The sequence below is a fragment of the Pseudoalteromonas sp. SR41-1 genome (assembly GCF_014164015.1).
Lineage (GTDB): Bacteria > Pseudomonadota > Gammaproteobacteria > Enterobacterales > Alteromonadaceae > Pseudoalteromonas > Pseudoalteromonas distincta.
The window spans coordinates 1-57,671 of record NZ_JACJEK010000014.1 but is presented as its reverse complement, the minus strand read 5'-3'; the positions used below and the strand labels follow the sequence as shown (position 1 = coordinate 57,671).

General features: G+C 39.6%; 43 protein-coding genes and 9 tRNA genes (1 of these 52 running past the window's edge). 22 read left to right on the top strand and 30 right to left on the bottom strand.

Annotated features, from left to right (window positions below):
* Together H5118_RS13335 and H5118_RS13330 are read right to left on the bottom strand one after the other, a co-directional pair.
* Window positions 1-981 carry the 5' portion of a FecR family protein gene (locus H5118_RS13335; RefSeq protein WP_024603563.1) on the bottom strand. Its footprint begins 99 nt before the window's first position, so only the first 981 of its 1,080 coding nucleotides appear in the window; it begins with the start codon at window positions 979-981; the stop codon falls past the left edge of the window.
* On the bottom strand, window positions 978-1,544 hold the full coding sequence (locus H5118_RS13330) for an RNA polymerase sigma factor (protein WP_002961494.1): 567 nt from the start codon (window positions 1,542-1,544) through the stop codon (window positions 978-980). The genes H5118_RS13335 and H5118_RS13330 overlap by 4 nt, the downstream gene beginning before the upstream one ends.
* Window positions 1,545-1,918: 374 nt before the next feature.
* On the opposite strand from H5118_RS13330, the gene H5118_RS13325 reads away from it, so the two are divergent.
* Window positions 1,919-2,434 (top strand): DUF2937 family protein, encoded by a 516-nt coding sequence (locus H5118_RS13325; RefSeq protein ID WP_182749091.1) that lies wholly within the window; start codon window positions 1,919-1,921, stop codon window positions 2,432-2,434.
* Here H5118_RS13325 and H5118_RS13320 read toward each other — a convergent pair.
* Window positions 2,414-3,301, bottom strand: coding sequence for a LysR family transcriptional regulator (locus tag H5118_RS13320; protein WP_002961497.1), 888 nt, complete (start codon window positions 3,299-3,301; stop codon window positions 2,414-2,416). The genes H5118_RS13325 and H5118_RS13320 overlap by 21 nt on opposite strands.
* Window positions 3,302-3,423: 122 nt before the next feature.
* Here H5118_RS13320 and H5118_RS13315 point away from each other — a divergent pair, with 122 nt between their 5' ends.
* The 8 genes from H5118_RS13315 to H5118_RS13280 all read left to right on the top strand — a co-directional run bounded on the left by H5118_RS13315 (window position 3,424) and on the right by H5118_RS13280 (window position 12,316).
* Window positions 3,424-4,074 carry a peroxiredoxin-like family protein gene (locus H5118_RS13315; protein ID WP_182749089.1) on the top strand — a complete coding sequence of 217 codons (651 nt, stop codon included), beginning with the start codon at window positions 3,424-3,426 and terminating at the stop codon, window positions 4,072-4,074.
* The gene (locus H5118_RS13310; protein WP_182725170.1) at window positions 4,074-4,841 is read left to right on the top strand and encodes a haloacid dehalogenase type II; all 768 of its coding nucleotides are present in this window, start codon (window positions 4,074-4,076) and stop codon (window positions 4,839-4,841) included. The genes H5118_RS13315 and H5118_RS13310 overlap by 1 nt, the downstream gene beginning before the upstream one ends.
* 220 nt (window positions 4,842-5,061) lie before the next feature.
* The gene (locus H5118_RS13305; protein ID WP_002961502.1) at window positions 5,062-5,670 is read left to right on the top strand and encodes a PilZ domain-containing protein; all 609 of its coding nucleotides are present in this window, start codon (window positions 5,062-5,064) and stop codon (window positions 5,668-5,670) included.
* A gap of 57 nt (window positions 5,671-5,727) precedes the next feature.
* Complete coding sequence (locus H5118_RS13300) at window positions 5,728-6,783, top strand: agmatine/peptidylarginine deiminase (RefSeq protein ID WP_182749087.1); 1,056 nt, start codon at window positions 5,728-5,730, stop codon at window positions 6,781-6,783.
* Complete coding sequence (locus H5118_RS13295) at window positions 6,780-7,673, top strand: carbon-nitrogen hydrolase (RefSeq protein ID WP_182749085.1); 894 nt, start codon at window positions 6,780-6,782, stop codon at window positions 7,671-7,673. Before H5118_RS13300 ends, H5118_RS13295 begins: the two co-directional genes overlap by 4 nt.
* Window positions 7,674-7,732: 59 nt before the next feature.
* Complete coding sequence (mfd, locus tag H5118_RS13290; RefSeq protein ID WP_182749084.1) at window positions 7,733-11,206, top strand: transcription-repair coupling factor; 3,474 nt, start codon at window positions 7,733-7,735, stop codon at window positions 11,204-11,206.
* Window positions 11,206-12,042, top strand: a complete 837-nt coding sequence (locus tag H5118_RS13285; protein ID WP_182749082.1) for a peptidoglycan binding protein CsiV — start codon at window positions 11,206-11,208, stop codon at window positions 12,040-12,042. The genes mfd and H5118_RS13285 overlap by 1 nt, the downstream gene beginning before the upstream one ends.
* 19 nt (window positions 12,043-12,061) lie before the next feature.
* Entirely contained in the window at window positions 12,062-12,316 is a 255-nt protein-coding gene (locus H5118_RS13280; RefSeq protein ID WP_024597375.1) for a lipoprotein, read from the top strand.
* A gap of 54 nt (window positions 12,317-12,370) precedes the next feature.
* Here H5118_RS13280 and H5118_RS13275 read toward each other — a convergent pair whose 3' ends face one another.
* From H5118_RS13275 to H5118_RS13265, 3 genes are all read right to left on the bottom strand, one after another.
* Complete coding sequence (locus H5118_RS13275; RefSeq protein ID WP_002961512.1) at window positions 12,371-13,723, bottom strand: hypothetical protein; 1,353 nt, start codon at window positions 13,721-13,723, stop codon at window positions 12,371-12,373.
* A gap of 104 nt (window positions 13,724-13,827) precedes the next feature.
* The gene (locus H5118_RS13270; RefSeq protein WP_182749080.1) at window positions 13,828-16,515 is read right to left on the bottom strand and encodes a TonB-dependent receptor; all 2,688 of its coding nucleotides are present in this window, start codon (window positions 16,513-16,515) and stop codon (window positions 13,828-13,830) included.
* 622 nt (window positions 16,516-17,137) lie between these two features.
* The gene (locus H5118_RS13265; protein ID WP_039490088.1) at window positions 17,138-17,563 is read right to left on the bottom strand and encodes a hypothetical protein; all 426 of its coding nucleotides are present in this window, start codon (window positions 17,561-17,563) and stop codon (window positions 17,138-17,140) included.
* 340 nt (window positions 17,564-17,903) lie between these two features.
* Here H5118_RS13265 and ccoN point away from each other — a divergent pair, with 340 nt between their 5' ends.
* From ccoN to ttcA, 11 genes are all read left to right on the top strand, one after another.
* Complete coding sequence (gene ccoN, locus H5118_RS13260; protein WP_002961515.1) at window positions 17,904-19,337, top strand: cytochrome-c oxidase, cbb3-type subunit I; 1,434 nt, start codon at window positions 17,904-17,906, stop codon at window positions 19,335-19,337.
* 12 nt (window positions 19,338-19,349) lie between these two features.
* Window positions 19,350-20,024, top strand: a complete 675-nt coding sequence (gene ccoO, locus H5118_RS13255) for a cytochrome-c oxidase, cbb3-type subunit II (protein ID WP_165723947.1) — start codon at window positions 19,350-19,352, stop codon at window positions 20,022-20,024.
* A 6-nt stretch (window positions 20,025-20,030) separates the two neighbouring features.
* Window positions 20,031-20,216 carry a CcoQ/FixQ family Cbb3-type cytochrome c oxidase assembly chaperone gene (locus tag H5118_RS13250; protein ID WP_024597380.1) on the top strand — a complete coding sequence of 62 codons (186 nt, stop codon included), beginning with the start codon at window positions 20,031-20,033 and terminating at the stop codon, window positions 20,214-20,216.
* Window positions 20,213-21,247: a cytochrome-c oxidase, cbb3-type subunit III gene (gene ccoP, locus H5118_RS13245; protein WP_039490091.1), complete on the top strand. Its 1,035-nt coding sequence runs from the start codon at window positions 20,213-20,215 to the stop codon at window positions 21,245-21,247. The genes H5118_RS13250 and ccoP overlap by 4 nt, the downstream gene beginning before the upstream one ends.
* Window positions 21,248-21,396: 149 nt before the next feature.
* Window positions 21,397-21,888, top strand: a complete 492-nt coding sequence (locus tag H5118_RS13240) for a FixH family protein (protein ID WP_002963075.1) — start codon at window positions 21,397-21,399, stop codon at window positions 21,886-21,888.
* A gap of 8 nt (window positions 21,889-21,896) precedes the next feature.
* On the top strand, window positions 21,897-24,272 hold the full coding sequence (locus tag H5118_RS13235; RefSeq protein WP_182749078.1) for a heavy metal translocating P-type ATPase: 2,376 nt from the start codon (window positions 21,897-21,899) through the stop codon (window positions 24,270-24,272).
* Complete coding sequence (gene ccoS / locus H5118_RS13230) at window positions 24,269-24,436, top strand: cbb3-type cytochrome oxidase assembly protein CcoS (protein ID WP_002963071.1); 168 nt, start codon at window positions 24,269-24,271, stop codon at window positions 24,434-24,436. The genes H5118_RS13235 and ccoS overlap by 4 nt, the downstream gene beginning before the upstream one ends.
* Window positions 24,429-25,100 (top strand): sulfite exporter TauE/SafE family protein, encoded by a 672-nt coding sequence (locus tag H5118_RS13225; protein ID WP_182671756.1) that lies wholly within the window; start codon window positions 24,429-24,431, stop codon window positions 25,098-25,100. The genes ccoS and H5118_RS13225 overlap by 8 nt, the downstream gene beginning before the upstream one ends.
* Window positions 25,101-25,170: 70 nt before the next feature.
* Window positions 25,171-25,908, top strand: a complete 738-nt coding sequence (locus tag H5118_RS13220; RefSeq protein WP_002963069.1) for an FNR family transcription factor — start codon at window positions 25,171-25,173, stop codon at window positions 25,906-25,908.
* 103 nt (window positions 25,909-26,011) lie between these two features.
* The gene (gene uspE / locus H5118_RS13215) at window positions 26,012-26,944 is read left to right on the top strand and encodes a universal stress protein UspE (protein WP_182695100.1); all 933 of its coding nucleotides are present in this window, start codon (window positions 26,012-26,014) and stop codon (window positions 26,942-26,944) included.
* A gap of 153 nt (window positions 26,945-27,097) precedes the next feature.
* Window positions 27,098-28,012: a tRNA 2-thiocytidine(32) synthetase TtcA gene (gene ttcA / locus H5118_RS13210; protein ID WP_002963067.1), complete on the top strand. Its 915-nt coding sequence runs from the start codon at window positions 27,098-27,100 to the stop codon at window positions 28,010-28,012.
* A gap of 82 nt (window positions 28,013-28,094) precedes the next feature.
* On the opposite strand, the gene H5118_RS13205 is transcribed toward ttcA, so the two are convergent.
* From H5118_RS13205 to H5118_RS13170, 8 genes are all read right to left on the bottom strand, one after another.
* Window positions 28,095-29,156: a hypothetical protein gene (locus tag H5118_RS13205; RefSeq protein ID WP_182749076.1), complete on the bottom strand. Its 1,062-nt coding sequence runs from the start codon at window positions 29,154-29,156 to the stop codon at window positions 28,095-28,097.
* A gap of 264 nt (window positions 29,157-29,420) precedes the next feature.
* Entirely contained in the window at window positions 29,421-30,491 is a 1,071-nt protein-coding gene (locus H5118_RS13200; RefSeq protein WP_182749074.1) for a hypothetical protein, read from the bottom strand.
* Between the two features lie 286 nt (window positions 30,492-30,777).
* Window positions 30,778-32,103, bottom strand: a complete 1,326-nt coding sequence (locus H5118_RS20850; RefSeq protein WP_149602861.1) for a PAS domain-containing methyl-accepting chemotaxis protein — start codon at window positions 32,101-32,103, stop codon at window positions 30,778-30,780.
* Between the two features lie 479 nt (window positions 32,104-32,582).
* Window positions 32,583-34,631 (bottom strand): exodeoxyribonuclease V subunit alpha, encoded by a 2,049-nt coding sequence (recD, locus tag H5118_RS13190; protein WP_182749072.1) that lies wholly within the window; start codon window positions 34,629-34,631, stop codon window positions 32,583-32,585.
* A complete protein-coding gene (gene recB / locus H5118_RS13185; protein ID WP_182749070.1) occupies window positions 34,628-38,191 on the bottom strand; it encodes an exodeoxyribonuclease V subunit beta in 3,564 nt (1,187 codons plus the stop codon). Before recB ends, recD begins: the two co-directional genes overlap by 4 nt.
* Window positions 38,178-41,477 (bottom strand): exodeoxyribonuclease V subunit gamma, encoded by a 3,300-nt coding sequence (gene recC, locus H5118_RS13180; RefSeq protein WP_182749068.1) that lies wholly within the window; start codon window positions 41,475-41,477, stop codon window positions 38,178-38,180. The genes recB and recC overlap by 14 nt, the downstream gene beginning before the upstream one ends.
* Before the next feature lie 162 nt (window positions 41,478-41,639).
* Window positions 41,640-44,009, bottom strand: a complete 2,370-nt coding sequence (locus H5118_RS13175) for a TonB-dependent receptor domain-containing protein (RefSeq protein ID WP_182749066.1) — start codon at window positions 44,007-44,009, stop codon at window positions 41,640-41,642.
* Between the two features lie 194 nt (window positions 44,010-44,203).
* Entirely contained in the window at window positions 44,204-45,247 is a 1,044-nt protein-coding gene (locus tag H5118_RS13170) for an alkene reductase (RefSeq protein ID WP_182749064.1), read from the bottom strand.
* A gap of 224 nt (window positions 45,248-45,471) precedes the next feature.
* Between H5118_RS13170 and H5118_RS13165 the strand changes: the two genes are divergently transcribed.
* Window positions 45,472-45,861, top strand: coding sequence for a DUF2750 domain-containing protein (locus H5118_RS13165; protein ID WP_002962412.1), 390 nt, complete (start codon window positions 45,472-45,474; stop codon window positions 45,859-45,861).
* Window positions 45,862-45,927: 66 nt separating this feature from the next.
* On the opposite strand, the gene H5118_RS13160 is transcribed toward H5118_RS13165, so the two are convergent.
* The gene (locus tag H5118_RS13160) at window positions 45,928-46,797 is read right to left on the bottom strand and encodes an alpha/beta fold hydrolase (protein WP_182694196.1); all 870 of its coding nucleotides are present in this window, start codon (window positions 46,795-46,797) and stop codon (window positions 45,928-45,930) included.
* Between the two features lie 106 nt (window positions 46,798-46,903).
* Window positions 46,904-48,229: an OprD family outer membrane porin gene (locus H5118_RS13155; RefSeq protein WP_182733259.1), complete on the bottom strand. Its 1,326-nt coding sequence runs from the start codon at window positions 48,227-48,229 to the stop codon at window positions 46,904-46,906.
* A 624-nt stretch (window positions 48,230-48,853) separates the two neighbouring features.
* Between H5118_RS13155 and H5118_RS13150 the strand changes: the two genes are divergently transcribed.
* Complete coding sequence (locus H5118_RS13150) at window positions 48,854-51,532, top strand: CHASE domain-containing protein (protein WP_182733260.1); 2,679 nt, start codon at window positions 48,854-48,856, stop codon at window positions 51,530-51,532.
* Window positions 51,533-51,602: 70 nt separating this feature from the next.
* Here the strand turns inward: H5118_RS13150 and H5118_RS13145 are convergent.
* The 14 genes from H5118_RS13145 to tolA form a co-directional block, all read right to left on the bottom strand.
* A tRNA-Ser gene (locus H5118_RS13145) sits at window positions 51,603-51,692 on the bottom strand.
* A gap of 262 nt (window positions 51,693-51,954) precedes the next feature.
* Window positions 51,955-52,995 (bottom strand): quinolinate synthase NadA, encoded by a 1,041-nt coding sequence (gene nadA / locus H5118_RS13140; protein WP_182693277.1) that lies wholly within the window; start codon window positions 52,993-52,995, stop codon window positions 51,955-51,957.
* A 141-nt stretch (window positions 52,996-53,136) separates the two neighbouring features.
* A tRNA-Lys gene (locus H5118_RS13135) sits at window positions 53,137-53,212 on the bottom strand.
* A 63-nt stretch (window positions 53,213-53,275) separates the two neighbouring features.
* Window positions 53,276-53,351, bottom strand: a tRNA-Lys gene (locus tag H5118_RS13130).
* Window positions 53,352-53,435: 84 nt separating this feature from the next.
* Window positions 53,436-53,511, bottom strand: a tRNA-Lys gene (locus tag H5118_RS13125).
* A 24-nt stretch (window positions 53,512-53,535) separates the two neighbouring features.
* Window positions 53,536-53,611: transfer RNA gene (locus tag H5118_RS13120), tRNA-Lys, on the bottom strand.
* An 83-nt stretch (window positions 53,612-53,694) separates the two neighbouring features.
* A tRNA-Lys gene (locus H5118_RS13115) sits at window positions 53,695-53,770 on the bottom strand.
* 85 nt (window positions 53,771-53,855) lie between these two features.
* Window positions 53,856-53,931: transfer RNA gene (locus tag H5118_RS13110), tRNA-Lys, on the bottom strand.
* An 84-nt stretch (window positions 53,932-54,015) separates the two neighbouring features.
* A tRNA-Lys gene (locus H5118_RS13105) sits at window positions 54,016-54,091 on the bottom strand.
* Between the two features lie 70 nt (window positions 54,092-54,161).
* Window positions 54,162-54,237: transfer RNA gene (locus H5118_RS13100), tRNA-Lys, on the bottom strand.
* 226 nt (window positions 54,238-54,463) lie between these two features.
* Window positions 54,464-55,213, bottom strand: coding sequence for a tol-pal system protein YbgF (gene ybgF / locus H5118_RS13095; RefSeq protein WP_033021320.1), 750 nt, complete (start codon window positions 55,211-55,213; stop codon window positions 54,464-54,466).
* Between the two features lie 13 nt (window positions 55,214-55,226).
* Window positions 55,227-55,769, bottom strand: coding sequence for a peptidoglycan-associated lipoprotein Pal (gene pal / locus H5118_RS13090; RefSeq protein ID WP_002960636.1), 543 nt, complete (start codon window positions 55,767-55,769; stop codon window positions 55,227-55,229).
* Window positions 55,770-55,803: 34 nt separating this feature from the next.
* Window positions 55,804-57,162: a Tol-Pal system beta propeller repeat protein TolB gene (tolB, locus tag H5118_RS13085; protein ID WP_138488837.1), complete on the bottom strand. Its 1,359-nt coding sequence runs from the start codon at window positions 57,160-57,162 to the stop codon at window positions 55,804-55,806.
* 9 nt (window positions 57,163-57,171) lie between these two features.
* A partial coding sequence (gene tolA / locus H5118_RS13080) for a cell envelope integrity protein TolA (protein ID WP_182712992.1) occupies window positions 57,172-57,671 on the bottom strand: 500 nt, incomplete at its 5' end.

Genomic DNA, 57,671 nt, shown 5'->3' with positions numbered 1-57,671 from the left:
GTCACCGGCTTTAAATACTCCAGCCACTTTAATACTGGCAAGCTCAGCTGATGAAAGCTCAAAACGTGTGGCTGTATAGCGGCTTACTTCATTTAAAGCATCGCTTAGCTCTTCTCCATTAAAAATAAGCATCCCGTTTTGCCATGCCAAATCGCGTTGTACGTCGTTCATTGAAAGCTGCGTAATTGGTTTTGTAACACTTTGCTCAATAACTGCTTTTTCGCCTGAGGTAACAATATTGGCATTAATTTGACGAATTTTTTTCGTGCTATTATCTGCAAGTTGATAATCTTTAAAGTCATTTGCATCAACCGCTACACTTGGATCGGTGATCATCACTTTGCCTTCAGTAACCACCAGCTCTAAATCTGATGATGTATTGCGTTGTACATTAAATACCGTGCCTAACGCGGTAAAACTTTTATCACCAGCCATAACACTAAACGGACGCGTGGCATCTTTTGCTACATTAAAGCGCCCTTCTCCACGACTAAGTAATAACTGCCTGCGGCCTTTACTATAAGCAACTTCTAGTAAGCTATTAGTATTAAGCTGCACTATGGTGCCGTCTGGCAATACATACGTTGCTTGCTCACCTACTTTTGTTTTGTAAATTTTAGTGTAATTAACTTTTGCAAGCTCTTGGTTGTAGCCATTTTCTAAGTTAATTAATAAGTAGCTGCATACCATTAACGCTGCAAACAAACTCGCTGCAATTGAATAAGAAAACATCCACTTGTTTTTTGATGTTTTAGTATTGTTGCGCTGAGGAAATAAATGACTTAATTCGTTTAATACTGAAAGCTCATCCCAAAGCTGAGCAAGCTCGTATATAGAGTCTTGATGTGCGGTGCTTTGCATCATCCATAATTTAAATTGCTCTTTTTCATCATCAGTTAAACCACGATCAATCGCGCTTATCCAATCACATGACTTTTCTAAGATTAAATCTTTTGAATTAAATTGATGAACATTACTCATTCTGCGACCCTCTTAACTGATATAGGATGTGCCTGAGCTTTAGGGTTCGTTTGAGGGCTTTGCTCATGTTCACGCATGTATAACATGGTTTGTAACAATCCTTTGGCAATGTGTTTTTCAACAGTGCTTTGGCTTAACTGCATTTGGTCTGCTATCTCTTTTTGGCTCATACCGTAAACTTTTTTTAATATAAAGCATTTACGAATCGATGAGCTTAGTTGCTCAGTAGCTCTACAAAAAAGTAAAAAACGCTCTTTAGATGTGTATTCGTCTTCGAGCTTCATTGATTTGAGTAATACGGGCAATTCGTTATCGTTTTCTAACGAATCATTAAATTTATTGTCCCACTTAGCTATATGGTTGAGTGCTAGATGTTTTGCTGTTTTTAGCATATAACTGCGGGTAAACTGGATGTCTTGTTTTAAATCAGCTTCATAGCTTTTTACAAAAGTTTCTTGCACAATATCTTCTACATCGTCGGGTTGAACAATGCGCGATACAAAACGTTTGAGCTGTTTAGAAATATCAACAAATGTTGACGTGAACTTTACTTTTTTCGTCATCCTTAACATCCACCTGTTGTTATTTTTATTATTAGGGCGTGTTGGCCTTTCGTGGTTGAATTTGCAGCAGTACGTTTGGTATTTAGGCAAGGTAGAGCCTATGTAGTGTGGTTATTCCCCATAAATAGGTGATAACGCAGCATAAATACCATACATGCGCTGCCCTTTGAGCTCGATCTAGGAACGATTAACTCTTTGTTGCTCGGTTTTGACTTAGCCCGCTAGGTTACAAACCTCGCGCCGCGATTAAATCGTACCTAGATTGAACAAATTTCAATCCACAAAGGTAAACACGCCCCAATAGATTACGAGTTTTTGACATAAAAACAAGCTCAAATGTTAATTCTGGGTTATTTAAATGCATAGGAAGATAAATGAGTAAACTTTTAGATTATATACGACTTAGTTTCTTTGCATTCGGTTTACTACTTGGAGTGCAAATTCCTGCATTTGTAAGTGACTTTGGCCAAGCATTAGCAGCCCAGTTAATTGAAGCTAATAATGCCGTTGCGCCTTTTAAAAACGATGCAGCTAAGTATTTCAATAATGATTTAAATAAGCTAATAAGACACTATCAAAATATTGATGATGAAATTGTGAACAAAGGGGCAAGTAATATCAGTACTCTTTACGAGCGACAGCAAGATTTACAGATAGCCGTAAATAGGTTTGAGAAATCTCCGTATATATTTACTATGATCAGTGGCATGAGCGATATAAAACAACAAGTATGGCAACGCTTTGAAGGTCAAATCATTTTGAAAAAAGACTCTATTATAGCCGCCATTGTTGCAGCCATAATTGTTGCCTTGCTTGCAGAGCTTACTGGTTATTTGTTTTTAACTGGAGTAAAACGCTCATTTAAACGCTTATTCGCAGCTCAAAAATAGTGATTTCATAAAATCATAAAATACATCGGTTTTGCGGGTTGTTAAACTATTTTGCGGACGTAAAAACCAAACCGGTGCATCATCTTGTGCCATTACCCCAGGCATAACTTCAACCAAAATACCGTTTTTAAGATCTTCATTAATCGCTATTTTTGATTTAATAGCAATACCATGACCTGCAATGGCAGCTTGTGTCATATTATCAGAGTTTGAAATAGTAAAACGAGTTTTAGCATTAAAGGTATGTATTTTTTTGTGTTCGTCAAAAAGCTTTAACTGGCGTTGCCACGGCAGGCAAACCCAATAATGCTCACTCAATTGCGTTAAATTTTCAGGCATGCCGTACTTTTCTATATAGCTAGGGGCTGCACACAGTATGCGACTATTGTTTACGATTTTACGAGAAAGTAATCCTGAGTCATTTAATTTTCCCACCCTAATTGCAACATCTTGCGCGTCATCAACTACATTTACAAAATGATCCGTTATTAAAAAATCAAGCTTTAGTTCAGGGTAAGCTTGCTCAAACTCATTGAGTTTAGGCATTACGTATTTTGAAAAAACCCAAGGCGGCATGGTCACGCGTAGTAAACCACTCACCGATGAGCTGCGCGCGCCAATACTATGTTCAGCATCGTGAAGGGCTTCTATTATAGCCCCCACACGCGTATAAAATATTTCACCTGCGGGAGATAACCGTACTCGCCTGCTATCTCTAAAAACAAGTACTGTAGCAAGCTCACGCTCTAGTTTACTTAAGCGATGGCTCACCGTTGCAGGCGATAAACGCTGCTCGCGGGCAGCAGCAAGTACGCCCTTGTTTTCAACTACAGCTATAAATGTTTCTAGGTCGCTTAAATTATACATAAAGATGCCATTGTGCACTTTTCAATGTTTAATATTTTCGAATGAAGCTTTCAGTATTGCAATGTTTATTTAAATATCTAAAACACTATAATTGCAAATAGTCTAATTATTGAGGTTCAATCATGAGTTTAAAAGCGCAAATAGATGCCTATAACGTACAAAAAGATGCCAAATTGCCAGCTGACGTTTTGGCACTAATGAACACTACAAACGAAGAGCTAATTGCACAGCATATAAAAGACAATGCATTGCAAATTGGTCAAAAAGTAGAAAACTTTAGCTTAGCCAACCATAACGGCGAAAACATTGAGCTTGCAGATTTACTAAAAAAAGGCCCGGTAGTTATTAGCTTTTATCGTGGTGGCTGGTGTCCATATTGTAATTTAGAACTAAAAGCACTTAACGACTACTTACCACAATTTAAAACTCAAAGTGCTCAGTTAATCGCAATATCACCACAACTACCTGATGAAACTCTCTCAACTGCACAAAAAAACGACCTTGAATTTGACGTGCTTTGCGATGTGAGCAATAAAGTAGCTGAGCAATTTGGTTTATTGTTTACACTTGATGAGCGTATTCAAGCGTTATATACACAATTTGGTATTGATTTTGAACACTACTACGGCGATAAAAGCTTTAAATTACCGCTACCGGCCACCTATGTGATAAACCAAAAAGGTGTTATTACATACGCATTTTTAAGCGAAGATTACACCCTACGCGCAGAACCTATTGATGTTATGACAGCACTTGAATCGGAGAATAATTAATGTCTATTTTAAAATCGTTAAAAACACTTACTCTTTCACTACTCGTGGGCACAAGCCTTGTATCTGGTTATGCAGTCGCTGATGAACCAAATGAACAAGCAAAACCTAAAGTGCTTATTTTTGATGTAAACGAAACCCTACTTGATTTAACGTCAATGCGTACCTCTATTGGTAAAGCGCTAGGCGGACGTGAAGATTTATTACCACTGTGGTTTTCAACCATGCTGCATCATTCATTAGTAGATACAGTAAGCGGTAGTTATCACGACTTTGGGCAAATCGGTGTGGCGTCACTTCTTATGGTTGCTCAAAACAACAACATTGATATTACAAGTGAACAAGCTAAAACAGCTATTGTTACGCCTCTTTTAACGCTTCCGCCACACAGCGATGTTAAAGAAGGACTGGCAAAACTCAAAGCACAGGGCTATAAGTTAGTAAGCCTTACAAACTCTTCAAACAAAGGTGTAAAGGCACAGTTTGAAAGCGCTGGTTTAATGTCTTACTTTGATGCGCGTTACAGCATTGAAGATATTAAAATTTACAAACCAGACTTACGTGCGTATGAGTGGGTACTTAAAAAGCTAAACGTAGCACCAAATGAAGCAATGATGGTTGCAGCCCATGGTTGGGATGTTGCTGGTGCAAAAGAAGCTGGCTTACAAACCACTTTTATAGCACGCCCAGGTAAAGCACTTTACCCATTAGCTAAAAAACCAGATCACGTTGTGAAAGATTTACATGAATTAGCCGCTCTACTTAAATAAGTACACGCTGATGAATCAATACCCAAGCGGCCAATGTTAGGATGACATTGGCCGCTTTTTTATAACTAACCCTAAATATGTCTTAGTGTATTTATTTTCATAATCAGTATGCTAAAAATCGAATTTAAACAAAGCATTTAGACCGCTATGCGTTATTTTATCTGCTAGCAATTTAGTACTCACAACGCTACTATTAAATAAATACGTGGTGGAGAACATAATGAATAGTGAAAGATTAGGTGAGTTTGAGCAGTACTTTCAAATTAATGAAAGTATAAGAGTAAATTTATTCCCCGTATCAAACGGACAAGTTCCTAAATCGCAGCTTGAGCTTGAAGACGACATTCCCCCACTATTTAGATTAGCAAATGAAGTAAGTGAGCTTGAACAAAGCTCGTTACGCCCACTGCGTAACTTAGGCGATATAGCACAAGAGCTAGCTACTTTTTTACAAGCGCAGTCACGTAAAATAGATTTAATAATGAGCCATATTTTGGCCTCAGAACAAGCCCAAGATAACGCAATACAATGTGATAGCTACGGCGGTGGCGGTATTCGTTTTACATCACCTGAAGTACACTCAATTGGCCAAGCATTTAGAACCAAACTGTTTTTGCACCACGAGGCCTCTGCGGTTTATTGTTACACCGAAGTTGTGGCAGTAGAAAAACAAGATAGCGAACACTACCAATACACTATGCTCTTTACCGCAATTAGAACCACTGACCAAGAACTTATTGTTAGAGCGAGTTTACATGCTCAAACCCGCCAACTTAAAAAACGTCAAGAACTTGATCAAAACCAAGGCGACCTAAACAGTGATAATTAGCTGACATCTTTATGTAAAATGCTAAACTAGCGCCATCTTAATTAGTATATAAAATTCATGAACTTTAGACTTTTACCAGAATGGGCCGAGCAAGACGCTGTTATGCTTACATGGCCTCACAAAGACACCGATTGGGCCGACAACTTAACGCGTGTAGAACCTGTATATATTGAACTTGCTAAACACATAACAACGCAGCAACAGCTTGTTATTGTGGCGCATAACAGTGCCTTAAAAGTGCATATTACAGCATTACTAAATAGTGCTAACGTCTCTCTTAATCGTGTTCATTTTGTAGTAACGCCTACTAACGATACCTGGGCGCGCGATCATGGTCCGCTTACTTGCGCCGCTATTGATTCAACAGAACAATTAAAAGTATATGATTTTACTTTTAATGGTTGGGGCAATAAGTTTGAAAGCACATTAGACAATCAAATTAATCGTACTTTGGTAAAAGAGCTAAGTAGCACAAACAACCAATATCAAGCGCTCGATATGGTACTTGAAGGTGGCGGTATTGAAATAAACGAGCACGGTGTGTTGCTAACAACCAGTGAGTGTTTGCTTAATAAAAACCGTAACCCTGATTTAAACCCAAATGATATTGAAGCACTTTTGAAAGAGCACTTAGGCGCGACGAGTTTTTTATGGGTTGAACATGGCTATTTAGCGGGCGATGACACCGACAGCCACATTGATACCTTAGTGCGTTTTGCACCAAATAATACCCTTGTATATGTGCAGTGTGACGATAAAACTGATGAGCACTTTAGCGCACTTGATGCGATGGAAAAACAACTAAAAACCTTTAAAACTGCCGATAACACCCTATATAACTTAATTGAGTTACCGTGGCCAAAAGCCGCTTATGACGATGAGCAAACACGCTTACCGGCTACCTACGCTAACTACTTAATTATTAATAATGCTGTGCTTGTGCCAACGTATAATGATGCCAATGATGAGCGTGCTCTTGCGCAAGTTCAAAAAGCATACCCACAACACACTATTATTGGCGTAAATTGCCAACCAATTATTGAACAATTTGGCAGCCTACACTGTATTACAATGCAATTACCTCGTGGATTTTTAGCTGGAGCAGCACAATGACAAGCCCTGCAAAATTAACCGTTGCGTTAGTGCAACAAAGCAATAGTGATAACGCTCAGGACAATATGGCAAAATCAATAAGTGCCATTCGTGAAGCCGCTCAAAAAGGTGCAAAACTGGTTGTACTCCAAGAGCTACACCGAAGCCTCTATTTTTGCCAAACCGAAAATGTTGACGTATTTGATTTAGCCGAAACCATTCCAGGCCCTAGCAGTAATGCCTTAGGTGAGCTTGCTAAAGAGCTAAGCATTGTTATTGTCGCGTCTTTATTTGAAAAGCGCGCTACGGGCCTTTATCACAATACTGCAGTTGTATTAGAGCAAGACGGCAGTATTGCAGGTAAATACCGCAAAATGCATATTCCTGATGATCCAGGTTTTTACGAAAAATTTTACTTTACCCCAGGTGATATCGGTTTTGAGCCTATTCAAACCTCGGTGGGTAAATTAGGCGTGCTAGTATGTTGGGATCAATGGTTTCCTGAAGCTGCACGTTTAATGGCAATGGCTGGCGCTGAGGTATTAATTTACCCAACCGCTATCGGTTGGGATCCTAACGACGACATTGCTGAGCAAACTCGTCAAAAAGATGCGTGGGTTATTAGCCAGCGTGCCCATGCTGTTGCCAATGGCGTGCCGGTAATTAGCTGTAACCGCGTTGGCCATGAAAGTGACCCTAGTGCGCAAAGCGATGGTATTTCGTTTTGGGGCAATTCGTTTATTGCAGGCCCACAAGGTGAACTATTAGCAGAGGCTAATAATACTGATGAGCAAATTTTAGTAGTAGAAATTGATCAAAAACGCTCAGAAAACGTAAGACGTATTTGGCCTTTCTTACGTGATAGACGAATTGATCACTATAAAGACCTAACAAAAATATACCGAGACTAAGTAACCTTAACTCAAGATGGCTCTTACTTGCTAAGAGCCAACTATAAATGGAGTAATAAATGGCGTTTGAGCAATGGGCAGCCTTGCCTTGGGTAAAATCTCATAAAGATAAAATTCAATGGGGCCAGCTAAGCGGAAGTGGTTTAAGTATTGCTATTGCTGAAGGCGTTAAACAACAAGATAACTTAGTCTTAATTGTTACGCCTGATACACCAAGTGCACTGCGCCTTGAAACAGAATTAGAATATTTATTACCCGATAACCCAGTCATGGTATTTCCTGATTGGGAAACTCTGCCATACGATCATTTTTCTCCCCATCAAGATATTATTTCAGCCCGTTTGGCCACTTTAAACACCTTAAAAAAAGAACAACAAAGTGTGTTAATTGTACCTGTATCTACCTTAATGTTGCGCACAGCCCCGGCCTCGTTTATTTACGGTTCGACAATAAACTTTAAAGTGGGCGACAAACTAGACACTCATAACTTTCGTGACAATTTAGAGCAAGCTGGTTATTTAAATGTTCAACAAGTAATGGAGCACGGCGAATACGCTATACGCGGCTCTATCGTTGACTTATACCCAATGGGTAGCCCGCATCCATTTAGACTCGACTTTTTTGATGACGAACTCGATACCATTCGCTTATTTGATGTAGAAACACAGCGCTCTGATGAAAAAGTAGATAAAATTGAGCTACTTCCAGCACATGAATTTCCTACTAACGACGCTGATATTGAACGTTTTAGAATAAGCTACCGTGAAAAATTTGGTGCAAGCTCGCAGCAAGACTCTGTATACATGCAAGTAAGCAAAGGTAACTGGCCTGCCGGTATTGAATACTACATGCCGTTGTTTTTTGAAAAGCTCGCGACTATTTTTGACTACCTGCCAGATACAACAACCGTTATGCAGCTGGGTGATTTAGAGCACGCGGCAGATAACTTTTGGCACGATGTAAATGTACGCTATGAAAACCGCAGAGTTGACCCACTTCGTCCATTACTAGAACCCAATGCGCTTTATCAGCCAATTGAAGAGCTGTTTTCTAATTTAGGCAATTTTGCACGTATTAGATTATCCCTTGCAAAGCTTGGTACTAAAGCAGGCAATAAAAACTTAAGCGTTAGCGAGCTGCCTGCCATTCGAATTGATCATAAACAGCATGAACCTTATGGCGCGTTTATAAATTATGTAGCAGAGCAAAAAAAGAAAAAAGGCCGCATATTACTCAGTGTTGAATCGGACGGTCGTCGCGAATCATTGCTGAGCATTTTAAAACCAAGCGGTTTAAAATTTAAAGAATTTGAAACACTCGAACAATTTATAAAAAGTGCAAGTGACGTAGGCTTAATAGTAAGTCCGCTCGAGCAAAGTGTAGTACTTGGCACTAAACCAAGCCTTTCTATTATTACCGAGCAAGAACTGCTTGGCATAAAAGTATCTCAGCGCAGACGCCGCAAGCACAAGTACGAAGCCAGCCAAGATGCGCTAATTCGTAATTTAGCCGAGCTTAAAGAAGGTCAACCTGTTGTGCATCTTGATCACGGTGTTGGCCGTTATCAGGGGTTGCAAACAATTGATGCTGCAGGTGTAGTTACTGAATTTGTAACAATTACTTACGCAAGTGAAGCTAAATTGTACGTGCCAGTATCTGCATTGCATATGCTTAGTCGTTACTCTGGCGGTGAAGAAGCCAGCGCCCCGCTGCATAAGCTTGGCTCAGATGCGTGGGAAAAAGCAAAAAAACGTGCGGCTGAAAAAGTTCGCGATGTCGCCGCAGAGTTACTCGACATTTATGCTCAGCGCCAAGCAAAACCTGGTAATAAATTTACCCTAGACGCCCCTGCATATCGCCAATTTAGCGATAGCTTTCCGTTTGAAGAAACTGACGATCAGCGCAACGCCATAGAAGCCGTATTAGGTGATATGCAATCAAAACAAGCGATGGATCGTTTAGTGTGTGGTGACGTAGGCTTTGGTAAAACAGAAGTGGCCATGCGCGCTGCTTTTGTAGCAGTTAACGATGATAAGCAGGTAGCTATTTTAGTGCCCACCACCTTGCTCGCTCAACAACACTATGAAAACTTTAAAGACCGTTTTGCTGATTTTCCTATTGAAGTAGGTGTGCTTTCGCGCTTTAACTCCACTAAAGAGCAAAAAGACACACTTGAAAAAATGGCCAATGGTAAGCTCGATATAGTTATTGGCACACATAAACTTATTCAACAAGACATTAAATTTAACGATTTAGGCTTGTTAATTGTTGATGAAGAGCATCGCTTTGGTGTTCGCCAAAAAGAGAAAATTAAAGCACTGCGCGCCGATGTAGACATACTCACACTGACTGCAACGCCAATACCTCGTACACTCAACATGGCCATGAGCGGCATGCGCGATTTATCGATAATCGCAACGCCACCGGCTAAACGTTTAGCGGTAAAAACCTTTGTACGCCAACGCGATGTAGAACTAATACGCGAAGCGGTACTGCGAGAAATTAAACGCGGTGGCCAAGTTTACTTTTTACATAACAACGTAGAAACTATCGAGCGTGTTGCACAAGAAATTAGTGAATGGGTACCTGAAGCCAGTGTGACAACAGCCCATGGCCAAATGCGCGAGCAAGAGCTTGAGCAGATAATGACTGACTTTTATCATCAAAAATACAACGTGCTGGTATGTACCACGATTATCGAAACCGGTATTGATGTGCCTACGGCTAATACCATAATTATGGACAGAGCAGATAAACTTGGCCTTGCCCAGTTACACCAATTACGTGGACGAGTTGGTCGAAGCCACCATCAAGCATATGCCTACTTACTAACAGGTGATCCTAAAGCGCTTTCTAAAGATGCGAGTAAACGCTTACAAGCAATTGAATCATTAGAGGACTTAGGTGCAGGTTTTGCCCTCGCTACACACGATTTAGAAATTCGTGGTGCGGGTGAGCTACTTGGCGATGATCAATCAGGCCAAATGCAAACCATCGGGTTTAGTTTGTATATGGAAATGCTCGAACAAGCCGTAAATGCGCTGCGCGAAGGTAAAGAGCCAACGCTTGAAAACCTACTTCAAAAACAAACCGAAGTAGATTTAAAGCTGGCTGCATTATTACCTGATGACTACATACACGATGTTAATGCACGCTTGGGTATGTATAAGCGCATTGCAAGTTGTGCTAACCTTGATGATATGGATGAACTACAGGTAGAACTAATAGACCGCTTTGGTTTATTACCTGATGCTGCTAAAAACCTATTTAGCCTACAATTATTAAAAATGAAGGCTAGTAATTTAGGTATAACTAAAATTGAGGCAAATCCAAAAGGTGGTTACTTTGAGTTTAGCCAAGATACCAAGGTTAACCCTAGCTTCATCATTGGCTTGATACAAAGTGCGCCTAAGGTGTACAAAATGGATGGCGCAAATAAACTGCGCTTTGCAATTAGTGAGGCAAATGCCCGCGAACGCTTAAAAATGGTCACTGCAATGATTGCAGATTTCGAAAAAAAGGTTAGCCATTAATGTTGCTAAAAAAATCGCTTATTGTTTTATGCTGCTTATTTAGCAGCACTGCATTTGCAGAACGCTGGTTTGAGGTTGAGGTGCTTGTATTTAAACAGCGCCCTGCACCGTATTTACAAGAAGACTTTAGCCTTAAGCACAAAGCTATTGAAGATAAAAATACGCTAGACTTACTGACCACTCTTTACACTGAACAAGCAATGCAGGCCTGCATAGATGGCGATGAGCGTTTTCAAAAACGCACTTTTACTGATTCATTAGTTAATTCAAACCCGCAATCGGGTGTATGTGACAACAGTATTGACTACCTACAAAGCTACGATGAGCTACCTGTAACGCCTTTAGCACCCGCTAAAGATGATATGCAGCAAACTTATTTATTAGCGCCGCAACAGCTGCAATTTAAAGCGCAATATAGGCAACTAGACCGCAAAGGCTTAACACCTATTCTACACACTGGCTGGCGCTTTGAAGGTGCAAGCAAGTCACGCGCCCCAAGCATGCATTTAATAGCGGGTGAGCATCTTAAAAATGAACCCAATGTAACACCTAGCTATTCAAACCCTGATTTTGTAAGTTTATTAAATTCACAACCGGCACTATTTAACGACCCAGATCAACCAAAAGCAGAGTGGGAACTAGACGGTTTATTTAAGATACATTTACGACATTATTTATACATTACAGCTAATTTTGATATTAGCCAAAAGCTAGAAAACGGCGATACAGAGTCAGCCCGTTTCTCTCAGTTTAGACGTGTAATTAGTGGTGAAGTACATTACTTTGACCATCCACGAATGGGCATGATTGTCCAGATCAGAAAATTCAAACATTAATATTAAGTAGGATATAACAATGAAAAAACTCCTTATCATCGCAGCTACATTAAGCCTTGCGGCTTGTTCTAAGGTAAGTCTTGAAAATTATGAAAAAATTAAAGTAGGCATGGATAAGACTGAAGTTGAAACTATTTTAGGCAGTGCTGATAACTGCGTTGAAAAAACACTACATACTAACTGTGTATGGGGCGATGAAGCAAAAAATATCGAGATCACGCTAGTATCAGACAAAGTAACTTTATATAGTAAACATGGCTTAGCTAATAAATAAAGTGACCAAATGTTAGGGGCTGATTGTATCAGCCCCTTTTAAAATTAATTAAACTCATTTTTTGGAGTAGATAAGCTCAATATTAACGATTTTACTGCGATTTAACGTTATTTTATAGCGTTGATAAAGTATTTTATCTTCCTCAGTTAGCACAAGTACCATGTTTAATTGATAACGCCTTTCTACAGCCTGCTTAGAAATTTTATTACTGTCTAAATGATATAGCTTCCCTTCACCACGTTTTAAATAACGTGCAAATGGTGCAAGATTAAATTGTAGCGTGTGCTGTAGTGTATCGTAGCCGGGCAAAAATTCTTTCGCACTAACACGTGTCTCACTTGCAAAGTGTAACCACTGCGCAGCTTGTTTATTTTGTTGACGACGTTTTGAAAAAATAGATTTCACTTCTTTAGGTATTTTCTTAAAGCGCATGTATTCAAGCCAAATTAGCTGGCTCGCTACTTTATCTTTGGTAATACTATTTTTAAAACTAAATCGCCACTTAGGTCGCCCTTGTACAATGGCTCGCCAAATCATACGTGTAATATCTTCTTTAAATATTTCACGCAGCCCGTAAATAACTCCTAAAATTAAAATAAGCGTTGCGGTTACTTCCGTAAACGTTGAGCGGGCATTAAGTATTACAACCATCACAAATGCCATGATAACAGCTGTTACAGTGCCTTTAACTAATCGCTTAAGGTAGCTGTTAAGAAACCGCGTTTGACGCTGTAATATTACGCCGTGCTCAATTAAGCGTTGTAACAAGCGCATTTTATTTGTTATTCGATTTGCGTCTTGCATGGTTGTTTCAGAGTTGTAGCTTTTCTCTGCTCGATACGTATTTTCGCTTTTACAAAACTGCAGTAAATCGTTACGCTCTTTTGCATAATCGCTACTACGTGGGCCTTCATCTAAAAGCTTTAAAAAAGATTGCTCAACATGCCAACTTAAATAGTTATCAGCATTGGTAAAAAATGGCAGTAGTTTTTCGTCATCTGGTGTGTAGCGACGCAGCTTTTTTAAAAGCCCTTCGCTTTGCTCATATACCTCGTTAGCACGTTTATAAAAATCTTCTGCCTCATCAATTTTTAACGCGTCTTTTATATCGGCATCAAGGGCTAAACGTACTTGATAACAAAATAAATTAAGATTTTGCCGGTAATCTTGTTGCTCACCTTTGTTTTTACTAACAAAACGGCTTCTCACTAAAGGCAAATGTATATTGTTAGCGTTATACGCTAGGTGTGATTTAAAGTGGTTATTAAAGTAAGATTCTTCGGTAAGTGTTTGCGGATTAATCCCCATTTCATTAGGGATAGAAAAATACAGATCTATGCGCTGTTCAGAACGAGGTGTTAGTTCTGGTTCAATGACAAAAGATAAGTTTTCATCTTGTTTTAACAATCAGTTCTCCTTCTAAAATATCGTTTTAGTGTACTTGTCTCCTTTATTTTGTTCAATAAAAAAGGCTCAGTAAATACTGAGCCTTAATAAGATTAATGTGCTAGTTAAAGTTTAATATTGATACCAGCAAATAAACGACGACCTAATGTGTCATAAGTGTACGGGTCAGTATTAGAATCGTTGTTACCTGAGTAGTATGGTGGCTCTTTATCAAACATGTTATTAACGCCTGCAGAAACAGTTAACACGTCATTGATCATGTAAGAAGCGCTAATATCGTGATATACAATAGACGGTGTAGTAGGAGCTAAACACGTATCATCGCCGATACATGCAAAGCTATCCATTCCAGCAATATAACGAGCTTCATATGTAGCATCCCAGTTGTCACCTTTAACATTTAAGTTAAAGTTCGATTTAATATCTGCATAACCGCCGGCACCACCAGTGATGAAGCCTGAGTAATCGACTATTGCACCGGTATCAACAACATACTCATCTAAATAAGTTGTATCTAAGCCTGTTTTCCAGCTTAAACCTAATGCTTCAAATGCATAAGTAAGGTTTAAATCGACACCTGATGTTTTCTCAGAACCAATGTTACGTAATTGGTTGTTGAAAACAATACGGCCATCAGCTTGGAATACTGCAGAAGTACTTGTACAAATTGCATTAGTGCTGCTATTTGCGTTACCAATACATTGATCTACTACATATTGATTGTTGTAAGTAGAAATTGCATTCTCAATTTCAATGTCGTAATAATCTAGCGTCATTGAGAAACCATCAAACCACTCTGGCTCGTAAACAACACCAACGGTAAGCGTATCTGCTTCTTCTGGAGTTAAGTTACTGTTACCACCAACGGTTACTTCAGCTTGGCTGTCTGCACCAGGGTAACTAACTTGCTCGTATGATGGCGCGTTACCAGAATAAAGCTCATCAACTGTTGGGGCACGGAATGCTGTAGAACGAACACCACGTAGCATTAATTCGTCATTTACGCGCCAAGTTAAACCTAGTTTCCACGTTTCGTCTGAACCGAACGTACTATAATCGAATGCACGAACAGCTGCACTTAACTCAACTGCATCAGCAAAAGGTGCATCAGCAAGTAATGGTATAGCAAATTCAACATAAGCTTCATTTACATCAAAACCACCACTAGTAGCATCAACGCGAGGATCGTTACCTAACCCCTGCGCTGCAATTGAATCTGGTGTGTACCATGCTTTTTCTTGACGGCGCTCAACACCTGCTGCAAACGCAGCGTAACCAGCTGGCATTTCAAACATTTCGCCTGAAAGTGATGCTGCTAAAATAAATAATTGACTACCACCTGAATTTTGCTCTGTGTAAATGTAGTCTTGTACATTAGATAACGCCCAATCAGCTTCATCTAATGGATTAAATGTTCCCGCCGCAATTGCTGTATTTATTGCAGAAACATTGTGGAGGTTACTTAGTTTATCTACTGAATCATTGCGACCAAAGTTCGCAGAAAAATCCCAAGAGTAATCACTTATGACACCTTCTGCACCAACAACAATACGGACCGTATCTACTGTTTGAGATAAACCACGTGCACCACTTTCTGTCATACGACGACGATAACTAATTTCATCGCCGTAAGCATAATTCGTTGGTGTTGTAACATAATTGCCATCAGCATCTTCTACAAACGCACCATCAGCAATCTGACGTTTATCATACGTTTCGCTTAATAGACTATTACCCATGCTTTCATTATAGTTAAAACCAAAGTTAATTGGTTGTGGAGCTAATTGCTGCTCTGACCAACGTTTAGTGTATGTAAACTCACTAAAAAGGCTCGTATCATCGCTTAACTCATAAGTCCCCATGCCAGTAAGATTCAAACGTTCCATTGGCGTATATAAGTAACTTTGTTCTGCATAATTGTAAGCATCAGCTTCATCAGTGAAGCGGTGTAAACTACCACCACGGTTACTTAAACCGCTGTCGTTTGCTACACCTTGTTGCTCAACTTCGCCATCGCTGTTAGTAATACCCGCAGTGTTTACGTTATAAATATGGCCGCCTTCGCTAAATGATGAACCACCACAGAAAAGGCCGTTTTCACCTTCAAATAAAGGACAATTTGAAAATCCACGATCACCTTGGCTAGCTTCGCCACGATTCGTATATTGAGCACCAAAGACAATATTACCTTTATCGAATGAAGTACCCACTGTAAAGTCGATAGAAGTTTCTGATGCATCATGCTTTGATGTCATTGCAGAATTAACGTTTAAATCTAAACCTTCAAAATCATTTTTTAAAATGATGTTCACAACACCAGCAACAGCGTCCGTACCATAAACAGCAGATGCGCCATCTTTAAGTACTTCTATCTGTTTAATCATAGATACCGGGATAGTGTTTAAATCAACCGTAGAAGCTGCGCCTGTACCTGAGTTGATCATACGGCGGCCGTTTACAAGCACTAATGTACGTTGCGAACCTAAACCACGTAAATCAATTGATGCATTACCGCCAGAGCCGTTATTTACGCCTGGATTAGTCATAGCACCGCCAGTAGCAGTCATTTGCTGAAGCACACTATCAACTGATGTAGCACCAGAAGCTCTGATTTCATCTGCACCAATAAGTGTAACTGGGCTAGCGGTTTCCATGTCAGAACGCTTAATGCGAGAACCCGTTACTTGAATTTTTTCGATTGCTTTTGCTGAGTCTTCAGCAGCAAGAACTTGCACACTTGAGAACATTGGAAATGCTGCGATTACAGCTAAACCAAGAGTTGATTTTTTCATGAAAGAACCCTACTTGTTGGAAATTTACCTTTATTGGTAATGCTCACTTTTTATTTAGAATAGTGAGTCAGGTGGGCAACTTAGGCGCCTTTAACTGAACGAAAACTTAATGGCAGCTCATTTTATATCAATAAGCAAAATGAAATAACCATAATAGGTACATAGGTTACATTATGTTTCAGTGTTAATTAATAAATACACTTTAAAAACAACTTCTTGAAAAAACAAAGAAACATTATAAACACACCTGAAACCAAAGTGATTCACTTTGTAATCAAATGTAATTAACTGAGCTACGTACCAAAAACAGACAAATTAACAACTTAATCACAGCACATTATTAAAACCGCAAAACTAAATGTTAATTAATAACCATATTTATGCATGCTTGGTGCTTAAATAGTCTTATTTAGCCTCTTTAGAAGGTTTTTTGATTAGATTTTTTATTCAGTCGTAATTAAAGTTGAACTTTTTGAGAGCACTTATTCACTATTGAAGTTTTGTCAGTATTAAAACCTAAAAAGGCAATTTTATTGATCTTGTCACTCAAATAATCGTATGTATAAGAAAACGAACTCACATCAAAAATGTAAGCTGTATACAAGAGTTTGTAGTCGCAACTTTAATACGTTACGTAAAAAGAGTAATTGAGTGTTTGTATTACAGAGGTGGCATTATCTTTAACGGTTAGTTCTAAATTCCAAAGCATATTTTGCTCTGAACAAATACCAACCATAGTATTACTTTGCCAAAGATCATTATGTTTTTTAAATTTTTGGGGAATGTAACCCATGTACATAGTGATGCCTTTAAGCTTGGCATCTTCAATTGTAACGTTTGCAGGTAAGTCACTAAAGATAGTAAATGGGGTTTCGGGGGAAAGGGTTTTCTCGCTTAACCATACTTTAACATCATTTGAAAAAGTACAAGGCAAATTGGCTTCGCACTGGGCATTTTTAAGAAATTTTTCATCTGTATTTTTAGAAAAATCACACGCTGTTAATAAAAAAAACACCACAGTGAATAAACTTAACCTATATATAAGCATAACAATTTCGCACTAAAGAAAAGCAAATACTAATAATCGTGACTGTAAATAACAAGTGCGAGTGTTACTATTAGGCCAAATTAGGCACAAACTGTATCAAAAAATAAACAACAAGCTCACAAAGTTTGATTGATGTCATAATTTTATGTAATTGACCTATCTTTTTTAGGCCAAAAAATTTATCATTTCACCCGCAAAAAATAAGGGTTTCTCAAGTTTTTTTTCTGAAGTTTTCATGTATTGAAAGTTTTAGGTAACACGCTTGAGAAAAATAGTAGGCCCCACTTTTAATAGTGGGTAATTCATTTCTAAACGCATTTATTGCAGCGGAAGCCAGAAAATGAGCCAAACAGTAGCATCACAAACTGAGTATAACTATAAGGTTGTACGCCAATTCGCTATTATGACAGTGATTTGGGGCATCGTTGGCATGAGTATTGGGGTTCTGATTGCTGCCCAATTAGCTTGGCCAGCACTTAACTTTGATACACCATGGTTAACTTACTCTCGACTACGTCCGTTACACACGAACGCAGTAATTTTCGCATTTGGTACTAGTGCACTGTTTGCGACGTCTTATTACGTCGTACAACGTACTTGCCAAACGCGTCTTTTCTCAGACAAACTCGCCGCCTTTTCATTTTGGGGCTGGCAGCTAGTTATTGTATTAGCAGTAATTACATTACCACTTGGTATTACTAGCTCAAAAGAATACGCAGAACTTGAATGGCCAATCGATATTTTAATCGCTGTGGTTTGGATTGTTTACGCTATTGTTTTCTTTGGTACTTTAATCAAGCGTAAAGTGTCGCACATTTATGTTGCTAACTGGTTCTATGCTGGCTTTATTATTACTGTTGCAGTACTACACATTGTAAACAGCATGGCAGTGCCTGTGTCGTTAACTAAATCATACTCAATCTACGCAGGTGCGGTAGATGCTATGGTTCAGTGGTGGTACGGTCATAACGCTGTAGGTTTCCTATTAACTGCTGGTTTCTTGGGTATGATGTATTACTTTGTACCAAAACAAGCAGGTCGCCCAGTTTACTCATACCGTTTATCGGTAGTTCACTTTTGGGCATTAATTTCATTATACATCTGGGCAGGTCCTCACCACCTTCACTACACTGCGCTTCCTGATTGGACGCAAAGTTTAGGTATGGTTATGTCTATTATCCTATTCGTACCGTCTTGGGGTGGTATGATTAACGGTATTATGACCCTATCAGGCGCATGGCATAAACTGCGTACTGATCCAGTACTACGCTTCCTAGTTGTTTCATTGTCTTTCTACGGTATGTCTACGTTCGAAGGCCCTATGATGGCAATTAAATCTGTAAATGCGTTATCTCACTACACAGATTGGACGATCGGCCACGTACACTCAGGTGCACTAGGTTGGGTTGCTATGATTTCAATTGGTGCTATTTACCACTTAATTCCTGCGTTATTTGCGCAAGGTCGTATGTATAGCGTTAAATTAGTTAACACCCACTTCTGGTTACATACTGTAGGTGTTGTTTTATACATTGTTGCAATGTGGATCTCTGGTGTAATGCAAGGTCTAATGTGGCGTGCGGTAAATGCCGACGGTACATTAATGTACAGCTTTGTGCAGTCTTTAGAAGCGTCGCATCCTTTCTACATTATGCGTTTTGTAGGCGGTGTATTCATCGTAACAGGCATGTTAGTTATGGCTTATAACGTTTTCCGTACAATTTCAGCTGAGAAAGAATCTCTGAAGTTAGACGCGCAAGCACAATTAGCATAACGGAGTGAGATGATGAGCAATAAAAATTCACAAAACAAACATGAAATAGTAGAAAAGAACGTTGGCCTTATGGCTATTCTGACTGTTTTTGCTATCAGCTTTGGTGCATTAGTTGAAATTACTCCGCTAATGTTCCAAGACGACACAACTAAACCAGTAGAAGGCCTACGCCCTCTTAATGCTTTAGAAATGGAAGGCCGTGACATATATGTACGTGAAGGTTGTTATAACTGTCACTCACAAATGATCCGCCCTTTTCGTGATGAAGTTGAGCGTTACGGTCACTACTCTGTAGCAGGCGAATCAGTATGGGATCACCCTTTCCAATGGGGTTCAAAACGTACTGGTCCTGACCTTGCTCGCGTTGGTAAACGTTACTCGGACGATTGGCATTATGCTCACTTAGTTGACCCACGTGCTGTGGTTCCTGAGTCGAATATGCCAGGTTTTCCTTGGTTAGCAGAGGATAGGGTAGATACAAGCCTGACTCTGAAAAAACTACAAATTTTCCGTGATACTTTTGCTATTAACCCAGAAAACCCTAAACACCCGGGCCTAGGTTATGGCAGCGACGAAGAACTTAAAGCTGATGTTGAAAAAGTTAACGCTATGAATAACGGCGAAGGCGCAACAGAAATCCAAGCTCTAATCGCGTATTTACAGCAACTTGGTACCCACTTGAAGTAAATTATTATGGATTACGGAACATACAGAGGCATTTTGACTCTGGTAATTTTAGTATTGTTTATTGTGATTGTTGTATGGGCATACAGCAAGCGTAGCAAAAATCGTTTTGATAGCGCTGCTAATGCCATTTTTGAAGATGAAAAAAAACATAACAACACACTCTCTAACGAGGAAAAGGAGTCTGAAAAATGACTAGCTTTTGGAGTATTTGGGTTATTGTATTAACCCTTGCATGCTTATGCATCATCTTTGGCCTATTAGTTTGGAACTTAAAAAACTATGCTGGCGTAAAAGAAGGTGAAAGCTGTGGACATGAATTTGACGGCATTGAAGAGCTAAATAATCCACTACCAAAATGGTGGACTTACATGTTTTTCGCAACTTTTATTTGGTCAGTATATTACCTTGCAGCTTACCCAGGTTTAGGCAACTGGGAAGGTTTAGGTAAATGGACTAGTTCTAACCAAGGTATTACGTCTTTAGCTGAATCTAAAAAAGCAGTTGCAGAGGCCAAAGCAGAAGGTCGTTTTGTTAAACTTGATAAAGAGTATGAAGCTGCAGAAGAGCGCTTTGGTCCTATTTTTAATCGACTTGCACAAGTGCCGGTTTTAGATTTAGTTAATTCTAAGTTTGAAGGCGACGCAGCGCAGCAAGTTGCTCTAGAAAATGGTGACAAACATGAACAAACAGATGGTCAATTAGCCATCGAAATTGGTCAGCGTTTATTCTCACAAAACTGTGCGCAATGTCACGGCTCTGATGCACGTGGTGGAACAGGCTTCCCTAACCTAACTGATAAAGATTGGTTATATGGCGGTACACCAGACAAAATTAGAGAAACACTGCTTAATGGTCGTATAGCTGCAATGCCAGCTTGGGGCGATGCTCTTGGTGAGCAAGGCGTTAAAGAAATGACTGCACATGTGCTGAGCCTTTCTGGTCGTACTGTTAACCAAAAAGATGCTGCCGCAGGTAAAGCTAAGTTTGCAATGTGCGCCGCATGTCACGGTGCTGACGGTAAAGGGTCGGTTGCACATAACCTACCATTTGGCGCGCCTAACCTGACTGATAACATTTGGTTATACGGTGGTTCTCAACGTGCTGTTGAAGAAACACTTAACCACGGCCGTGCTGGTGTAATGCCTGCTTGGAAAGACATTTTAGGTGAAGATAAAATTCACTTATTAACAGCCTACGTTTACAGTTTATCGCAAGATAAATAAGCACGCGGTTAATAAAATGTTTATAAATTAATTTATTTAATTCAATAGATTAATCCAGATCAAAAAAGCCTCCAGTCGGAGGCTTTTTTTTAGTCTTTTACGTATAATTCCTATAAAATAACGCTTCCTAAACTAATTTTAGAGACACTATGCAACCTACTCCGTGGTATAAAAATTTTTGGCCTTGGTTTTTAATCTTTTTTCCGTTAGTTGCCATTATTGGCTGTATTAGCTTATTTATTACGGCAATAGGTAACGGCCCAGATATGGTTGTTGACGACTACTACAAAAAAGGTAAAGCAATAAACTTAGAACTGACTAAGTTTGAAAAAGCAAAAGCACTTTACTTACATGGCGAATTAAATGTAACCAACGAGCGTGTAAGCTTTAAGTTTACAAAAGGTGACAGTAGCAACGTACATGTTTTAAAACTTTCGTTTTACCACCGTACTATTAAAGCGCATGACTTTGAGGCAACACTTACGCCTAATGCCAATCAAGAATTTACTGCATTACTTGATAAGTATACGCCAGGTGCATATTCTGTATTTATTGAGCCAATTGATGGCAGCTGGAAACTAAAAGAAAACATTGTTCTACCGACGGCTGAAACCGTTTTAGTTACTCCTAACTATAAGTAATCATTACTATGTCTCACTCTTGCTTTCATTGCCTTGAAAGTGTGCCAAACGGATTTAGCGCAAACGTTATAATTGACGATATTGCCCAGCCAATGTGTTGCATTGGCTGCCAAGCAGTTGCGCAAAATATTGTTGATCAAGGTATGACTGATTATTATAAATACCGAACTGTTCGCGCAGGCAAGGTTGAGCAACTGGTACCTGAGCAACTCGCATTTATAAAAAGTTATGACAACGAAGACATTCAAGACGAATTTATAGCCACTAACGACAATATCTCAGAGGTATTGTTGAGTGTTGAAGGTATAACCTGCGCAGCGTGTGCGTGGCTTATCGAAAAACAACTCTTAAACTTAAATACTGTAAAACGGGTTGATGTAAATACTTCCACCAACCGCGCGATGATCCAATGGGATAAAACCAGCACCCCCTTGAGTGAAATTATTACTTCCTTAGCCAAAATTGGTTATAAAGCCTACCCATTTCAATCAGATACTGAAGCTCAACAAAAGCAACAAACTGCCAAAGCCTATATTCGCCGCTTAGGTGTTGCAGGCTTAATGACCATGCAAGTTATGATGTTTGCGTTTGCCATGTACTTTGGCATGTTTTCAGGCATGGACAGCAATTTTGAGCAGTATTTTAGATGGATCAGCTTAGTACTTGCCTCTCCGGTTATTTTATATAGCGCACTGCCCTTTTTAACCAACGCCATAAATGGCTTAAAAGCAAAACAGCTCAATATGGATTTACCCGTATCGCTGGCTATTTTTGGTGCGTTTGGCGCAAGTTGTTACGCCACATTTATGCAAGTCGGCGAAGTATATTTTGAATCTGTGTGCATGTTTACCTTTTTACTTTTATTAGGTAAGTACCTTGAATTTAGAGCGCGTTTAAAAGCGAGCGAATTTACTGCCAACTTACAAAAATTATTGCCATTAACAGCCCGCACCATTAACGACAGTGGTGAAGAACTTATAATTGCAGCCAAAAAACTAAAACTTAATGACGTAGTACTCATTAAAGCGGGTGAAACAATTCCTGCCGACGGCGAGCTTATAAAGGGTAAAACTACGGTTGATGAATCAATGATGACGGGCGAACACCAACCCGTTACAAAATTTATCGGTCACAATGTCTACGCCGGTTGCGTTAACCACGACGGCGTTATTGAAATAAAAATTAATAAAATTGGCCAAAATACCCTTTTAAATCAAATTATCCGCTTGCAACACAACGCATTAACTAAACGCCCTAAACTGGTTGAAATTACAGATAAAGTTGCGCAATGGTTTATAGCGTGCCTGCTTATATTTGCTTCACTTACAGCTATTGGCTGGTACCAAATTGACCCTGAACACGCATTTTGGATCACCATTTCGGTTTTAGTTGCTACCTGCCCATGTGCCCTGAGTTTAGCCATACCAACCGCACTTACATGCGCGGTTGCAACCTTGACCCGTAAAGGCGTATTAATAAAACAAGCGCATGTGCTCGAAACACTCTCACAAATTACGCTATTTGCCTTTGATAAAACAGGCACACTCACCCAAGGTAAATTTAGCCTAGATGAAGTAGATATACTCGATAAGCAATACACAAAAGCGCAAGTGCTAGATATAGCAGCTATGTTAGAGCGTTATTCTGAACACCCTATCGCCAGCGCATTTGATGAAATTACTCCTGCTCACCACAATCTTAATAACGTTGAAGTGCATCCAGGTCTGGGAATTAGCGCACAAGATGCAACTAATCATTATGCAATTGGTAAAAGTGGTTGGTTTGATAGCAAAAAATCAAATGCACAAGCAAGCTTGTATATAAATAAGCAGGTTGTTGCACGTTTTTACTTTATTGATAAAGTAAAAAACGATGCTAAAAAGCTTATAGACTCACTTCAATCGCAAAACTTAACGTGTCATATGTTAACCGGTGACGCGTCAGATGCTGGGCAAAAAGTAGCTAAACAACTTAACCTTGAAAGTGTGCAATCTGGGTGTTCGCCACAAGATAAACAAACAGCTGTTGAACAATGGGCGTCACAAAACGAAGTAGTTGCAATGGTCGGCGATGGCGTAAACGACAGCCCTGTATTTGCCAGCGCGCATTTATCCATTGCAATGGAAACCGGTGCTGACATATCAAAAAATAGCGCCGATGTAGTGCTCCTTAATAGCGATTTAGCTTCAATTGATCATTTACTCAATGTGGCAAAACAAACCAGACGAATTATTAAGCAAAACCTTGCGCTGTCTTTATTGTATAATGCATCCATATTACCATTGGCAGCGCTGGGCTTAGTCGCTCCGTGGATGGCTGTTATTGGCATGTCTGCCAGCTCAATTATTGTGATTAGTAATTCACTAAGGCTATTAAAGTTATGAGCATAATTTACATTTTGATCCCTATTGCCATTTTGTTTGTCATTATTGCTATAGGCGTTTTCTTTTGGGCCGTAAAAAGTGAGCAGTTTTCTGATTTAAATAAGCAAGGTCATAGTATTTTGTTTGAAGACGACAAAGAGCAACATAACAAAAGTAATGATTGACCCTCTTTACACCAGCGCATTTTTAATGGGGCTAATAGGTAGCGGTCATTGCATTGCGATGTGCGGCGGTATTGCAAGCTCATTACAACTGGCAAGTGATAAACGCAAAGCATTCACCTATTCATTTGCCTATAATACCGGACGTGCACTGAGCTACATGGCAGCAGGTGCACTTGTTGCTGGTATTAGCAGCCAATTTGCTAGGCAAAACACATCTTTTTCTTTAGCACTTTCATTCATTGCAGCTATTTTTATGCTCCTTGTCGGCGTGTATATAATGCGCTTAGGCCCTACGTTGCAATGGTTAGAAAAAATTGGTAAAACCTTAGTGTGGCAACACATTGTTAAGCTAAATAAATACTTAATGCCTATTAACTCACCATTTAAAGCCCTAGGTTACGGTGCTTTGTGGGGATGGCTTCCATGTGGACTTGTTTACTCAGCACTTACATGGGCGATGACTAGCCCAAGTGCCCTAGACGGTGCTTTAGTGATGCTTTGTTTTGCTTTGGGTACTTTCCCCGCAATGATCACGTTAGGCGTTACCGCACAAAAACTAAATAGTATTATTAACCACCCTTGGACCCGAATTGTATTGGGCAGTGTTATAATCTGGTATGGTATCTACTTATTGATAATTGCAACTGACAAGCTGATACAATAACCTATTCGCAGTATTAACCTTTTATGGTTATTTTGCAGTCGTGTGTATAAAAATTTAAACGGATTAAATTATGGATTTCTCTCAAAGTCGCGCTAAAGGTAATTGTGCTATTAGCTGTAATAACTGCAGTATTAGTCAATTGTGCTTGCCATTTTCTCTCAATGGCCAAGAAATGGATAAGCTAGACGAAATTATTGAGCGAAAAAAACCACTCCATAAAGGCGATTATCTATTTGAATCAGGCGCACCTTTACAGGCTATTTATGCTGTACGCTCTGGCTCATTTAAATCGTACACATTATCAGAGCAAGGTGATGAGCAAATAACCGGGTTTCATTTAGCGGGTGACTTAGTAGGCTTTGACGCGATAAGTAAAATGGCGCACCAGAGTTTTTCACAAGCACTTGAAACGTCAATGGTGTGCGAAATACCATTCGATACCCTTGACGAACTTGCTGGTAAATTACCAAAACTTCGTCAACAAATAATGCGCTTGATGAGCAGCGAAATTACATACGATCAAGAAATGCTGTTATTACTCAATAAAAAATCAGCAGAAGAACGCTTAGCTAGTTTTATTTATAACTTATCAGAGCGTTTTGGTGAACGTGGTTTTTCACGCAAAGAATTTAGATTTACCATGACTCGCGGTGAAATAGGTAACTACTTAGGCCTTACCGTAGAGACCATTAGCCGTTTATTAAGCCGTTTTCAAAAAGCCGACTTAATAAAAGTAGAAGGTAAATTTATTACAATTTTAGATAATGATGCCTTAGCTAAAACGGCAGCAATCGTTAAGCCTCGCTAAATTAAATAGTTTGATTTAGAACAACAATTTATATGCTACCCCTTTAACTGTTTTATATTTGCGTTACACTAATTGTACACCCGTTAGGCAAATGGAGTAGCATATGAACACTATTAAACGCATTATTGCGGTTATTGACCCTACCAAAGACGATCAACACGGTTTATCACGTTCAATAGACTTAGCCAAAAAATCTGGCGCAAGTATTACCGCCTTTATGACGGTTTACGACTTCTCTTATGAAATGACAACGATGCTATCTGGCGATGAACGCGAAGCAATGCGTGATGCCGTACTAAAAGATCGCCAGCTATGGCTTAACGATTTGGTTTCACCTTACAAAGATATAAATATTGACACCCAAGTGGTTTGGCATAACCGTCCTTATGAAGCCATAATCGATACTGTATTTGATCAAAAGTACGATTTAGTAATTAAAGGCACACATCAACATGGTGCACTTAAATCCGTTATTTTCACCCCTACCGACTGGCATTTAGTACGAAAATGCCCTGCCCCTGTGTTGTTTGTTAAAGAAATGGCATGGCCAGAAAACGGTAATATTTTAGCTGCTGTGAATGCGGTTAGTGAAAACGAAGAACATGTAGCACTTAATAAACGGGTAATTAAAGACGCACAATTTTTATGTGAACTTGCCAACGCAAAACTTAATTTAGTTAATGCTTATCCTGCAACGCCCATAAATATAGCAATCGAAATTCCTGAGTTTAACCCTGGACTTTATAACGAATCAGTTAAAAAACACCACATTGAATCAACCAATGCACTTGCTGCTGAGTTTAATTTAAGCCAAGAGCAATGTTTTATTGAAGAAGGCCTACCTGAGGATGTAATCCCTGATGTAGCTAAGCGGTTAAATAGCGAATTAGTTGTTATTGGTACCGTTGGTCGTACAGGCTTAAGTGCCGCTTTAGTAGGTAATACAGCAGAGCATGTAATTGATAGCCTTGACTGCGATGTACTAGCACTTAAGCCCGATGGTTACGTAAGCCCGATGGCAAAGAAACTAGATTAATTAAAAATTTAGCAAGTAACATCCAGTTTGTTACTTGCTAAAAATACCGTGTTTAATTACATCCTAAACTCGCATATTCAGGTGGTTTGGGTATAATACGCCCCTTTATTTTTAGCAAATAACTTTGCTGTATTGTTTTACTAGGGGGCGTAATTGTCACACTCAGATCAAGCTAAAGCTCAATTTAACTTAAATAAGCTACAAAAGCGTTTACGTCGCCAAACTGGTCAAGCCGTTATGGACTTCAATATGATTGAAGAAGGTGACCGTATAATGGTGTGTTTATCAGGTGGTAAAGACAGCTACACAATGCTTGAAATGCTTCAACATTTAAAACGTGTAGCACCTATAAAGTTTGATCTCGTTGTTGTAAACCTAGATCAAAAACAACCAGGGTTTCCTGAGCACGTTTTACCCCAGTATCTTGATAAATTAAATGTAGAATACAAAATTGTAGAAGAAGATACCTACAGCATTGTTACTGACATTATTCCTGAAGGTAAAACAACCTGTTCACTTTGCTCACGACTGCGCCGTGGTATTTTATACCGCACAGCAAATGAGTTAGGCGCAACTAAAATAGCCCTTGGCCACCATCGTGACGACATGATTGAAACGTTGTTTTTAAATATGTTTTACGGTGGAAAACTAAAAAGTATGCCGGCTAAATTAATGAGTGATAACGGCGAGCACATGGTTATTCGCCCACTTGCATACTGCAAAGAAAGCGATATAAGCCAATACGCATTTGCACAAGGTTATCCAATTATTCCGTGTAACTTATGTGGTTCGCAAGAAAACCTACAGCGTAAACATACAAAAGCAATGCTCGCTAAATGGGATGCTGAGCACCCAGGCCGTATTGAGAGTATTTTTACAGCAATGCAAAACGTCGTGCCTTCACACTTAGCTGATGCTGATTTGTTTGATTTTAAAAACTTACAAACCGGTGAAGTCATTGATGGTGGCGATATAGCTCTTGATAAGCCAGACATTCCTAAAGTGCCTGTTACTAATGAGCTTGATGAACAAGAAGCGCCAAGTGTAGTTACTATAAATCTAAGCTAACATATCTAGGCTAACAAATTTAAGGGGGTTGTATTTATGTACAACCCCCTTAAATTTACCAATTCAGCCTTACGTTCTATTTTTAACTCTCAGCTAGGCCTTGTAAAAACTCTAAACTTAACTTTTCTTGTGCATTAGTCTGATACGGCAACTGCTGTAAACTGTCGTACGAGAAATCGTTTATATCAAAATGGCTTATTTCACTATTCCCAAAGCTGTTACGCTCACCTGGGCTTGGCGACATTCTTTCTATTACAAAGTCACTTAAGCGCATATCGGTAACGCCCTTAGGTAATACTGACCAATGAGCTTTTAAGTCTACGGTTTGGCTCCCTTGCGTTAAGCGTTCCTTAGATACCAAATGAGCAAGTGGTGTATCACCACTATATAAATTCGCCCTAACACGATACAAACCACTTTTTATCACCGTTAAATTAGCTGGCATAACCATGTTTTCATTTTGAGCATAAGCAATTTCAAAACCTGTTAAAGTAGCACTTGGCGGCATATATTGAATTTGCGCAACTACGGGTACTTTTTTACCGTCCACATCGCCCTGCACATACACTTGCAAACTACGAGGGTAATCTTCATCTTCTTTAAATGTAATAATTGCCTCACCGTCACGCGCATTGCCCGTATGGGTATTTAATACTTCCTTTGTATCAGTATTTGCAAGTTCAATGACCACTTTACCAAGCCCTTGAGCGCTTACCTTTATTGTTATTTCTTCTGGATATACAAAACGATATTGTTTGAGGCTTACCGTTAAAGCATCGCCGCTTTCACCTATGGGGCTCGACACAGGATAAAACTGATTTGGCTTTAATCGATCTTCATCTAAAGGACTCAAAGGTTGGGAATAAGGAGGAAACTTAAGTGCACTTTCGTATTGAATCACTACTTGCTGCGCTGCTTTTGTTAGGTCTTCATTAAACGCAATTTGCTTTTTTGATTGTGGTTTTTTAGCTTTAGGCACATCTATAGGGATCACTTTTACAGGCGATAAGTCAGGTGCGTTCGCGCTGTGTTTAATCTGTGGTTTTATTGGCTCAGCAACTTTATGAGCATCATTTTTACCAGTAAACCATAGCGAGAATAAAATAGTGCTAATAATTAAAGCAACGACATAAAATTTTTTCATTTTTATATTTCAATCTTTTATAAGGCGTATAGTTTTTAATACCAATCTGCTTATATATGGGTCTATTTAACGTCAAGAAAATTACGCTAGAACTAGGCAAAAATTTTTGTATCTAGTTGTTCTCGGCAATTGCTCCCTGCATTGCTCTACCTCCTGCATCCATGCAGTCGTAAATAAAAAATTTTTAACGACGTTATAGTGGAATTTAATTCGTTAAATTGATCAAAGATTTATGCAGATTGGTATCACTACACGCCTTCTATGTTATGGAATCACATTATAAATAAGTGCTGATGCACTTAAATTATTTGAATCCTTAATATAACGATATTGTTTTTTCCAAAACCAACTACCTGTAGCTTTATCAAACGTATTAAACCCTACGTTATTACCTTCAACATTTACGTTATTCATGGCTATTGTGACATTACCTTTACGCTGCGCGTTATGTATTTCGTTATGGCTATAACTGTCACTCATCATCATTGGATAATGATTTGGCATAAAGCTACTAACAGCATCACCTTGCGATTTTAAATGGCCATCTGTATCAATACTGCTGCTACAACTTCCAAACGAGCCAGCCGAACTTGCACCACATGAAGAGTGCGATGCTACAACCGAATCATCATTACCTTTTAAAAATCCACCTGTTAAACCTAAATACGCATTACCATCTGCCACAAAGCGTAATCTAGGTGTACGTGCATCAGGAAATGGCGATATTTTACGGGCATTATTCACTTTTAAATCGTGTAATACACCAACAGCTTCGGTTACATCGCTCCCTAGCCACCATTTGAGTGCTGCATCGACCGCAAAGTTCCATGATGCGCCAGTTAAAGCACTAACGGCTACATCTGCAAGCTCACTTCCACCACCCGCGCCTGCTAAATCAAACGTCGCAACAATATTAAGCGGCTGTAAGCCTGCGTTTTCTAACCAGTTTTCTTGGTTATCAATAATATGGCGTGCAACTAAGTCGCCTGTTGAATGTGTTACAAATACACAGCCATCACTGCATAAATTAGAGCGTGAAATTTGCTTTAACTTTGGCCACACCCAATCGGTAGCAATTTTGCCTTCAATTCGCTCATAAGCAGGCCAATCAATTCGCTCATCTGCACGATTATTCCAGTACGATTGCCAATATGTTTCACCGTCATTAATTACATCACTACCCGACTTATTGGTTATTTGCGAAGTTTGTAACCCGTGAATTAATATAATTTTGTAGTCTTTACTCGCAGCAGAAAAGCTCATTAGCATAGCAAGCCCAGCACCAATTAGGTGACTTGGTTTAATTAATGTGTGTGTGCGCTTAGTGTTGTTCATACAATTCCTTAATGTTGTGTACGTAATATTTTATTATCATTTAAGGTATTCATACTAGGGCTTGTCAGCCTTTGCGTTCATCAGTATTAGGAACAAAGAACAAAAATGCAACAATTCATTATCATTTATAGGAATGAAGAAACTTATTACTTGTTATTTAATGGGTTAATAAAGAATAGTTGTTAAATTTAAAATTATCAGGGATGTTTCGAGAGTAATATTGAGGGGGGTTAGGTTGAGCGGGTACCGGTAAAGGTGCCCGCTTTAGAATAAGGACGTAACTAATCTAGCCGTTAGCTTTGAGTTCACTGGTAAATTGCCCAATCGCATTTACAACTTCTTGTGCGCCTTGCTGAATTTCCTGCATCACATCACCCGACTCTTTAGATAGTGCTAAACCTTGCTCTGCTTTTTCTTTACCTTTTTCTATTACAGCCACCGTATTTTGGGTTTGTGATTGGTTACGCTGTACTACTTCTACAATTTCTTCTGTTGCTTTTGATGTACGCGATGCAAGCAATCGAACCTCGTCTGCAACCACAGCAAAACCTCGACCTTGCTCTCCAGCCCTAGCCGCTTCAATTGCGGCATTTAATGCTAACAAATTGGTTTGCTCTGCAATACTACTAATACTTTGTACAATACTCGATATTTGTTGCGACTGCTGATCAAGCGCTGAAATTTCACTTGCCGCTTGCTCCATGTTAATAGCCAGCTCGGTCATTACTGCAACCGTATCTTGTATAACGCTCGCGCCTTGCTCTGCTTTTTTATCCGTTTGGGTTGAGGTGCTATAAGCAATTTCGGCAGCCTGAGATATCGCAATCTCTTGATTTACTTGCTCTGTAATAACTGTGGCAAACTTCATTACTTTATAAAGCTCATTCGCGTCATTTGAGATTGGGTTATATGACGCTTCTAACCATACAACATTGCCGTATTTATCAACACGCTTAAAGCGCTCCGCTATAAACTGTCCTTCTCTTAATTTAGCCCAAAACTGTTGATACTCTCGGGAATTATACTCTGAAGCTTCACAAAATGTGCGATGGTGTTTTCCTATTAATTCACTTTCTTGATAACCCATTGCTGATAAAAACTGCTCATTTGCTTTTAAAACATGGCCTTCTAAATCAAATTCAATTACTGCCATAGAGCGATATATCGCTTTAATAGTGTCGCTTTGTTCGCGAGAAGCTGTGATTGTTTTTGTAAGCACACTCCCGAATATAGAAAAATAGAGCAACTGATCTTGCTCCCCTTTTACAGGATGTACTATTAAACGTAACCATTCAGCTTTACCATCACCGCGCGCAATTTGTAATGCACCGCCCCAATGTCCTTCTTTTTTTATAGCTTGCTGTAGGCTTTTAAATTCTGAAGATTGACGAGATGACTCAGTAATAAAATCATCAAAAGAGTTATTAGTAAGATCGTCTTCGTTGTAGCCTAAATTTTCTAAAAACCTATCATTGGCGTGCGAAATTCTGCCATCATAGAGAATGTTCAGTACTAACATCTCTCGGTAAAGCCCTTCCCACACTTGTTGTAACGGATAGAGTTCAGCTTTTAAAGAGGCTATTTCATTTTGCTTATTTTTAGAAAAAAACATTAATATCCTTACTAGGGCGTGTTGACCTTTGTGGATTGAAATTTGTTCAATCTAGGGGCGATTAAATCACGGCGCGAGGTTTGTAACCTAGTGGGCTCGATAACTGCTCCTGCGTTATTCTAATGGCTAACATCCATGTAAGAATAAGTAAAAACCGAGCAAAGCTTCCGCGTCCTGCTCACGCCCCTTACCTACATCCATGTAGGCAACAAAGAGTTAATCGTCCCTAGAAAGAACCCAAAGGGCAGCGTATGTTTGGTATTTATACTACGTTATCGCCTATTTATGGGAAATACCACACTACATAGGCTCTGCCTTGGCTAAAAACCAAACACACTACTGCAAATTCACCCACCAAAGATCAACACGCCCGAATACATTCAATATAAAATTAACTTTAGTATAGAAGACATTTATAATAACGCGATAAATAACAAGCAGTTTGAAGCTAAATTATTAATAAAAAATTCAAATTAAGCTTAAAATTGTAACCTTTCATATAAACCAGATGCTCTTGATACGCTTTTATTCATTGCTAGTTGCAGTACTTTTTTGTCAGCCACCAGCTCAAACTTATTTTTAGCGCGGGTTATTCCCGTATACACTAATTGCCTGTTAATACCCATGCGCGCTTGTTTTAGCGGTGGCAGTACCATAGCGGTGTAACTAAACTCTGAACCTTGTGATTTATGAATAGTCATTACGTATACTTTATCGTGTGCAGGGAGTCGTGCTGGCGAAAATGCTCGTTGATTACCTTGCTCGTCAATAAATATGGCTTTGAGCTGATTGCTTTCATCGGGCATTAAAATACCAATATCGCCGTTAAATAACTTAAGCTGGTAATCGTTTTGGCTCACCATAATGGGCATGCCTGTATAATGATGAGTATTAGGGCTAACTGTTATTAAACCTTGCTGTTGCAATACGCGCTCTATTCGCTGATTTAAGCTATGCACGCCGTAATCGCCCTCTCGTACCGCAGCTAAAAGCTGATAACTAGCAAAAGCAGCATGCACCTGTGCAACATCTGCACCTTGGGCAATTAAGTTAAGGTATTTTGCATAATGACTTGCTGCACTTTTAACAAGCTTTTCAATTGGTTTCGCTACAAAGTCGTAATCTAAAATTACATCGTTAAAACGCCCTTCGGTACTTTCTTGCTCAACGTAATTTAAAATACCGGTGTTATTTGTGTTTACCGCAAGTGCGAGTTGACCAATGCCGCTTTGTGCATCAAATCGATAACTGTGCTGTAAAAAGGCAACGCAATCTGCGAGTTTAAATTCACTCACGCTTTGCGCTACGAGCTTAGGCTCATTATTAAAACATAAGCTATTTAGCTCATCACAACGTGCTTGCGAGTAGCGTGGCGTTTGCCCAAGTGTTAAACCTTGGCATAAATCGCTCATTACGCTGCCAGTATCTACCGAGGCCAGCTGGTCTTTGTCACCTAGGAGTATTAATCTCGCATGCGCAGGCAGTGCTTCTATTAATTTAGCCATCAGCGATAAATCGACCATACTGGCTTCGTCAATAATCAGCACATCTAAATGCAGTGGATTGCTTTTGTTATGTCTGAATTTATTAGTAAACGGTTGTACGCCTAATAAGCGATGAATAGTTTGAGCGTTTTGCGGTATCAGCGTTTTTATATAATCAGGAATCGTTGTGAGCTTATTTTTAGCGCCTAAAATAGACTCACTTAAACGTGCAGCGGCTTTACCTGTAGGGGCCACCAGCTTAATGCTAAGCGGCGCGGTTTTATAAAGTGACTGCAAAATAGCCAACAACTTAGTCACTGTGGTAGTTTTACCGGTACCTGGACCACCCGTGATCACGCTAAAGCCTTTGGTGGCAGCAATCGCACACGCCACTTTTTGCCAATCAGTTTCAATTGCAGAATCAGCAGGAAAATAGGTATTTAAAAGTTCTGCCAATATTTCATTATTAATATTGAGCTTTCGCTCGCTCATGCTTAATAGTCTATCTGCGAGTGTTTGCTCATAACCGGCAAGGCGCGCAAAATAAAGTCGCTCTTTAAACAGTTGCAGTGGTTTATTTTCGCCCACGCTTTCATGGTTTTGCAAATAACTGAGCGCTGTATGTACATTAAAGTCATCACTAAACGGGCTTAGCGTACTGGGTACATTGCCATCTAGTTTATTAAAGTCGCTTTTGCGCAAGTTAAAAGGATTGCTCCAGTCAACCTCATTTAAAGTTAGGCAGCTATGCTGGCTTTGCTGCGATAAGCACAGTAATAAAATAATATAAAACAGCTCATTATGTGTTTGCTCAATGTCATTAGCACACAGTAATTCTGCGAGTTTAACATCAACCACACGTAGTCGGTTTTGTGCTAATAAATACTCAAGTAACGGGACTTCGATAATAGTATTATTTAACACAATGTCCTCTAATGGGACATCTTGTGCTACATTTTTTGAAGTAAGAGGCTCTACGGCTTCATTATTAAGTGTCTCGTCTATATCGTCAAACAAGCCAGGTTGCTCATTTAAATCGCTCATAGCATGGCTCCTTGGCTAAATAAGCCATCTAAAATAATCACTTGTTCTTCAGTTAGCTTTTTAAAGTACACGCCTTGCCCTGCCGGCATCCCACGTAAAAACGTGTAATACACGCCGCCTAAATGAGTTTCTATTGAGTAATCAGCTATACGTTGTTTTAATAAACGATGCAGCGCTACCGTGTAGATTAAATACTGTAAATGATACTGATGACTGCTCATCGCTTGCTCAAGCATATCGCTCTCGTAATCAGCTGGCGTGCTACCTAAATAATTAGACTTATAATCTAAAATATAATATTTGCCTTGGTAGCAAAATATTAAATCGACAAAGCCTTTTAACAAGCCCTTTACTTGCGAAAATTCAAGCTTACTTTGCGTAAAACCAAAATGTTTAATTAGCATTTCGTTTAGCTTAGGTGCACTTAAGCTCTCAAGGGGTAGATTAAACTCCATTTCGACTAGGCAATCATTGGGTGTAAGCACACCCAATGAAAGAAGGCTGTTATCTAGGGGACACGCAAGAACATCAAGCACCCATTTTTCAGCCACTTCTCGCCATTGCTCACCTATGTGGTACTTTTCAAGGCTGCCCTTAACTACCTCAGATAAGTTTTGCTCAGTATTAGTTGGGTGAACTATTGGGCTAGTAAAATCTATTTGTTCAAATATTTCGTGTAAACAGCTACCAGGCTTTGCCCCTTTAGGAAAACTATAAGGTGATGGTATTTCGTCCTCTTGCACTGCAAACTCGTCTTTTTCGTGATCTTCATCACTTCGCCCTGGGGCTAATTGGTCGCTGTGCTTTTTAAAGCTCAATGCACTAAAGCTAGTTGCTCGCCAGTTACGCTCAATATTTGCCGTTACTTTATTAACACTTAACGTTTGCTGCGCACTTTCACTGTTATTAAAACAAAGTGTTCCCTGCTCTAATAATGTTTGTGAGGTAAATTGCTGATAGCTCATCGCGCTGTTAGCGTCGCAAAACTCACTTAAATGCGTGCGCCATGTTTGGCTACTGGCAAGTTCAAGCCCTGCAAATAAAACATGCCCAAGTGCACTACTTTGCATAGCCAAGCGGCTACTTTGTCCTTGCCCTATGTTATAAACACCAAGCGCACAAAAATGTACGGCGCGAGTAAGTGCTACATAAAGCAGGCGTAAATCTTCAGCTAGGCGTTCTTGTTCTGCTTTTTGAAGGGCATCTTCGTCTTTACTTAAATCGTAAACTAGCTTGCCATTATTATGATAAAGCGCTTCTTTTGTTTCGCGATAGCCACTGGCAAACGGCATAAATACCAAAGGGTATTCAAGCCCCTTTGAGGCATGCATAGTAACAATTTTAACCAAGTTGGCGTCACTTTCTAGGCGCACTTGTACTGTTTCACCGTCTTGTTGGCTTACCTTTTGTGCAAACCATCGCAGTAAACGTAGCGTACCTTCAAGCTCTATTTGTTTTTGCTGAAGTATTTCGCCCAAGTGCCTAAAGTCCGTCAGCCAACGCTCAACGTTATATCCTAACCCTTGCCATTTAGCGCTTAGCTGGTTATAGCTCATTAAGCGCTCAAGCATTGCCATAGCGCCTTGCTTGTTCCAAATGTGGCTAAGTTGTGCAAAAAAGTTTAAGTAGTCTTGCCATTTATTTTCATCATCGGCGAGTGCATGTATTTCGTTATAACTTAAACAAAATAGTGGACCCGCTAAAACACCGCGCAGCAATGACTCGTCATATTGACCATGCAGCGCTGTTAAAAAGTTAAGTAGGTGATGGCTAAGCTCTTGGCTAAAAACGCTCTCGCGCGATAAATACACACTGGAAATTTTGGCATCATCTAGCGCTTTTTTCATTATTTGCGCTTCAACACGGTCGCGCACTAATATACAAATATCGGCAGCGCTTACAGGGGTACTGCCAATACACGCATCCCCTTGTTTTGCTTTTTCAAGCAGGGTCACTATTTTATTAGCAAAGTGAGTGGCTAAATGTGCTTGCCCTACACCTTTGTTGGTTGGTTTGTTTTTTTCATCGGCGGCTTCATCCACAAATACATTAAATTCGAATGCGGTCGCGGGTTTACCATCAATTAAAAAAGAGTCTTCCGCTTTTTTACCTTTAGCAGCTACTGCATTAAAGGGTATAGCGTCGTTATAAATAAAACTGTTAGCGTGTTTGCCAAATAAACTATTAACGCTATTGACTATATCGGTGCTTGAGCGAAAGTTAGTCCCCAGCGTAAATTGCTGATCAGTCTGTACAGCTTCTTTTGCGCCAATATACGTAAAAATATCCGCGCCCCTAAAGCCATAAATAGCCTGTTTGGGGTCGCCTATCATGGCAAGCGTGGTATTTTGTTGCCCATAAATTTTACTAAAAATACCGTACTGAATCGGATCGGTATCTTGGAATTCATCAATCATGGCAACCGGAAACAACTGCGCAATTTTTTGCGCTAGTACGTCGCCTTGCTCGTTATTAAGCGCACTGTGTAGATTGGTCAATAAGTCATCTGGGGTGATAACACTTTGCTCTTGCTTGCGCTTAACTATTGCGGCTTTTACCCAGCGTGCTGCATGTTGTACAACCGCTATTTTGAGCCCTTGGTTTATGGTGTTGTTAAGGGCGGCAAGCTCGTCAAACTGACTCAGTAATGGATGCACAAATAATGGCTGATTTTTTTTATAATTGCTCACATCGCTTAAGTTTTCTGTACTCCACACTTCAAACGAATACTTGCTAGTGCCAAATTCAAAAAACAAATCACCCCCCAAACAAAATGCCTCAAGCGCACCAAGGCTGCCTTTTCGTGCTGGCGTTTTAGACCCACTTAAACCCGAGCCTTTAATAGCACCTATAAACTCTTGCTCTAACACCGCTTTTTTAAATGCAGGCACACGGGTTATGTACTCGTCACGGGCTTTCCATACATCATCTAAATTTATTTGTGGTGTAATGTGCGCATTAGCTTTGTTTAAAATGCTCGCCACTTGAGCGAATAAAGCCTCGGGTGCGGCAAATACATCTAAAATAGCATCGGTGCGTTCTTTATTAAGTGGGTATACAAATGCCCGCCAAAAATCTTTAATAGTTTCGAGTAATATGTCGCGCTCATCTAAAATAAATTCGAGATTAAACGCCACACCCGACTCAAACGCATGTTGCTTTAGCATCCGCTGACAAAAGCCATGAATAGTAAAAATAGCAGCTTCGTCCATTGATTTAGCAGCTGCATCGAGTAAATCAAACGCGCGGTGTTTATCATCAATTTTGGCAATTACGCCTTCAATAAGTTCGTCGTTTGGGTTTTGCCCAAGCAATGCGTCGCGCGCAGCAATAATTCGGCTACGTACGCGGTCTTTAATTTCTTGGGTGGCAGCGTCGGTAAAGGTTACTACCAAAATTTGCTCAACACTGAGCGGCGTATTTAACTCACCTTCTATTTGCATACCTAGTAAGTAACGTAAATACAGCCCCGTAATTGTATAAGTTTTACCAGTACCCGCACTGGCTTCTATTAAGCTTTGACCAATGAGCGGCATAGTAAGAGGATTAAGCGTTTGCATGATCACTCTCCTTTGCGTGTTCAAATAAAGGCGTGAGCAATTTATCACTCCATTTTATAAATTCTTCTTGGCAGTCGTTTAGCGATTGCACCGTTAAGCGAATATACGGGTTTTCGCCCTCGCCTCGCCCTATGTATTGCGGGCTAAATTTGCTCATTGCTTTTGTTATATCGCCGCCGCTTTTAACGTATTCATAACCACTTACCGGAAAAAACGGCACAGGCTCCGCGCGCAGCGCTTTATATAACTCAAACCAATCAAGTAACAATGCATCGGCATCAGCTTTATTAATTGGCGCAAAGGTAATTTGCTTATCAAGCCCAAGTAACAATGTTTCTACTTGTTGATCCATACTTTGCGCTGCGAGGTGATAAATAAAGCCTTTAATTAAATCTTTCGCTTTAATACTCGCGCTGCGGTAAAACACTTGTTTTTGCAAATAAACATGATTGAGCCAGCCTTCTATTTTGGTGCCTTCAATAGTAAGCAAAACTTCTATCGGCTCACTTTTTCCGCCCTTAATGTGCTCTTTAACCTGCCCTGCAAGCGCGTCAACTCGGTGCTCCATACCCTCAAATAAGAGGCTGCCAACATTAGCTTGAGGTAACTCACCCCGCTGCAGTATTTGCTCGGTACTTAGTGGTTGCTCGTTTATATTGGCTTTAAGTATTTCATCAAGGTAAAAATAACGGCGCAGTGCATCTAGGCTAAAGGGTTCTTCGTCTTTTGCTACTTCGTTAAATTGTGGCAGGCGTAAACCTAATGTTTGTTGATAAAAGCTCTCTTGTGCGCTGCACACACTTTTAATAAACACATCGAGATCTAACTGTTCTGGCACAACAACATCAAGCGCGGTAACTGGCTGTGGTTTAATTGACTCACTTGGCAGCCAAATTGGATTGTAACTGTGTTTACTCAGCACAGTATTGGCTTGCTCATCGGCTAAATAATAATGGCTATTAAAGGGCTGTAAATGCTGCTGATTAATTAGACATTCTGGCAGCGTTTTTTCACTCTTTTCGCTTAATACAAAGCTACGCCCAATATATTCTAACAGCTCGCTTACAAGCGTTGATGGCATACGCGGTTGGTTATCAAAACACGAGCGACCAATGTAACTCATGTATAAGTTGTCGCGGGCACTCAGTAGTGCTTCTAAAAATAAGTAGCGGTCATCTAATTTACGTGATCGGTCACCTTTTTGCTTTTTAGAATAAGGCACTAAGTCAAAACCAATAGGCTGTACGTTACGCGGGTAGTCACCATCGTTTAAGCCCAGCATGCATACCACTTTAAATGGTACGGCGCGCATGGGCATAAGCGTACAAAAGTTTACTTGCCCAACCAAAAACCGCTGCCCTACGCCTTTTTCTTGAATGCCTTGTTTAATTAAGTAACTAACAATACGCTGCGAAACCGCTTTACTGTAATCGCCGTTGTCGTGGTGCTTTTGTAACTCTTCGAGCACATTTTGCAGCACTAATAAATCCCAGCTGTCGTCGCTTTCACTTTCGTATATAGCGTTTAATAGCTCGCTTAAAATATGCGCTTTATTAGTGAGCGTATCATCGGGCGTTAGCTGCTCTTTAAAGCTTTGCAGTACATCAATAAAATGCACGAGCTTGTTGAGCGTATCAAGCGCCATGCCTTCTACTTCATCAGCGCTGTAAATACCGTTAAACGGGCATTGTTCGTCGCGCATGGCTATACCAAGCAGTAAACGGTTGAGCCCATGTTGCCAGGTATTTAAATCGATAGCGGGTAAATCAAAGCTGCTTTTATGCGCTGCGTTTATACCCCATTTTACCCCTACACGTTCAAGCCAATATTGAATTTGCTCGTATTCGTGCGCTTCAAGCCCAAACTTTTCGGCTATTTGCGTCACTTGTAATAAATCGAGAATATCCGACACACCAAAGCGCGAAAACGGTAAGTTAGCTAAACTCGCAAATGAACTAAGGACGGGCTTTTCTTGCTCTATGGCTAAATCGGCCAATGCGTAAGGAATAAAACGGCTGCCTTGCGCCCCGCCAAATACAGCTTCAATATAAGGGCTGTAAGTGCCTACATCGGGCATCATGACGATTATGTCTTTGGGAGTAAGCGTTGGGTTTTGATTAAATAAGTTAAGTAAGTAGTCGTGCAAGCGCTCAACTTCTCTGAGCGGTGTATGGCAATCGCTGAGCGTAATACTGGTGTCGGTTGCGCTGATTGGTAACTTACCTTCGTCGTTTATAAACCACTCTTTGTTATCGGTCAGCGATTCGCCTTTAAACGCAAGCTGATAAATCTCGCTTTGTACTTGCCCTAGTAAGGTGTCGTCAAACACATCAATAAAACCATCAATCCAACGGGCATCTAACTGTACAAGTTGTTCAAAATAGTCGCGGCCTAATTTACCCCACGACGATAACAACGGATTACCAATAAAGTAGTATTCTTCATCTGGATTGGTTTGTTTTTTTTGTTGCGCTTCCACCAGCGGCATTTTGGCGTATTTAGCGCTTATTTTAGCTGCTGTTTTTTCATCTATGATATCGCCCCAGTAGTGCTCACTTGGGTTAAAAAAGAATAATATAACCTCTGTTTTTTTACTCAGTGCTTCAAACACCTCAAGCTGGGAGCTGGCAATCGCCGATATACCAAATAAACTAATGCGTTGTGGCAGTAAGCTATTGTCCATGGTCTCAAGTGCTGCAAGTAATTGCCCTTGCATGTTAGCGCGATGAAATTGGCTTTGCCCAAGTTCTTGGCTTAGCTTTACAATGCGTCGCCATAAATCAGGTTGCCATGGGGCAATGGTTACATCTACATCATCAAGCTCATCTTTGCCGCTATCCCATGCGGCTATCCAGTGCGGTCGGTACATTAAATATTGGTCGTACACATCGGCTATTTTTTCGCATAGCGCAAAGGTTTTTTGCCCGTCAATATCGCCCTCTAAATAGGTTTTTAGCGGCAAATAAAGCGGTTCATCAATGCAGGTTGGTAAAATTGCAAACAGTTTCCAAGCAAGGTTGGGCTTATTAAATGCCGACTCTTTAGGGACATTTGGCAGTAATTGCTGATACAACTGCCAAATAAAGCTCGACGGCAGCGGAAAATCTACCTGCGCTGCAACCCCTAAGTTTTCGCTCAAACCTATTTTTAACCACTGCGACATACCCGGCGATTGCACTAGCACCACTTCTTTGTCGAACGGGCTTTGCAATGGGTTTATTTTTAACAGCTGGTGGAACTGCGCTTGCAGGGCTTCCATCCGGTTTGATTGAATAATATTTAGCATATAACACTGGCCTTGCTTGAGATAAAACCAGTGTAAGATATTTTCAATATTAGGGGTAGCTATTCACTGAATTTGGTTCTAATAAATCAATACGTTAGTCATTAAACAGTCAAAAAGCCCATCAGTGATGGGCTTTATTTTAATTCAATTACTAAAACTTAATTAAAAGTCAGCGGTAAATGTAACTGCTGCGGTGCGTGGCGCGCCAATGTAATAAGTAGCGCCGTTACCAGTACCACCTGCTAAGTAGCTTTTGTCAGTAACGTTATAAACAACAAACGATACGTCAATGGCTTTAAACGGACCTGCATCTACGTCAGTTGAATAACCTGCATTAAAATCAAGTACGGTGTAGCCGTCTACTTTATTACGCGTGCGAGTGTCTTCGTCTTGCCATGCACCTAAGCGCTCACCAGTGTATTTAGCCGATAAACCAACACGAAAGCCATCGCTAAAGTAATCGGTAGATACCACAAATAAATCTTCTGATGAATCTATTATGCTGTCGCCTTTTCTAAAGCTCGGTGCTACCTCATTACCACTTTCATCTCTTAATATTACACCCTGTGAATCGTATGCATTTGGATCATCGGATGAATACTCAGAACTGCTATTAGTATACGACGAGTACACGCTCCAGCTTGGTGTTAACATATAGCTTGCTGCAAGCTCAAGCCCATTTGAGTCAATACCCCCTACATTTACGTACGAGCCATTTGTACCAATGGTGTAATCAATGCCGTCTGTGCCACTACCAGGGGCAATAAAGGTAATGCGGTTATCAAACTTAACACTGTAAGCCGTTGCTGTAAGGGTTAATCTGTCGGCTTGGTAACGTACACCAAAGTCGATGTTGTCGGCAGTTTCTGGCTCTATGTTTGTAAGTGTTGAGCTATCTCGCTCAAGCACACCGTCTTTTATTGCTGAAAAATTCTCGCTGTAACTAGCAAATAATTCTGTGCTGTTATTTAGTTGATACAATACGCCACCGCTAAATAACACGTCTGAGTCGCTATCTACTTTATCTGATCTTTCGTTAGCAAAGTGGTCATACTTTTGTAATCCAACTAAATACTGTTTTGCACCAATATTTAATGTTAAGTCACCAAAATTAATCGAGTCTTGTAAGTACCATTTGAATGTATCGGTATCAAAAGTGTTTTTGTATTGTGTCCAGTAAGGCGTGCTATCAAAGTGATGATAAATACGCGCGTCAATTACTTTGTGCCAATCACGCGACTCGTCACGCTCGCTTTGCTCATACCAAAAGCCCGCTTCGATATCGTGATCACCAAATGTAGCTTGGTAATTTGCCGTTACACCTAAACGATCTTTGTTGTAATGCGTATGGCGGTAAGACATAACCGGCGTTGCTGTTGCATCGTAACACGCAGGATTTAAACCAGGACCCGACTCCCATGGCCAGCTCAAACTTTGCGTACAATCGGCATCTGGTGCAAGCGGGTTGCCTTCACTATCAGCAAAACCATAAGAGCCTGCATTAGTGCCACCCTCGGTTGTTGGGTCACCATTTTCATCAACAGGTGTTGTTAAATAAGGTGGGATCCAATCGCCGCGACCTGAATTTTTATGATAATAAGGGCTAACAGTTAATAATGAAGTTGGTGAAATAGCGTATTCAAATTTTAAATAGCCTAAGGTATTTTCACGAAGCGTTCCCCAACCTTCTGCAAACATTTGGTCAAAGTGCGGAACTCCCGTCCAATTCCATGTTAGCTGATCCCAATCTGGTGTTTGTTCAAACTGCTCAAGGCTTACGCTGTTATAGTTTGTCTCGCTTACATCATCGTAAGATAAACGACCAGTAAGTGTTAAATCGTCAAAATTAGATACAAACTTAAGCTCAGCGTGTTGGTTGTCTTTGCCCCCATTACTGCCTGAACCAATCCAGCGGCTTGTATCGGTTTGCGAGTAACTTACGTACGCTTGTGTGTTATTAAAAACAGTGCCTGTTTCGTGTTTAATATAATAACGCGTGGCATCGTGGCTGCCTGATGTATAAGCAAAGGTAGTGCCTTTTTCAAGGCTTGGGTCTTTACTTACAAAGTTAAATGTCCCGCCTAGTGCTTCAAGTGAAGCCGACTTAATATCAGACGTACCTTGACCTACTTCTACTGTTGCTAAATTTTCGCTCTCCAAGTAACGGTTAGCTTTAGCACCACCGCCGTAATTAGAGCCACCATTGGGAATGCCATCAACGGTCATACCTAATTGTTGTTGGTTTCCATCAATACTAAAACCACGCATAGTGATTGTAGTAGACCAATCGTCGCCACCAAATGCATCACCTTCGTTTATGCTAATCCCTGGTAAATTATCAATAACCGATAATATGCTCGATACCGAACTTTGTTGCTCAAGCATTGCAGGCTCAATAACATTGTTAGCGTAGCTCGTTGGTTTAGCAACCACGGTTACTTCTTCTATGGTGTTGTCGTTAGCATAAGTAGATGTTGATACCGCCATAGCAATAGCCATGCTCAATAGCGATTTGTTTTTTAAAGCGTACATTGTTGTCCCGTTTAGTTTTAATTATGAAATATGAAAACGAGCACAGTATGGATTTTAAACATGACAACGAGGATGAACTTTATTTACATAAAGGTTAAACAAATATGGAAGATTTATGGCGGGAATATGTACAAAAAAAGGCACTCAAAGATTTAACTTTGAGTGCCTTAATAACTAAATATAATATTTAGCTGTTACTTCAATTCAGCTAGCATTTCATCGCTGTAAGGTACTAACTCTTCACCGTTTGCAATTTTGCTAATGTAATCTGGGTTTGCGATAAGTGGGCGACCAATAGCGATTAAATCAAACTTAGCATCGTTAATTGCCTCTTTTGCTGACTCAAAAGTATAGCTGCCTACGCCTACTAATGTACCTCTGTAGCCTGCACGTAAAAATTCAGACGTCGTTTTACCTTCAAGCGATTCAAACGTTGTACTGTCGTCAAAAATACCGCCGTGTAAGTATGCTAAATCTCTCTTCTCAAGCTCTGGTAATAAGTAATCGAATACCGCTTTATCACGGCTATCTTCGCTCATATTAAAATAAGCACCCGGTGTAACACGTAAAGCAGTACGCTCATTACCTACAGCGGCGATAACTGCATCGGTTACTTCTAGTGCAAAACGCGACATATTTTCAGGCGTTTGACCGTATTCGTCGCTGCGTGTATTTGCAGCGTAATGTAAAAACTGGTCAATCAAATACCCGTTAGCACCGTGAATTTCTACCCCGTCAAAACCCGCTTCAATCGCATTTTCTGCCGCTTTTGCGTAATCAGCTACTAGGCCCTTAATGTCATCTATAGTCGCTGCTTTTGGTGTGATGTATGTAAGCTCACGCATACGAGGTACAGAGCCTTCAACGCCAATTGCCGATGGTGCCAGTACATCGCCATCAAAAAAGTGAGGATGTGCAACACGGCCAACATGCCAAAGCTGTGCAAACATTTTGCCGCCATTAGCGTGCACTGCATCAGTTACTTTTTTCCAACCTTGAATTTGCTCACTGGTAAATAAACCCGGTGTATTTGGGTAACCTTGCGCATCTGGACGAATAATAGTTGCTTCGCTAATAATTAAACCGGTTTCGGCACGGCGAGCATAATATTCAACCATATCTTGTGTTGGCACTAAGTTATCGTCAGCCATACAACGCGTTAATGGTGCCATAAGTACGCGGTTTTTAAGCTCAATCGTATTATTTAGTTTAAACGGAGCAAGTAGATCAGTAGTCATTTTTCAATCCTTCATTAAGTATATGCTTACTACAATGTGGCCTTTTTACAAACATTCAAGCTTATTTTGAATGATCGCTCAAATTAGTTGTGACTTATACTGTTCAATATACAAATTAGATCTGCATTGCTGAAATTAAATAGCAACTTTTCAACACTCTGTCATATAACTCGATATACTTGTGTGCATATAATTTAGATATAGTAATTAAGAGTGAGCTAATTATGACAACGCCAAATTTAAGCGAAGAACAAGCTGTAATTTTAGGGCTTGGGGCAAAAAAACGCCTAGCCTATATGTTCGAAACCGTACAACAATTTAAACAAGTATGGATTTTAAACGACGATGATGGCTGCGTTATGCTTGCCAACGAAGATGACGACTGTGTGCCAGTTTGGCCAACTCGCGAATTTGCAGAAGCATGGGCAACTGGCGAATGGGCTGGCTGCAGCGCTAAAGCAATTCCACTTGCTGACTGGTTTAGTCGCTGGACACCAGGCCTTGAAGAAGATGACCTACTTATTGCAGCCTTCCCTACAGAGGAAGACGACGGCACGATATTGTTTTCAGACGAGTTTGAAAAGCAATTAAAAGCACCGAAGAAAAAATATTAAGGTTCAAAGCCTAAATACTCAGAGTTATTAATTTATAAACGCGGCACTTAATTTAGTGCCGCGTTTTTATTGGCAATTTCTAAAATCCAAATAAGCCTGCGTAATAGCATCTGGATTTTCTACTTGCGGATAATGCCCAAGCTCTACAAACTCTTGTACGCGCGCATTCGGAATAAGCTTTTTATAATGTTCAATCATGTGCTTACCAGAGATAGGATCTTCTGCGCCTGCTATAAACGTAAGTGGTATATTGCTATTTATGATGGCACCAACCCAGCGTTCTCGGTTTTGCTGTCTCTGCTTTATATAGCTAATGAGTTTAGGCATAACGGCTAAACCATCTTTATAAATTAGCAACTCCCAAAGTGTGTCTACCACTTGTTTTGAGGGCGGTGTACTTTTACTAAAAATAGTAACTAAATTATTGGCAAATTTTTGTTTATTCATTAATTTTGGCACTATCCAACCTAGCTTTGAAAGTAAAAGCTTTTGTATAAATAATGGTTTATGCACCTCAGGAAATAACCCACCATTTAAAAAACACACGCTGTTTATTTTAAAGTCACTTTGGCTAACCACTTGCCTTGCTAATAACTCTTGAGCCACTGTATCGCCATAGTCATGAGCTAAAATATGTACGTCATTAATATTTAACGTTTTTAAAAATTGGGTATATAAGTCGGCTTGTTCGGTAATTTTATAAGTAGCGTTTATTGGTTTATCTGACAAACCAAAACCTAGCATATCGAGCGTAATTACAAAATAATGTTCACTAAGCGTTTGCCACATACCTTCCCAATCCCAGCTAGCACTTGGAAAGCCATGTATTAAAAGCAGCGCAGGCTTAGTTATATCACCAGCTATTTTTGTAAATATTTGATGGCCAGAAATATGAGTGAATTGGCCCTGCGATTGCCACTGTTGAAGAGAAAACATATATTAGCTTTATTTTTATTATCTATTTGTTAGTTTTATCATAGTGGTAATTAATAAAGGAAATAAAACCAATGTATAAATTTGCATTGGCTTATTAAACGTTATTTTAAAATTTAATAGTGTAATCTACATAAACTCGGTGGTCGGCTCTGTCGCCTTTAACACCATCAACGCTGCCTGATTTTTCGGTTGTATAATCTACAAATAACCAGCGCAAACTTAAGCCTTTTATTTTCTCAACTTTATAGCGCGTATCTACAGCCCAATATTTTTCATCAGCTGTGCCAGCTAACTTACCCAGCGCAGAGTTTTCAGCATCGCTACCGCTTGTGTAGTAAAACTTTGTTGTTAAACCTGGCGATACTGCTTTTAAATCAATGCCAAAACGTGCCTGCCACGTTGCCTCGTTTTGATTTGTTAAATCGGCACCAATCAATGAGCGAGTTGGAAATGGGTTTGTACCATGATCGCCACTAAAGTTATCTTCAATCCAAGCATCACTTACCTTAGTAAATGCCGCACCTACACTCCAAATATCTTTTTTCCAATCAGCATCTAAGTAATAGGCAAATCCATCGTTTTCACTTTTAGTTAAACCTGTTAAAGCATCAGGTGCATCCTCATCATCTAAATCACCGCCCTCTGCACCTGTCACAAATAAATCACCATCATCTTGTGAGGTAAATATGCCAGTTGAAAGGGTTAACTTACTTTGCTCAAGTTTAATGTCGTAACTAATTTTTAATCCCATTTTACTTAGATAATTGTGCGAATTTAAATATTCAGCCTCTAATGTTATGTTGTCTTTTTTATGCGTAGCACCTACGCCCCAAATTACGCTAATGGCGCCAGCTGCCGATTGGTCGGTAGAAAAGTCTTCCCATCTTTCATCATGTCGACGGCTCCATTTGTCGTATACGTAACCATATAATTTAGTGTTGCCGATTTTATAGTCGCCAAAAACACCTCGAAAAGTATTAGGAATAGCACGGCTGCCTGAGCTTTTTAAAAGCATACTTTTGGTTTTTTGCCCACCTACTTTAACGTGACCGTTTTTGCCCAATTTAAAATCTAAAAAATATTGACCAAATTTAGAAAAGCTATCGTCTACTCCACCACTCTCATTACCTGCTGGTAAAATATTACCTGCGGCTGAACCTGTAGAGTTAATATTCATTACGGTGTAAGTCGATACACCCACACTCAATAAATCATTTATATAACCTGATGTGTAATTGAGCTCTATACCTTGAGCAAAAGTTGAATCGTCACTTGCGTCGTTATCGTAGTCACGGTCGAAATAAATTGATCTAAGTTTTAAATTAAATTCATCTTGTTCTGTCAGCCCATTAACAGCAGCATACGAAGGAATAGAAATGCATGTTAATACTGCGCCTGTTGCCGCAAGTAATTTAGATACTCGGTGAGCCATAGTTATCTCCGTTACCTTGTTTTTTAAGTTTTTACTGTGCAGCACATAGGGATGTGTATGCTTTTTGACCTACACGGCAAACATGTCATAAGGTAATTACATTTCAAGTAATTACCTTTCTTTCATGCTAATAAATATAGAACAATATAAATTTATAATGTTTTAATTTTTATATTATAAAATAGTAAGAGTTTGTTTTATTTCGGATGAATTGTAAAAATTGGTAAAGATTACCTCTTGCTCACTCGTCTCTAAGTCGCTAATTTTATTTAAAAAAGTCTCATAATATTAACTAAATTTTACTTGATTTAAACTTACCTAAGTAAAGTTATGAGCAGCTGATTTCTTCTAAAAATCAATAGGCACAAAAACCAGCGCCTTTTGCTACTACTTTTGTTGGTATCTATAAAGTGATGCAGAATTTATAAATTATTATATTTATATGTATTTTAATTTTATCTTGAGGCTTAAAATCAACTTTTTAGACTCCCCCTACTCTAAACCTCTATAAAATATATACATTCCAATTAATAACAAAGTTGTGTCTTGAATAATAGGTGCTATATTTATCACGTTATTAAAATAGAAACACACTTACTGCGACTCATGAAAAAGGATTAATTAATGATTCAAGCACGACCGGTTAATAAAGGGTTATTAATCTCACTGCTTCCTCACGTCATTTTATTAGTTGCGGGCATTATACTTACCTACTTTGCTCATATTAAACACCAAGAAGCCATAAAAAATAAAATAAACAATGCGCTTGATAACCGCCTATCATCGCTTTCTACAGGTATTAACAGTAGGCTCGATTTGTATCAATATGGGCTATTTGGTTTAAAGGGCTTTGTACATGGGATAGGTGCAAATAACTTAAACTATCAAGCCATAACTAACTACTCTGGGAGCCGTAACTACGCTAAAGAATTCCCTGGAGCTAATGGTATTGGCTATATAAAAAAAGTTGGCGTTGAGCAATTAAATAAATTTTTGAATGATGCAAAAAACGATAGACCCGATCAGACATTTAATTTGAATACACTCGTAGCGACTAGTGATGAGCATTTTATAATTCAATATATTTTTCCTGAGCAAAAAAACTTACAAGCAATTGGATTAGATATTGGATCTGAGAGCATACGCAAACAGGCAGCACTAAATGCTGCCATAAATAATACAACCCAATTAACGGCGCCACTGACTTTAGTACAAGCGAATAAACTCTCGCAACAAGGCTTTTTAATATTAGTGCCAATATATAAAACCATTACTATTTCTGATAATAAAAAACAGCGCCTTAATGAGCTTTTAGGTTGGGCATATTCGCCGTTGTTAATTGATAAAATTTTAGACTCACTTTCACACCTTGATGAAAATCAACTAACGATAAGTGATATCAATAACAATACTGAGACTGATTTTTTTAGTTATGGCATAAAAAGCAAAACTAACGATTATCAATTAACTAAAATTATAAAATTAATGGGTAGAACGTGGAAAATTACCATTGATGCCTCAGACGCCTTTATTTATAACCTTCATCTCCCTAGTCGGTATCAAGCTATTGTTAATGGCTCTTTCGCCACTATTGGCTGTATGTTTGTAGTTTTTTTAATGCAATTGTTTATTTTTAGAAGAAACCAAAGAATTAAGAGAAAAACACTTCAGGCTAAAAAAAATAAACTCGCATTGCAGCAAGCAAATTTAAAACTAGAAAGCGAAGTTAAACAACGTACGCAAGAAATAGCCGATATGAGCATGCTCCAACAAAGTATTTTAAACAGTGCTAGTTATTCAATTATAGCGACCGACACAAACGGCTTAATCACTCTATTTAATCCCGCCTCAGAAAAGTTATTAGGCTACAAAGCGCAAGATGTTATTGGCATTAAAAACCCTGGCATATTTCATTTAAAAGAAGAAATTATAAAAAAAGCTAAACTACTTAGTGCTGAATTAAATAAACCTGTACCCCCTAGTTTTGAAGTATTTATCCTAAAAGCAACAGCAACAGAGCCAGATATTAATCAATGGACATATATTTCTTCTACAGGCGAGCAAATACAAGTTAATTTAAGCGTCACTTCGTTGTTAAATAACGAAGGAGATACCGTTGGCTACTTAGGTATTGCTTACGATTTAACAGAACAAATTGACCACGAGCAAGCCCTTGGTCACTCAAAAGAACTTGCTGAGCAAGCATCGCAGGCTAAGTCTGAGTTTTTAGCAAATATGAGCCACGAAATACGAACCCCGATGAACGGTATACTTGGCACATTACAACTATTACAAGAACAACCGCTTAATGAAAAATCAAAAGAGTATTTAAAAAAATCACTGTATTCAACTCGAGCACTCACCACCATTATTAACGATATTCTTGATTTTTCTAAAATAGAGGCTGGCAAGCTCTCATTAGAGCATAAGCCTTTTGATTTTTTTGAACTTATTCATCACTTAGAGTCAGACTTAGGTGTGCAAGCAACAGATAAAAACATTTACCTTAAATTTGTGATTGATATAGAGCACAAGCATTGGGTGGGCGACCCAGTTAGACTCAGGCAGGTATTTTTAAACTTAATATCTAACGCGATTAAGTTTACATCTCAAGGTGGCGTTACAGTAACCTTTAGGCTAACTGAGGAAAGCAGAATATGTTGTTGTATATCAGACACCGGAATTGGAATTTCTGAGCAAGCAATTGATCGATTGTTTGAGCGCTTTGAACAAGCTGAGCAATCAACCACGCGTGAATATGGTGGTACGGGCCTTGGCTTACCCATCACTAAATCATTAATAGGCCTTATGAATGGCGAAATTAAAGTAACAAGCCAGTTAGGTTCAGGGAGTCAGTTTTATGTCTACTTACCATTAAAACAAGCGCAGGTGGATGACAGCACATTAACAACCAAAAATATTGAGCTTCCTGACCTATCTGGAAAAATTATTTTATTAGCTGAAGATAATAAAATAAATCAGCTTGTTGCAGCTGCGATGCTTGAACCAACTAAAGCCACCATTATTATTGCCAACAATGGTTTAGAAGCGATTTCATTATACGAGTTACACAAACCAGACATTATTTTTATGGACATTCAAATGCCAAAAATGGATGGTCTTCAGGCATGTAAAAAAATTAAGGCGCTTAATAGCGAACAAATTGTTATTGCATTAACTGCTAATGTTTTTACAGAACAAAAAGAAATATACAGGCAGCTATTTGATGGTTACGTTTCAAAACCAATCGAAAAACATGAACTTGTCGGCATGTTATCGACACTTTGCTTAGTAAATAATTAGTCATTCTGAGGGCATTAAAAAACCCAGTTATTGTTACCTTTCGATATTAATAACTGGGCTCTAAGAATAATGGTGGAGGGAGAGGGATTCGAACCCTCGTTAGGGATAAACCTAAACACACTTTCCAGGCGTGCGCCTTCAGCCACTCAGCCATCCCTCCACGGTGCTGCAATTGTGTAATGCAACAGCGCGCTATAGTATGAAATAGACCCTTAAGGTGCAAGGCATTTTTAAATTTGGGCCTTTAAATGCTTACTAATCAAGCAACACTTACCTATAGGCACAAAAAAACGGCTAAATCTAAGACTTAACCGTTTATAATTTATACTTTAAAAATGACTTAACCTGAACTCTGATTAAGAGATTTACTACGTATTGAATATGATGATATTTAAATTTATTTTCTCTAGCCAGAGTTTAGGTTACTTAGCCATACTCGCGGTAAATTCAAGCATGCGATTAAGTGACTTAAGTGCGCCTTCGCGTAAATCCATATCAACAAATACTTCTTTGCCTTTAGGGTCAATTAGGGCTTCCTCAATCGCTTTTAAGCCATTCATTGCCATCCAAGGGCAATGAGCGCAACTTTTACATGAAGCGCCCTCACCTGCCGTAGGAGCCGCAAAAAACTCTTTATCTGGACATAGTTGCTGCATTTTATAAAAGATGCCGCGATCGGTTGCTACAATAAACTTTTTGTTGTCCATTGTTTGCGCTGCTTTGATCAATTGGCTCGTAGATCCAACCGAATCGGCAAGAGCAACTATTTCTGCTGGTGACTCAGGATGAACTAAAACGCCTGCATCTGGGTGTAGCGCTTTCATGTCTTTGAGTGCTTTTGTTTTAAACTCGTCATGTACAATACATGCGCCATTCCACATAAGCATATCAGCACCGGTATTTTTTTGAATATAACTACCAAGGTGCTTATCTGGGCCCCAAATGATTTTTTCGCCTTGCTCATCGAGGTGCTCTACTATTTCAAGTGCACAGGATGAAGTTACAATCCAATCTGCACGTGCTTTAACAGCCGTAGAGGTGTTTGCATATACAACTACTTTACGATCAGGGTGCTGATCGCAAAACGCAGAGAACTCGTCTATCGGGCAGCCAATATCTAACGAACATGTTGCTTCAAGCGTTGGCATAACAACCGTTTTATTTGGCGTTAAAATTTTGGCAGTTTCGCCCATAAATTTTACGCCCGCAACAATAATCATATCTGCATCGTGACGTGCGCCAAAACGCGCCATTTCTAGCGAGTCGGCAACGCAGCCGCCGGTTTCTTCAGCAAGTGCTTGAATTTCAGGATCGGTATAATAATGGGCAACAAGTACTGCATTTTTATCTTTTAGTAATTGTTTTATACGCGCTTTATATTCGCCTTGCTCGTCTTGTGTTAACGGTGCTGGCTTAGGGGGAAAAATATAACCTTCAGGCATAATAGTTTGAGCTAGACTCATGTTCTCGACCACTTATCTACAGTGCATTAATTAGGGCGAATTATACGAGAATATGAAAGCAAATAACAGCGAACTAGTAAGGCTGTTTATAAAAAATAAAGTGGGAAATTAAAAAAGAATATAAAGGAAAGTATTAGAGAGTGGTGGGTCATGATGGATTTGAACCATCGACCAATTGATTAAAAGTCAACTGCTCTACCAACTGAGCTAATGACCCGCTCTAATATAAATCTGCTTTGTAAAAAGCTTGCGTAGATCCGCCGATTAAACTGTCATAGAATGGTGGGTTATGATGGATTTGAACCATCGACCAATTGATTAAAAGTCAACTGCTCTACCAACTGAGCTAATAACCCGCTCTATGCACTTATTCAATTAAGAATGAAGCTTACGTATATCCGCCGACTGATGCCAAATTCTATTCACAAGGAATAAAAGAATGGTGGGTCATGATGGATTTGAACCATCGACCAATTGATTAAAAGTCAACTGCTCTACCAACTGAGCTAATGACCCGCTCTTATATAACTTTTCATAGAATGGTGGGTTATGATGGATTTGAACCATCGACCAATTGATTAAAAGTCAACTGCTCTACCAACTGAGCTAATAACCCGCTCTATGCACTTATTCAATTATGAATGAAGCTTACGTAAATCCGCCGATTGATTCCAAACCGTATTCACAAGGAATAAAGAATGGTGGGTCATGATGGATTTGAACCATCGACCAATTGATTAAAAGTCAACTGCTCTACCAACTGAGCTAATGACCCGCTCTATTGTTACGTTTAAATGCAACTTACTACTTTGCGTAAATCCGCCGATTGGAACCAGTCATTATTCACAAGTAATAAAGAATGGTGGGTTATGATGGATTTGAACCATCGACCAATTGATTAAAAGTCAACTGCTCTACCAACTGAGCTAATAACCCATTCCAGTTGCTAACTTATTACTAAGTTAAAGCTTACGTAAATCCGCCGATTGATGCCAAACCGTATTCACAAGGAATAAAGAATGGTGGGTCATGATGGATTTGAACCATCGACCAATTGATTAAAAGTCAACTGCTCTACCAACTGAGCTAATGACCCGCTCTGACGTTGCGTTTTATAACAACTTAGTATTGTACGTAAATCCGCCGATAAAAGACCATTCAAAGAATGGTGGGTTATGATGGATTTGAACCATCGACCAATTGATTAAAAGTCAACTGCTCTACCAACTGAGCTAATAACCCGCTCTTTTTGTCGCATTTCGAGTGGGGTAACCATTCGTTTGCTGCGGGCGCTTATAATACTTATTTATAAAATGAGTGCAACCGAAATTGTCTCTTTTTTTAAGTTTTTATGTCTAGATGCACAAAATTAAACCGTTTGTGCTCAAACTACATGCAAATCCAAGATTCTTCGAGAGTTTCCATGTAGTTTGCTCGCCTTAACTAGAAATTTAATCGCTGGTGAACTTTAGTTTCCCAAACGATCAGTTGCTAGTTTTGCAGCGGTAGTACTTGGGTATTGATTGATAAGATCGCTCAATATTTTTTGTGCTTGCGCCGCTGAACCTTGATCTTGTAAAAGTGTGCCTAACTTTAGCATTGCATCAGGGCGTTTATTAGAATTTGGAAATTCGTTAACAACCACTTTAAAATGCTCCACCGCTTTTACGCCATCATTTTTAATAGTAAGCAACTGCCCTAACCAATAATGCGCGTTAGACGCATATACAGAGTTTGGATAGGTAGTTAAAAACGTTTGAAATTCAGGAATCGCTTGATCATAACGTTTATCTTTCATTATTAACGCAACAGCACGCTCGTACGCTTCATTTTCAGATAAGTCACTGCTGTAGCTCTGTGCATCGTTTGGCTGCGCCTGATCGACTACTGGAGCTGCTGTTGGCTGTGTATAAGCCTGGCTCACGCGGTTTTCAATCTCTTGATACAACTCACGCTGACGCTGCAGTACTTTTTCAAGTTTGTAGCTTTGCTCTTCAGTTACACCGCGAATTTGACTTACTTCGTCTTGTAACAAGTTAAGTTGTTGCTGTAACTCTACTTGTAAAAAGTTACGCGACTGCATCATATTCTCAAGCGACGCTAATCGCTTCTCAATACTTGATTGTGAACTTGCAGCTTCTGAAACAGGAGCGGGAGCAGCCATTAACTGGGTGCTCCCGCTCAATATCATGGCTGCCAAAATAATTTTCGGCTTCATAATATCTCTTATCTTAGTAAACTAGTACCGCACGGCGGTTTTTAGCGAAAGCTGATTCAGTGCGAGATTTAACCATTGGCTTCTCTTCACCGTAGCTTACCACTGACATTTGGCTAGCTGAAACACCTAAGCTTAATAGGTATTTTTCAACTGCTTGGCCACGGTGCTCACCTAGTGCAATATTGTACTCTGGAGTACCGCGCTCATCTGCGTGGCCTTCAATTAGAACTTTAACTGATGGGTTTTGAACTAAAAACTCAGCATGTGCACGAAGTAAATCTGCGTACTTACCTTCAACAGTCGCTTTATCAAAGTCAAAGTAAATTACTTGCTCTTGACGAAGTGCTTCGTACTTTTGACGAAGTTGCTCTTCTGCTTGTTGCTCAGGAGAGATTGTAGCTACTTCAACTGTATCAGTGTTAGTTGATTGCTCAACAACGCCTTGATTTGATTGGTTTGCAGCACCTTCATCAATATCAGAAGATGAGCTACAAGCTGCTAATGTCATTACTGGCACAGCAATTAGCAGGCCTTTAAGTATTTTGTTAAGTTGCATTGAGTAGATTCCTATTTTGAGTAAACCAGTAATATTACTGTAAGTATGGCGACCAAGCTGGTGCCTTTACTTGTCCGTCTAGCACAGGTAACCGTGCTTTAAAGCGGCCGTCCATCGATACTAGCGCAAGTACCTGTTTATTATTATGGAGCGTGCTGTATATAATCATCGAACCATTTGGCGCTATGCTCGGTGATTCATCTAGGCGTGTTCTCGTTAATACTTGAAACGCACCTGTAGCCAGCTCTTTCTTAGCAAGATGGTACTGCCCGTTGGTACGGTTAACCATCACTAATTCTTTTCCATCTGGTGTTATAGAACCAGCAAGGTTCATATCACCATCAAAGGTGAGTCGTTGTGACCTACCTGTTTTTAAATTTAACTTATAAATCTGAGCATTACCACCCCTTTCAGATGTAAACACAATATCTTGGCCATTAGGGTACCAAGATGGCTCAGTATCTATGCTACGATGATTTGTTAAGCGTGTTTCCTTACGTGTAGCAAGGTCAAGCATGTAAACTTCTGTCGCACCCGTCTTATCCTTAGAAAGCACTAATAATAGCTTTTTACCATCTGGCGAAAACTGCGGTGCACCATTAATACCACGGTAGCTTGCTATTATTTCACGCTTACCTGTGTATATATCTTGAATGTAAATTTGGCTTTGACGGTTTTCAAACGTTACATACGCTAGTTTAGTACCATTTGGTGACCATGCTGGCGACATTAATGGTTCTTTTGAACGAAGTAATACCTGTTCGTTAAAACCATCGTAATCAGCAACGACTAGCTGATAAGGTTTAGGCTCGTTATCACGTACTATTACATATGCAATTTTAGTTAAAAACGCGCCCTTTTCACCCGTTAGCTTTTCATAAATAACATCACTAATGCGGTGTGAATAACGACGAAAACCACTCTCGCCAATAACACTTTCACGCGCTTCTAAAATATGATCTTGGCTTTTAACTAACTTACCGTTACTCATCATTTGCGTATTGCCACCGGTAATTTGGCCGCGAATCACATCAACTAACTCATAACGAACTAAATAACGCCCATCAGTTTGTTGTTCAACCTCACCAACAAGAACAGCTTCAACACCTTTATTAACCCAAGACGCATAATCAATTTCGCCATCTTTACTTGGCTGTTGCGGCATTTGCGCCACATCAACAGGTTTAAACTTACCACTGCGCATTAAATCGGCAGCAATAACACCACTTAGCTTTTCAGGAATTGGACCAACACCTTGGTATTTAAAAGGTACAATGGCAATAGGCCTTGCACCGTCTACACCTTCTGTTATTACAATTTCAAGCGCTGCATTAGCAACACCCGTAAACCCAAACAGTAAAACTAAACAGGCTATTTTTATTTTGTTGAACATATCATTCCTTTAAAATTCTGGCTTGATTGTTAAATTAATATTCTTAAGTTTTTCGAATACGTCTTTATCTTTAGATACCGGTAATGTGTCAGCCATGCGCACTGCTCTTAATGCAGCTTCACATACTAACTTGTCGCCACCTAATGATTTAACTTGCGTTACTAAACCATTAAAGCCCAAACGAATATTAACTCGGCACTGTTGGTTTTTCATTTTTTCATCAATCAGTAAGTTTTGCTGAATACGCGCCATAATTAATGCACGGTACTTATCAACTTCGCTCACCACTTGTTGCTGACGTATTTTACTACGGGCAGCCTGCTCTTTGGCAAGTTGCTCTTGTAACATTTGCTCTTGCATTGCTTGCTGGCGTTTACGTTCGGCCTCAGCAGCACGCTCTTTTGCTTCCTCTTCACGCTTTTTGCGCTCAGCTTCTGCTTTTTTAAGCGCTTCTTCTTCAGCTTTGCGTTTGTCAGCTGCTGCTTTTGCTGCGTTTTCAGCTTCTTGCT

Excerpts from the sequence above, each read along its gene's own strand:
- H5118_RS13330 (WP_002961494.1), bottom strand. The coding sequence starts at position 1,544 with ATGACGAAAAAAGTAAAGTTCACGTCAACATTTGTTGATATTTCTAAA.
- H5118_RS13325 (WP_182749091.1), top strand. The coding sequence starts at position 1,919 with ATGAGTAAACTTTTAGATTATATACGACTTAGTTTCTTTGCATTCGGT.
- H5118_RS13320 (WP_002961497.1), bottom strand. The coding sequence starts at position 3,301 with ATGTATAATTTAAGCGACCTAGAAACATTTATAGCTGTAGTTGAAAAC.
- H5118_RS13315 (WP_182749089.1), top strand. The coding sequence starts at position 3,424 with ATGAGTTTAAAAGCGCAAATAGATGCCTATAACGTACAAAAAGATGCC.
- H5118_RS13310 (WP_182725170.1), top strand. The coding sequence starts at position 4,074 with ATGTCTATTTTAAAATCGTTAAAAACACTTACTCTTTCACTACTCGTG.
- H5118_RS13305 (WP_002961502.1), top strand. The coding sequence starts at position 5,062 with ATGAATAGTGAAAGATTAGGTGAGTTTGAGCAGTACTTTCAAATTAAT.
- H5118_RS13300 (WP_182749087.1), top strand. The coding sequence starts at position 5,728 with ATGAACTTTAGACTTTTACCAGAATGGGCCGAGCAAGACGCTGTTATG.
- H5118_RS13295 (WP_182749085.1), top strand. The coding sequence starts at position 6,780 with ATGACAAGCCCTGCAAAATTAACCGTTGCGTTAGTGCAACAAAGCAAT.
- mfd (WP_182749084.1), top strand. The coding sequence starts at position 7,733 with ATGGCGTTTGAGCAATGGGCAGCCTTGCCTTGGGTAAAATCTCATAAA.
- H5118_RS13285 (WP_182749082.1), top strand. The coding sequence starts at position 11,206 with ATGTTGCTAAAAAAATCGCTTATTGTTTTATGCTGCTTATTTAGCAGC.
- H5118_RS13280 (WP_024597375.1), top strand. The coding sequence starts at position 12,062 with ATGAAAAAACTCCTTATCATCGCAGCTACATTAAGCCTTGCGGCTTGT.
- H5118_RS13270 (WP_182749080.1), bottom strand. The coding sequence starts at position 16,515 with ATGAAAAAATCAACTCTTGGTTTAGCTGTAATCGCAGCATTTCCAATG.
- H5118_RS13265 (WP_039490088.1), bottom strand. The coding sequence starts at position 17,563 with ATGCTTATATATAGGTTAAGTTTATTCACTGTGGTGTTTTTTTTATTA.
- ccoN (WP_002961515.1), top strand. The coding sequence starts at position 17,904 with ATGAGCCAAACAGTAGCATCACAAACTGAGTATAACTATAAGGTTGTA.
- ccoO (WP_165723947.1), top strand. The coding sequence starts at position 19,350 with ATGAGCAATAAAAATTCACAAAACAAACATGAAATAGTAGAAAAGAAC.
- H5118_RS13250 (WP_024597380.1), top strand. The coding sequence starts at position 20,031 with ATGGATTACGGAACATACAGAGGCATTTTGACTCTGGTAATTTTAGTA.
- ccoP (WP_039490091.1), top strand. The coding sequence starts at position 20,213 with ATGACTAGCTTTTGGAGTATTTGGGTTATTGTATTAACCCTTGCATGC.
- H5118_RS13240 (WP_002963075.1), top strand. The coding sequence starts at position 21,397 with ATGCAACCTACTCCGTGGTATAAAAATTTTTGGCCTTGGTTTTTAATC.
- H5118_RS13235 (WP_182749078.1), top strand. The coding sequence starts at position 21,897 with ATGTCTCACTCTTGCTTTCATTGCCTTGAAAGTGTGCCAAACGGATTT.
- ccoS (WP_002963071.1), top strand. The coding sequence starts at position 24,269 with ATGAGCATAATTTACATTTTGATCCCTATTGCCATTTTGTTTGTCATT.
- H5118_RS13225 (WP_182671756.1), top strand. The coding sequence starts at position 24,429 with ATGATTGACCCTCTTTACACCAGCGCATTTTTAATGGGGCTAATAGGT.
- H5118_RS13220 (WP_002963069.1), top strand. The coding sequence starts at position 25,171 with ATGGATTTCTCTCAAAGTCGCGCTAAAGGTAATTGTGCTATTAGCTGT.
- uspE (WP_182695100.1), top strand. The coding sequence starts at position 26,012 with ATGAACACTATTAAACGCATTATTGCGGTTATTGACCCTACCAAAGAC.
- H5118_RS13205 (WP_182749076.1), bottom strand. The coding sequence starts at position 29,156 with ATGAAAAAATTTTATGTCGTTGCTTTAATTATTAGCACTATTTTATTC.
- H5118_RS13200 (WP_182749074.1), bottom strand. The coding sequence starts at position 30,491 with ATGAACAACACTAAGCGCACACACACATTAATTAAACCAAGTCACCTA.
- H5118_RS20850 (WP_149602861.1), bottom strand. The coding sequence starts at position 32,103 with ATGTTTTTTTCTAAAAATAAGCAAAATGAAATAGCCTCTTTAAAAGCT.
- recD (WP_182749072.1), bottom strand. The coding sequence starts at position 34,631 with ATGAGCGATTTAAATGAGCAACCTGGCTTGTTTGACGATATAGACGAG.
- recB (WP_182749070.1), bottom strand. The coding sequence starts at position 38,191 with ATGCAAACGCTTAATCCTCTTACTATGCCGCTCATTGGTCAAAGCTTA.
- recC (WP_182749068.1), bottom strand. The coding sequence starts at position 41,477 with ATGCTAAATATTATTCAATCAAACCGGATGGAAGCCCTGCAAGCGCAG.
- H5118_RS13175 (WP_182749066.1), bottom strand. The coding sequence starts at position 44,009 with ATGTACGCTTTAAAAAACAAATCGCTATTGAGCATGGCTATTGCTATG.
- H5118_RS13170 (WP_182749064.1), bottom strand. The coding sequence starts at position 45,247 with ATGACTACTGATCTACTTGCTCCGTTTAAACTAAATAATACGATTGAG.
- H5118_RS13165 (WP_002962412.1), top strand. The coding sequence starts at position 45,472 with ATGACAACGCCAAATTTAAGCGAAGAACAAGCTGTAATTTTAGGGCTT.
- H5118_RS13160 (WP_182694196.1), bottom strand. The coding sequence starts at position 46,797 with ATGTTTTCTCTTCAACAGTGGCAATCGCAGGGCCAATTCACTCATATT.
- H5118_RS13155 (WP_182733259.1), bottom strand. The coding sequence starts at position 48,229 with ATGGCTCACCGAGTATCTAAATTACTTGCGGCAACAGGCGCAGTATTA.
- H5118_RS13150 (WP_182733260.1), top strand. The coding sequence starts at position 48,854 with ATGATTCAAGCACGACCGGTTAATAAAGGGTTATTAATCTCACTGCTT.
- nadA (WP_182693277.1), bottom strand. The coding sequence starts at position 52,995 with ATGAGTCTAGCTCAAACTATTATGCCTGAAGGTTATATTTTTCCCCCT.
- ybgF (WP_033021320.1), bottom strand. The coding sequence starts at position 55,213 with ATGAAGCCGAAAATTATTTTGGCAGCCATGATATTGAGCGGGAGCACC.
- pal (WP_002960636.1), bottom strand. The coding sequence starts at position 55,769 with ATGCAACTTAACAAAATACTTAAAGGCCTGCTAATTGCTGTGCCAGTA.
- tolB (WP_138488837.1), bottom strand. The coding sequence starts at position 57,162 with ATGTTCAACAAAATAAAAATAGCCTGTTTAGTTTTACTGTTTGGGTTT.